The sequence below is a fragment of the Paraburkholderia sp. JHI869 genome, assembly GCF_038900775.1.
GTDB lineage: Bacteria > Pseudomonadota > Gammaproteobacteria > Burkholderiales > Burkholderiaceae > Paraburkholderia.
On sequence record NZ_JAYMSC010000042.1, the window covers coordinates 1 to 57,671 of the forward strand.

General features: G+C 61.7%; 52 protein-coding genes (1 of these 52 running past the window's edge). 27 read left to right on the forward strand and 25 right to left on the reverse strand.

The genetic code is table 11. The annotated features are described in order from the left end of the window. Nucleotides 1-135 precede the first annotated feature (135 nt). Both VSR72_RS39030 and VSR72_RS39035 read right to left on the reverse strand, forming a co-directional pair. On the reverse strand, nt 136-714 hold the full coding sequence (locus VSR72_RS39030; RefSeq protein WP_342957543.1) for a pyridoxamine 5'-phosphate oxidase family protein: 579 nt from the start codon (nt 712-714) through the stop codon (nt 136-138). 10 nt (nt 715-724) lie between these two features. Then, nucleotides 725-1,429: an SDR family oxidoreductase gene (locus VSR72_RS39035; RefSeq protein WP_342957544.1), complete on the reverse strand. Its 705-nt coding sequence runs from the start codon at nt 1,427-1,429 to the stop codon at nt 725-727. 200 nt (nt 1,430-1,629) lie between these two features. Here VSR72_RS39035 and gcvA point away from each other — a divergent pair, with 200 nt between their 5' ends. After that, nucleotides 1,630-2,541, forward strand: a complete 912-nt coding sequence (gene gcvA, locus VSR72_RS39040) for a transcriptional regulator GcvA (protein ID WP_342957545.1) — start codon at nt 1,630-1,632, stop codon at nt 2,539-2,541. Nucleotides 2,542-2,710: 169 nt separating this feature from the next. Then, nucleotides 2,711-7,552: an NAD-glutamate dehydrogenase gene (locus tag VSR72_RS39045; protein ID WP_342957546.1), complete on the forward strand. Its 4,842-nt coding sequence runs from the start codon at nt 2,711-2,713 to the stop codon at nt 7,550-7,552. Between the two features lie 31 nt (nt 7,553-7,583). Here VSR72_RS39045 and VSR72_RS39050 read toward each other — a convergent pair whose 3' ends face one another. The 9 genes from VSR72_RS39050 to VSR72_RS39090 all read right to left on the reverse strand — a co-directional run bounded on the left by VSR72_RS39050 (nt 7,584) and on the right by VSR72_RS39090 (nt 16,898). After that, nucleotides 7,584-9,500, reverse strand: a complete 1,917-nt coding sequence (locus VSR72_RS39050) for an AAA family ATPase (RefSeq protein WP_342957547.1) — start codon at nt 9,498-9,500, stop codon at nt 7,584-7,586. 456 nt (nt 9,501-9,956) lie between these two features. Continuing rightward, the gene (locus VSR72_RS39055) at nt 9,957-11,048 is read right to left on the reverse strand and encodes a porin (protein WP_342957548.1); all 1,092 of its coding nucleotides are present in this window, start codon (nt 11,046-11,048) and stop codon (nt 9,957-9,959) included. 178 nt (nt 11,049-11,226) lie between these two features. Then, nucleotides 11,227-12,129 (reverse strand): catechol 1,2-dioxygenase, encoded by a 903-nt coding sequence (gene catA, locus VSR72_RS39060; RefSeq protein ID WP_342957549.1) that lies wholly within the window; start codon nt 12,127-12,129, stop codon nt 11,227-11,229. 27 nt (nt 12,130-12,156) lie between these two features. Continuing rightward, nucleotides 12,157-13,221 carry a phenol 2-monooxygenase domain-containing protein gene (locus VSR72_RS39065; RefSeq protein WP_342957550.1) on the reverse strand — a complete coding sequence of 355 codons (1,065 nt, stop codon included), beginning with the start codon at nt 13,219-13,221 and terminating at the stop codon, nt 12,157-12,159. Nucleotides 13,222-13,238: 17 nt separating this feature from the next. Continuing rightward, complete coding sequence (locus VSR72_RS39070; protein WP_342957551.1) at nt 13,239-13,601, reverse strand: phenol hydroxylase subunit P4; 363 nt, start codon at nt 13,599-13,601, stop codon at nt 13,239-13,241. A gap of 45 nt (nt 13,602-13,646) precedes the next feature. Continuing rightward, complete coding sequence (locus VSR72_RS39075) at nt 13,647-15,254, reverse strand: aromatic/alkene/methane monooxygenase hydroxylase/oxygenase subunit alpha (RefSeq protein WP_342957552.1); 1,608 nt, start codon at nt 15,252-15,254, stop codon at nt 13,647-13,649. Nucleotides 15,255-15,278: 24 nt separating this feature from the next. After that, nucleotides 15,279-15,551, reverse strand: coding sequence for an MmoB/DmpM family protein (locus tag VSR72_RS39080; protein WP_028208985.1), 273 nt, complete (start codon nt 15,549-15,551; stop codon nt 15,279-15,281). Then, a complete protein-coding gene (locus VSR72_RS39085; RefSeq protein ID WP_342957553.1) occupies nt 15,544-16,581 on the reverse strand; it encodes an aromatic/alkene monooxygenase hydroxylase subunit beta in 1,038 nt (345 codons plus the stop codon). The genes VSR72_RS39080 and VSR72_RS39085 overlap by 8 nt, the downstream gene beginning before the upstream one ends. 41 nt (nt 16,582-16,622) lie before the next feature. Beyond that, the gene (locus VSR72_RS39090; RefSeq protein ID WP_342957554.1) at nt 16,623-16,898 is read right to left on the reverse strand and encodes a phenol hydroxylase subunit; all 276 of its coding nucleotides are present in this window, start codon (nt 16,896-16,898) and stop codon (nt 16,623-16,625) included. 373 nt (nt 16,899-17,271) lie between these two features. Between VSR72_RS39090 and VSR72_RS39095 the strand changes: the two genes are divergently transcribed. Then, the gene (locus VSR72_RS39095; protein ID WP_342957555.1) at nt 17,272-19,113 is read left to right on the forward strand and encodes a sigma-54-dependent Fis family transcriptional regulator; all 1,842 of its coding nucleotides are present in this window, start codon (nt 17,272-17,274) and stop codon (nt 19,111-19,113) included. 352 nt (nt 19,114-19,465) lie between these two features. Next, the gene (locus tag VSR72_RS39100; RefSeq protein ID WP_342957556.1) at nt 19,466-19,834 is read left to right on the forward strand and encodes a DUF3564 family protein; all 369 of its coding nucleotides are present in this window, start codon (nt 19,466-19,468) and stop codon (nt 19,832-19,834) included. A 115-nt stretch (nt 19,835-19,949) separates the two neighbouring features. Here the strand turns inward: VSR72_RS39100 and VSR72_RS39105 are convergent, their stop codons facing one another. Further along, nucleotides 19,950-20,681: an MBL fold metallo-hydrolase gene (locus VSR72_RS39105; protein WP_342957557.1), complete on the reverse strand. Its 732-nt coding sequence runs from the start codon at nt 20,679-20,681 to the stop codon at nt 19,950-19,952. 379 nt (nt 20,682-21,060) lie between these two features. On the opposite strand from VSR72_RS39105, the gene VSR72_RS39110 reads away from it, so the two are divergent. Continuing rightward, complete coding sequence (locus tag VSR72_RS39110; protein WP_342957558.1) at nt 21,061-21,222, forward strand: hypothetical protein; 162 nt, start codon at nt 21,061-21,063, stop codon at nt 21,220-21,222. A 359-nt stretch (nt 21,223-21,581) separates the two neighbouring features. On the opposite strand, the gene VSR72_RS39115 is transcribed toward VSR72_RS39110, so the two are convergent. After that, entirely contained in the window at nt 21,582-22,496 is a 915-nt protein-coding gene (locus VSR72_RS39115; RefSeq protein ID WP_342957559.1) for a LysR family transcriptional regulator, read from the reverse strand. A 329-nt stretch (nt 22,497-22,825) separates the two neighbouring features. Here VSR72_RS39115 and VSR72_RS39120 point away from each other — a divergent pair, with 329 nt between their 5' ends. The 10 genes from VSR72_RS39120 to VSR72_RS39165 all read left to right on the forward strand — a co-directional run bounded on the left by VSR72_RS39120 (nt 22,826) and on the right by VSR72_RS39165 (nt 32,893). Further along, on the forward strand, nt 22,826-23,740 hold the full coding sequence (locus VSR72_RS39120) for a transporter (protein WP_342957600.1): 915 nt from the start codon (nt 22,826-22,828) through the stop codon (nt 23,738-23,740). Between the two features lie 65 nt (nt 23,741-23,805). Next, the gene (locus VSR72_RS39125; protein ID WP_342957560.1) at nt 23,806-24,966 is read left to right on the forward strand and encodes a prolyl oligopeptidase family serine peptidase; all 1,161 of its coding nucleotides are present in this window, start codon (nt 23,806-23,808) and stop codon (nt 24,964-24,966) included. A gap of 32 nt (nt 24,967-24,998) precedes the next feature. Next, nucleotides 24,999-25,952: a VOC family protein gene (locus tag VSR72_RS39130; RefSeq protein ID WP_342957561.1), complete on the forward strand. Its 954-nt coding sequence runs from the start codon at nt 24,999-25,001 to the stop codon at nt 25,950-25,952. Next, nucleotides 25,952-26,311, forward strand: a complete 360-nt coding sequence (locus VSR72_RS39135) for a Rieske 2Fe-2S domain-containing protein (RefSeq protein WP_342957562.1) — start codon at nt 25,952-25,954, stop codon at nt 26,309-26,311. The genes VSR72_RS39130 and VSR72_RS39135 overlap by 1 nt, the downstream gene beginning before the upstream one ends. A 13-nt stretch (nt 26,312-26,324) precedes the next feature. Next, nucleotides 26,325-27,455: an FAD-dependent oxidoreductase gene (locus VSR72_RS39140; RefSeq protein WP_342957563.1), complete on the forward strand. Its 1,131-nt coding sequence runs from the start codon at nt 26,325-26,327 to the stop codon at nt 27,453-27,455. 96 nt (nt 27,456-27,551) lie between these two features. Further along, nucleotides 27,552-28,652, forward strand: a complete 1,101-nt coding sequence (locus VSR72_RS39145) for an MFS transporter (RefSeq protein ID WP_342957601.1) — start codon at nt 27,552-27,554, stop codon at nt 28,650-28,652. 2 nt (nt 28,653-28,654) lie between these two features. Further along, nucleotides 28,655-29,476 (forward strand): cyclase family protein, encoded by an 822-nt coding sequence (locus VSR72_RS39150; protein ID WP_342957564.1) that lies wholly within the window; start codon nt 28,655-28,657, stop codon nt 29,474-29,476. After that, the gene (locus tag VSR72_RS39155; RefSeq protein ID WP_342957565.1) at nt 29,473-30,480 is read left to right on the forward strand and encodes a fumarylacetoacetate hydrolase family protein; all 1,008 of its coding nucleotides are present in this window, start codon (nt 29,473-29,475) and stop codon (nt 30,478-30,480) included. Before VSR72_RS39150 ends, VSR72_RS39155 begins: the two co-directional genes overlap by 4 nt. Nucleotides 30,481-30,993: 513 nt before the next feature. Beyond that, nucleotides 30,994-31,425, forward strand: coding sequence for a VOC family protein (locus VSR72_RS39160; protein WP_342957566.1), 432 nt, complete (start codon nt 30,994-30,996; stop codon nt 31,423-31,425). 148 nt (nt 31,426-31,573) lie between these two features. Beyond that, a complete protein-coding gene (locus tag VSR72_RS39165) occupies nt 31,574-32,893 on the forward strand; it encodes an MFS transporter (protein ID WP_342957567.1) in 1,320 nt (439 codons plus the stop codon). 182 nt (nt 32,894-33,075) lie between these two features. Here the strand turns inward: VSR72_RS39165 and VSR72_RS39170 are convergent, their stop codons facing one another. The 5 genes from VSR72_RS39170 to VSR72_RS39190 all read right to left on the reverse strand — a co-directional run bounded on the left by VSR72_RS39170 (nt 33,076) and on the right by VSR72_RS39190 (nt 39,019). Next, a complete protein-coding gene (locus VSR72_RS39170; RefSeq protein WP_342957568.1) occupies nt 33,076-33,816 on the reverse strand; it encodes a GntR family transcriptional regulator in 741 nt (246 codons plus the stop codon). Nucleotides 33,817-34,057: 241 nt separating this feature from the next. Further along, nucleotides 34,058-35,329, reverse strand: a complete 1,272-nt coding sequence (locus VSR72_RS39175; RefSeq protein WP_342957569.1) for an Hsp70 family protein — start codon at nt 35,327-35,329, stop codon at nt 34,058-34,060. Between the two features lie 446 nt (nt 35,330-35,775). Further along, entirely contained in the window at nt 35,776-36,513 is a 738-nt protein-coding gene (locus tag VSR72_RS39180; protein ID WP_342957570.1) for a GntR family transcriptional regulator, read from the reverse strand. A 318-nt stretch (nt 36,514-36,831) separates the two neighbouring features. Further along, complete coding sequence (locus VSR72_RS39185; RefSeq protein ID WP_342957571.1) at nt 36,832-37,986, reverse strand: porin; 1,155 nt, start codon at nt 37,984-37,986, stop codon at nt 36,832-36,834. A 46-nt stretch (nt 37,987-38,032) separates the two neighbouring features. Beyond that, nucleotides 38,033-39,019 carry a hypothetical protein gene (locus VSR72_RS39190; protein ID WP_342957572.1) on the reverse strand — a complete coding sequence of 329 codons (987 nt, stop codon included), beginning with the start codon at nt 39,017-39,019 and terminating at the stop codon, nt 38,033-38,035. Nucleotides 39,020-39,384: 365 nt separating this feature from the next. On the opposite strand from VSR72_RS39190, the gene VSR72_RS39195 reads away from it, so the two are divergent. From VSR72_RS39195 to VSR72_RS39245, 11 genes are all read left to right on the forward strand, one after another. Next, nucleotides 39,385-39,825 (forward strand): hypothetical protein, encoded by a 441-nt coding sequence (locus VSR72_RS39195; protein WP_342957573.1) that lies wholly within the window; start codon nt 39,385-39,387, stop codon nt 39,823-39,825. Between the two features lie 87 nt (nt 39,826-39,912). Further along, nucleotides 39,913-40,644: an FCD domain-containing protein gene (locus VSR72_RS39200; protein ID WP_342957574.1), complete on the forward strand. Its 732-nt coding sequence runs from the start codon at nt 39,913-39,915 to the stop codon at nt 40,642-40,644. 217 nt (nt 40,645-40,861) lie between these two features. Further along, the gene (locus tag VSR72_RS39205; RefSeq protein ID WP_342957575.1) at nt 40,862-41,797 is read left to right on the forward strand and encodes an ABC transporter substrate-binding protein; all 936 of its coding nucleotides are present in this window, start codon (nt 40,862-40,864) and stop codon (nt 41,795-41,797) included. Between the two features lie 56 nt (nt 41,798-41,853). Then, nucleotides 41,854-42,855: a tripartite tricarboxylate transporter substrate binding protein gene (locus tag VSR72_RS39210; RefSeq protein ID WP_342957576.1), complete on the forward strand. Its 1,002-nt coding sequence runs from the start codon at nt 41,854-41,856 to the stop codon at nt 42,853-42,855. A gap of 111 nt (nt 42,856-42,966) precedes the next feature. Continuing rightward, a complete protein-coding gene (locus VSR72_RS39215) occupies nt 42,967-43,347 on the forward strand; it encodes a VOC family protein (protein ID WP_342957577.1) in 381 nt (126 codons plus the stop codon). Nucleotides 43,348-43,537: 190 nt separating this feature from the next. Further along, nucleotides 43,538-44,029, forward strand: coding sequence for a tripartite tricarboxylate transporter TctB family protein (locus VSR72_RS39220; protein WP_342957578.1), 492 nt, complete (start codon nt 43,538-43,540; stop codon nt 44,027-44,029). Between the two features lie 7 nt (nt 44,030-44,036). Further along, complete coding sequence (locus VSR72_RS39225; protein ID WP_342957579.1) at nt 44,037-45,581, forward strand: tripartite tricarboxylate transporter permease; 1,545 nt, start codon at nt 44,037-44,039, stop codon at nt 45,579-45,581. Between the two features lie 40 nt (nt 45,582-45,621). Next, the gene (locus VSR72_RS39230; protein ID WP_342957580.1) at nt 45,622-46,191 is read left to right on the forward strand and encodes a chromate transporter; all 570 of its coding nucleotides are present in this window, start codon (nt 45,622-45,624) and stop codon (nt 46,189-46,191) included. Further along, nucleotides 46,184-46,720, forward strand: coding sequence for a chromate transporter (locus VSR72_RS39235; protein ID WP_342957581.1), 537 nt, complete (start codon nt 46,184-46,186; stop codon nt 46,718-46,720). Before VSR72_RS39230 ends, VSR72_RS39235 begins: the two co-directional genes overlap by 8 nt. Before the next feature lie 22 nt (nt 46,721-46,742). Beyond that, the gene (locus VSR72_RS39240; protein ID WP_342957582.1) at nt 46,743-47,381 is read left to right on the forward strand and encodes a glutathione S-transferase N-terminal domain-containing protein; all 639 of its coding nucleotides are present in this window, start codon (nt 46,743-46,745) and stop codon (nt 47,379-47,381) included. 677 nt (nt 47,382-48,058) lie between these two features. Then, on the forward strand, nt 48,059-48,829 hold the full coding sequence (locus tag VSR72_RS39245) for a TraB/GumN family protein (protein ID WP_342957583.1): 771 nt from the start codon (nt 48,059-48,061) through the stop codon (nt 48,827-48,829). A 600-nt stretch (nt 48,830-49,429) separates the two neighbouring features. Here VSR72_RS39245 and VSR72_RS39250 read toward each other — a convergent pair. The 7 genes from VSR72_RS39250 to VSR72_RS39280 all read right to left on the reverse strand — a co-directional run bounded on the left by VSR72_RS39250 (nt 49,430) and on the right by VSR72_RS39280 (nt 56,534). Further along, entirely contained in the window at nt 49,430-50,023 is a 594-nt protein-coding gene (locus VSR72_RS39250; RefSeq protein ID WP_342957584.1) for a thiamine pyrophosphate-binding protein, read from the reverse strand. Nucleotides 50,024-50,310: 287 nt separating this feature from the next. Beyond that, complete coding sequence (gene ligK, locus VSR72_RS39255; protein WP_342957585.1) at nt 50,311-50,994, reverse strand: 4-carboxy-4-hydroxy-2-oxoadipate aldolase/oxaloacetate decarboxylase; 684 nt, start codon at nt 50,992-50,994, stop codon at nt 50,311-50,313. Between the two features lie 2 nt (nt 50,995-50,996). Next, entirely contained in the window at nt 50,997-52,022 is a 1,026-nt protein-coding gene (locus VSR72_RS39260) for an amidohydrolase family protein (RefSeq protein ID WP_342957586.1), read from the reverse strand. A 64-nt stretch (nt 52,023-52,086) separates the two neighbouring features. After that, nucleotides 52,087-53,118, reverse strand: coding sequence for a porin (locus VSR72_RS39265; protein ID WP_342957587.1), 1,032 nt, complete (start codon nt 53,116-53,118; stop codon nt 52,087-52,089). A 169-nt stretch (nt 53,119-53,287) separates the two neighbouring features. Continuing rightward, the gene (gene dctA / locus VSR72_RS39270) at nt 53,288-54,655 is read right to left on the reverse strand and encodes a C4-dicarboxylate transporter DctA (protein ID WP_342957588.1); all 1,368 of its coding nucleotides are present in this window, start codon (nt 54,653-54,655) and stop codon (nt 53,288-53,290) included. Nucleotides 54,656-54,723: 68 nt separating this feature from the next. Next, nucleotides 54,724-55,635, reverse strand: coding sequence for a hypothetical protein (locus VSR72_RS39275; RefSeq protein ID WP_342957589.1), 912 nt, complete (start codon nt 55,633-55,635; stop codon nt 54,724-54,726). Nucleotides 55,636-55,682: 47 nt separating this feature from the next. Further along, entirely contained in the window at nt 55,683-56,534 is an 852-nt protein-coding gene (locus tag VSR72_RS39280; RefSeq protein ID WP_342957590.1) for an amidohydrolase family protein, read from the reverse strand. Nucleotides 56,535-56,677: 143 nt separating this feature from the next. Between VSR72_RS39280 and VSR72_RS39285 the strand changes: the two genes are divergently transcribed. Further along, on the forward strand, nt 56,678-57,671 hold the 5' portion of the coding sequence (locus VSR72_RS39285; RefSeq protein WP_342957591.1) for a LysR family transcriptional regulator. It continues 245 nt past the right edge of the window; 994 of the gene's 1,239 nt are visible here — the first part of the coding sequence; the start codon lies at nt 56,678-56,680; its stop codon lies off the right edge, out of view.

Genomic DNA, 57,671 nt, shown 5'->3' on the forward strand with positions numbered 1-57,671 from the left:
GAAACAGCTCCACGCCGATGATAGTGCGGATTGCCCGTGTGAAAGTAGGTAATCGTCAGGCTCCTTATGCTGTAACGTCCAGAACCCCGGTGTCTCCGAAAGAGAACCGGGGTTCTGGCGTTTGGGCCTGGCAATTTATGGTGCTAACCAGGTCCCGCGCCATTTCCCTTCTTCGAACACGAGACTGGCCCGCATATGCCCCGCGGGATTCAGATCGAGGTAGTCGATTCTCGATACAGTCACATCAATCAGGCAGAAGTTTTCGAATCCGGCCGATGGGTCGATATCTCCGGCGGGCGTAGTTGCATGTGCCTCAGCGGGGGACGCAACCGGCGTGGCCGGCGCAAGCGGCGTGCGATAGACGATCAGCGTCCGAGGCCTGCTCGAGTTCCAGACCGCTCTCGTCTCTGCAGGCGCCTCGACGATTCTCGCAACGCCATGCAGGCGCATTTGAATCCCTGCATCGAGATCGCAGCCGACGAGCGATATGCGCGCGTCGCGCCTCAATTCGGCCACCTTCGTCGACCGCACGTCGGTATGAAACATGACTGAACGGCGCTCGCGAGAGACACGGCGCAACACGACGGTCCGCACCGCGGGTGCGCCGTCGAGCGCGATCGTCGCGGCCTGCAGCATCGTGAAGGGCGAGCGCTCCTTTCCTGCATTCGCGCCCGCATGCAGATGTGCCCAGACCGCGTCGACGATCTGATCCATATGTGCCGTGTTACAGACCACGCACGATACCGCCATCGACACGGATGTTTTGCCCCGTGATGTACCCCGCGGCATCCGACAACAGGAACGCGACCGTTTGCGCGATCTCCTGTGTCTTTCCGAAGCGGCCAAGCGGAATGCGTGCAACGATCTCGGGCGTTTCGGGCCAGCTATCGATAAATCCCGGCAGCACGGAGTTGATCCGAATGTTGTCTTTGGCGTAGCGGTCAGCGTAAAGACGTGTGAACGAACTCAACGCGGCGCGTAGCGCAGAAGAAACGGGCATGGCCTGCTCGGGCGCATCGGCGGCAAAGCTCGAAATATTCACCACCGCGCCGCCGCCTTGCTCGAGAAACGCAGGCGTCACGCGACGCAGCACGCGAGCGACGTTGAGCACGATGAGATCGAGCCCGAGGTGCCACTGTTCGTCTGCGACAGAAAGCAGATCGCCCTTCGGCGGATGCCCCGTGTTGTTCACCACAGCGTCGATACGGCCGTACTTCTCCAGCGTTTCACGAACGAATCGGTCGATACAGTCCGGCTCGGTTACCGAGCCCGTGAAGCCGAATCCGCCGAGTTCTTTGGCCAGTTCGGCGGCGCTGCCGGAAGGCGACATCAGCGCCAGACGATAGCCGCTGGCTGCCAGCTCACGCGCGATCGCCGCGCCCATACCCTTGCCGGCCGCCGTGACGAGTGCTACTTTTTCTACAGCCATGTTGCTCTCTCCTTGAATGGATTCAGCGTGCCAGAGCAGCGCTGCATGGGATTTCGTGTAGAAACTGTATGGCGTTATGATTTGATTGTCGAATGATGTTTCTTATAGTCTGACAATAAAATTTCTACTGCCTCGCTATTGAATCGCTGCCGCCCTCGTGCTGGCTTTTTCACTAGCCAATATACGCGTTGAAGCACTCATTGAAGCCCCGCCACCTGCCGCCGCTGAATGCGCTACGCGCGTTCGACGCATCCGCCCGGCACCTCAATTTCCGCCTCGCGTCCGAGGAACTCGGCGTGACGCAAGGCGCGGTCGCGCAACAGGTGCGGCTGCTGGAGGAAGCCCTGAATTTGCCCCTGTTCGCAAGGGGGCCGCGGGGTCTCGCTCTCACGACCGAGGGGCATACTTACTTCGCTGCCGTACAACGGGCGCTCACGATCATCGCTGACGCGACGCAGGCGTTGAACCGGCGCACGACCTCCCTCACGATCAGCACGACGCCGTCATTCGCTTCGAAATGGCTGATACCCAGGCTAGCAGAGTTTGGCGAGCAACACCCGGAAGTCGACGTCCGGATTATTGCTGATGCGGCGCTGTGCAACTTCAGGTCCGATGGCGTCGATATCGCGGTTCGGCTAGCCAAGCCACCGTTCGCGAAAGGTCTCGTCAGCGACCTGCTATTTCCGCTGCAGGTGTTCGCCGTAGCCAGCCCGCAACTGCTCAAGCCTGCTTACCCGGTGCGCACGATCGCGGACCTGCAGAACTATGTGCTGCTCCACGATTCTCATGACCTGTGGCCGGAGTTCTTCAACGCCCTCGGCTGCACAAACGAACTCGGCATGCTGAAAGGGCCGCGCTTCAGCCAGTCGTCGCTCGCCATCGATGCCGCCATTGCGGGGCAGGGCATTGCGTTGACGAGCGAGCATCTCGTCGAGCGCGATATCGCGGCCGGAAGGCTGCAACGCTTGTTCGACTTTTCGTTGCCGCTGTCGCTTGGCTATTACGTTGTCCTTCCGCAGGCCAGCGTTCGATGGGAGACGAGCCAGAAGCTGCGCGCGTGGCTGCTGGCCCAATTCAAGTCCGCTTCGAAGGCGGCTCCAATGGGGCGTTGAAGCGGCCGGTCGCGGTCAGCAAGTTCTGCGCCAACATTTGCATTGCAGCGCAGCGCAACGCCCCACCGTGACGCAGTCCATGCGCACGCATTCATCGTTCGATCACCGTGCCGGTGCATAATGACTGAACCGCCGATGCAGTCGATGACTATCCGCCAAGGAGTTCGTCATGCTAGCGAGGAACGAAGAATTCGTCGCCCATCTGCTCTCCGACGTCATGGAATTCGCTCGGGCGCGCTTGCCCGAGCCTACGTTCCAGATCGTCGAGCCCTTCCTGCGGCACTACTACGATTTCGCCGACGCCGAAGATCTGCGTAGCCGCAGCATCGCCGACCTGTACGGCGCCGCCATGGCGCACTGGCGAACGGCGCAGCGCTTCGTGCCGGGCAGCGAGCGCATGCAGGTCTACAACCCGATCCTCGAACAGCACGGCTGGCATTCGGACCACACGGTCATCGAAATCGTGAACGACGACATGCCATTTCTCGTCGATTCCGTTTCCATGGCCGTCAACCGCCTGGGGCTCGCGCTGCATTCCGCGCTGCACCCCGTATTCCGCATCTGGCGCGGCAAGGACGGCACGATAGAGCGCGTGGACGAGGGCGGCGCCAGCGCCGGCGACGGGCAGTCGCAACTCGCCTCGTTCATCCATTTCGAAGTGGACCGCTGCGGCGACGCAGCAAAGCTCGACGAATTGCGCAGCGACATCGTCAAGGTGCTTGGCGACGTGCGGGCGTCCGTAGAAGACTGGCCGAACTTGCTCGAGGCCGCGCGCACCACCATCAAGACGATGAAAGCGCGCGAAACGAGCGCAGAGGACGTCGAAGCGCGCGCCTTTCTCGAATGGATGGTGGCCGACCATTTCACCTTCCTCGGCCAGCGCGATTACGCGCTGGTTGCGCACGACGGCGGCTACGCGCTGCGCGGCGTGGAAGGCTCGGGCCTCGGCATTCTGCGCGAATCGCTGCGCGCGGCGGGCGCGCCCGACATCACGCCGTTGCCTCCCGCGGCCGTGGAGATCATCAGCGGCGCATGGCCCATTTTCCTGACGAAAGCGAACTCGCGCGCCACGGTGCACCGGCCCGGCTATCTCGACTATGTGGGCGTGAAGCTCGTCGGCGCGGACGGCAAGGTGTGCGGCGAGCGCCGCTTCGTAGGCCTCTACACTTCGACCGCCTATATGGTGTCCACCGCCGAAATCCCGATCGTGCGGCGCAAATGCGCCAATATCGTACGGCGCGCGGGCTTTCTGCCCAAAGGCCATCTCGGCAAATCGCTGGTGACCGTGCTCGAAACCTATCCGCGCGACGAGTTGTTGCAGGCGAGCGAGGACGAGCTTTTCGACATCGCGCTCGGCGTGCTGCGCTTGCAGGAACATCAGCGCACGCGTCTATTCGTGCGGCGCGACCGCTTCAACCGCTTCGTGTCGTGCCTCGTGTACGTCTCGCGTGACAAGTACAACACCGATTTGCGGCGGCGCATTGCAAACCTGCTCGTGGAGGCGTTCAACGGCGTATCCGTGGAGTTCACGCCGCTGCTATCGGAGTCGGCGATTGCGCGGATTCATTTCGTCGTGCACGCCGAGCCCGGCTCGATGCCCGAAGTCGACACGAACGAGCTGGAAGCGCGGCTCGTGCAGGTCACGCGCCGCTGGCAGGACGACCTGGCCGACGCGCTGCTCGACGCATTCGGCGAAGAGCAGGGCACGCGTCTGCTGCATCGCTACGCGGATTCGTTTCCGCCCGGTTATCGCGACGACTATCCGGCGCGCACGGCGGTACGCGACATCGAGCTGATCGAGCGAGTGCAGGGCACGCAGCACATCGCGATGAATCTGTACCGGCCCATTGAGGCGGGGCCGCGTACGTTCCGCTTCAAGGTGTATTGCGCGGGCGAAGCCATCGCGCTCTCGCGCAGCCTGCCAATGCTCGAACACCTCGGCGTGCGCGTGGACGAAGAGCGGCCCTACGTGATCGAGGCGCCGTCCTGCGAGCCCGCCTGGGTCCACGATTTCGGCCTCGAACTCGCGGACGACGCCGAATTCGACATCGAACGCGTGAAGGGCCTGTTCGAAGACGCGTTCGAAAGCGTCTGGAACGCACGCATCGAAAATGACGATTTCAACCGGCTCGTGCTGCGCGCCTACCTGAGCGCGCGCGAAGTCACGATCCTGCGCGCCTATGCGAAGTATCTGCGCCAGGTGGGCTCGACCTTCAGCGACGCCTATATCGAGCGCGCGCTGACCGGCAATCCTGCAATCGCACGCCAGTTCGTCGAACTATTCGTACTCCGATTCGATCCACGCGATTCACAGGCGCGGGAAGAACGCACGGCGCTCATGCTCAAAGCCATTGAAAGCGCATTGGATCAGGTACCCAATCTCGACGAAGACCGTATCCTGCGGCAGTTCCTCGGCGTGATCAACGCAACGGTGCGCACGAACTATTTCCGCCGCGAGGCCAATGGGGGTGAGCGGCCCTCGCTCTCTTTCAAATTCGATCCGTCGAAAGTGCCAGGCCTGCCCGAACCCAAGCCGATGTTCGAGATCTGGGTCTACTCGCCGCGCGTGGAGGGCGTGCATTTGCGCGGCGGACGCGTCGCGCGTGGCGGCCTGCGCTGGTCGGATCGCCGCGAAGACTTCCGCACCGAAGTGCTCGGCCTCATGAAGGCGCAGATGGTGAAGAACGTCGTGATCGTGCCGGTGGGATCGAAGGGCGGCTTCGTCGTGAAGAACCCGCCGCCGGCGAGCGACCGTGAAGCGTGGATGCGCGAAGGCGTGGCGTGTTATCAAACCTTCCTGCGCGGCCTGCTCGATCTCACCGACAACCTCGTGAACAACGCGATCGTGCCGCCACCCGATGTCGTGCGCCACGATCCCGACGACCCGTATCTCGTCGTGGCCGCCGACAAGGGCACGGCCACGTTCTCCGACTACGCGAACGCGATTTCCGCTGAATACGGCTTCTGGCTCGACGACGCTTTCGCCTCCGGCGGCTCGGTGGGCTACGACCACAAGAAAATGGCGATCACGGCGCGTGGCGCATGGGAGTCGGTCAAGCGGCACTTCCGCGAAATGGGCGTGGATACGCAGGCCACCGATTTCACCGTGGTCGGCATCGGCGACATGTCGGGCGACGTGTTCGGCAACGGCATGCTGCTCTCGCCGCATATCAAGCTCGTCGCGGCCTTCGATCATCGCCATATATTCCTCGACCCCAATCCCGATACGGCCGTGAGCCTCGCGGAGCGCACGCGGATGTTCGGGCTCGAACGCTCGAGCTGGGCCGACTACGATCCCGCCACGATATCGGCGGGTGGCGGTGTGTTTGCGCGCACCATGAAGACGATCCCGCTCTCGGCCGCGGTGCGAACGGCGCTCGGCATCGAGGCGGCAGCGCTCTCGCCAACCGAGTTGATTCGCGCGATCTTGCTGGCGAACGTCGATTTGCTCTATAACGGTGGCATTGGCACTTATGTGAAAGCCGCGCGCGAGACCAACGCACAAGTCGGCGACAAAGCCAACGACGCGGTGCGCGTGAACGGCTCCGAACTGCGTTGCAAGGTCGTGGGCGAGGGCGGCAATCTCGGCGTCACGCAACTCGGGCGCATCGAATTCGCGCAGCACGGCGGCCATATCAATACCGATGCGATCGACAACTCAGCAGGCGTAGATTGTTCGGACCACGAAGTCAACATCAAGATTCTGCTCGGACTGGTGGTGGCCGACGGCGAAATGACGACGAAGCAGCGCAACACCTTGCTCGCGGAAATGACTGACGAAGTCGGCCTGCTGGTGCTGAGCGACAACTACTACCAGACGCAGGCGCTTTCTATTGCGGGCCGCTACGCGGTGGAATTGCTCGATGCCGAAACGCGCCTCATGCGCTGGCTCGAACGCGCCGGACGTCTGAATCGTCATATCGAATTCCTGCCGACCGACGACGAAATCGTCGAACGCCAGGCCGCGAAACTCGGGCTCACCTCACCAGAGCGCGCCGTGCTGCTCGCGTACAGCAAGATGTGGCTCTACGATGCGTTGCTCGACTCGTCGGTGCCGGAAGATCCGCTCGTCGCGGACCTGCTGATCGACTACTTCCCGCAGCCGCTGCAGCAGCGCTTTAGCGAACCCATGCATCGGCATCCGCTGCGCCGCGAAATTCTGGCGACGCATCTGACGAACGCGCTCGTGAACCGCGTGGGCTGCGCTTTCGTGCACCGTTTGATGGAGGAAACCGACGCCCAGCCCGGCGAAATCGTGCGCGCGTGCATCATGGCGCGCGACGTATTCGGCCTCAACGATATCTGGCGCGCCATCGACGCACTCGATAACCGCGTGCCCGACGACGTGCAGGCGCGCATGTTCGTCGACATCGCGCGGCTCCTCGAACGCGCGGCGCTATGGTTCCTGCGGCATCTGCAGGCGGGCGCGGTGGGTGACGACGGTGTGAGCACGCTGCTGGCGCGTTGCCGCGACGCCGCGCAGCGCCTCGCGCCGCAATTGCCGACGCTGCTGCCCGAAGCGGATCTCGAAGCGCTCTCGGCGCGCCAGGATGAGCTCGTGAAGGCGGGTGTTGAAAACGCGCTCGCGCTGCGCGTGGCGAGCGGAGATATTTCGGTAGCACTGCTGGACATCGCCGATGTGGCGGCCGCGTGCGACCGGCCGCTCGAGCGCGTTGCTGCAGCGTACTTTGCCTTGGGCACACGGCTCAATTACGGCTGGATCGGCGAGCGCGCAGCGACGCTGCCCACGCCGACGCATTGGGACACCATGGCGCGCGCGGCGGCGCTCGCCGAGGTGGCGCACCTCAAGCGCGCCCTGACCACGAGCGTGCTGGCGCAAGGCTCCGACTCAGCAGACGCGCAAACACTCGTGGACGCATGGTGCGCACAGCACGAGGCAGCACTGGGACGCTATGCGCAGTTGCTAACGGAGCTGCGTGCTACGAGCGGCGTGAGTCTTTCCGTGCTGCTCGTGATCGTGAGGGCGATGGCGGCGCTCGAAAGGGCGTGAGGACTCGAACGGCGATAACGCAAGCGGCGGCTCACGCGGCGGCCGCTTCAGTCACCGCCTGGGTGCTTGCCACGGCCGCTGCATGCTCGCGAATCAGCCGATAGACCGTCTCGCCGGGCACCGTCTCGGACTCGAGCAACTGATCGGCGATCGCGCGCAGCACCGGCTCGTTCGCACGCAGCAACGCGAAGCACGCGTCGTTGAGCTCGTGCAGCAGCCCGTTCGCGTGTTCGATCGCATTCTTCAACTGCAAACCCGCGACCTGCTGCGGCAGCGCCGCGAGGCTGAACAGATTGCCATCCGCGTTGAAGCCGTGCTTCGACACCATGTCGAGGCTGATACGCGAAGCCTCTTGCAGATCCTGCGCCGCGCCGCTCGATGCTTCGCTGAACATGAGCAGTTCCGCGTTGCGCCCGCCCAGCAGCACCTGGATCTCGTTGCGCATTTCCGTCTCGCGATACAGGTACTTGTCCTGCATTTTCGTGATCAGCGCGACGCCCAACGCGCCGCCGCGCGGCAAAATCGTCACTTCTTCGAGCACGCCGGTGCCGAGGAGGGCGGCGACGAGGCCGTGTCCCGCTTCATGGATCGCAATGCGCGTGCGTTCGTCGTCCGAAAGCGCGCGCTCGGCGCCGTTGACGTCGCCAATACGCGCAATCTTGATCGCCTCGAGAAAATCCACCGCGGCCACTTCCTGCTTGCCGGCCTTGCGCGCAACGAGACCCGCCTGATTCACGATCATCGAGAGCGTGGCCGGCGAAAGGCCGGTGGTCAGGCGCGCGAGCTGGTTGAAATCGATGTCGTCGGCTTTCGTCTTCAGATTGCCGGCGTAGAAGCGCAAAATTTCGGCGCGATCCTCGAGATCGGGCAGACGCACCTGCACCGTGCGATCGAAACGGCCGGGGCGGCGCAGCGCTTCGTCGAGATTGTCCGGGTGATTGGTCGCGGCAACGATGATCACGCCTTCGTTCGATTCGAACCCATCCATCTCCGCGAGCAACTGGTTGATGATGCGGTTGCTTTCCGCCTCGACCGGGCCGCCGCCCGTATCGGTGCGCTTGCCGAGCCCGTCCGCTTCGTCGATGAAGATGACCGTGGGCGCGTTCTTGCGCGCGAGTTCGAACAGGCGCTTGACCTTCTGAATGCCCACGCCGTAGTACTTCGCGCTGAAATAGCTGCCGGTGATGGCGATGAAGTTCGCGCCGCATTCGCCGGCAAGCGCCTGTGCGAGGCGCGTCTTGCCAACGCCTGGGCCACCCGTCATCAGCACGCCGCATGGTGCGCGCACGCCCATGCCCGTGAACTGCGCCGGCTCCGTGAGCCACGCGCGCACGTCGGCGAGCGCGGCTTTCGCTTCGCCTGCGCCGATCACGTCGTCGAAGCGCAACGTAGGCGACTCGCCGAGCAATTGCGCGCCGCCGCCCATTTCGCGGCGCATGAACCAGAACAGGCCGCCAAGCATCAGCACGGGAAGCAGCAGACTGAGCGCGTCGCGCAGGCGGTCGAGCGCTTCGGTCCAGCGCGCGGCGCCGACGCGCACATCGGCGTGCGGCAACCAGACAAGCTGCCAGGGCGGCGTGGCGCCCGGCTTCAGATCGCCGAGCAGAAGGGCGTTCGAAAACGCGCCGTTATGATCGGCGACATAATATTTTTCACCCTTGAGTGTCGAGACGAGAATCGCTTCGCGGCTCACGCCGATTGCGGCGACATCGCGGTCGTGAATATCGCGCAGCAATTCCGAGGCATCTTTCTCACGCTTCGTCCATGGCGATGCGTCGTGCCGCATTTCGCTCGCGACACCGGTAAGCGCCGCAGGCTGGGAGCGCGCAAGATCCGCTTCGTGCTGCCAGTAGTAAAAGCCAGCCGCAGCCGCGAGTGCGGCCGCGCCTGCACCCAACGCCACGTATCGGCCAAAGCGTGACCACCGCGAATTCCTTGCCGGTTTCATCAATCCATTCCTGTCTGGCGCCGCCGTGACGACGCCAGAAAATCTATCGTGGGACTGGAGGCGCTCAGGCGTCTCGCCTTGCGTAGTCCCTGGATATTCAGGAATACGAAAACGACCCTTTTAATCGCGCTGCTCCTTTGGAATTATGCCTGCGTTGTGCGCTGCGCGAAAAAGGGGATTGGCGGATAAATACCTTTTAATCCGATGATTTAGCGTGGTTTCCGTCGAGCACGGCGGTCGCCCGGAAAGGATATGCGACTAACGGTTTGTCGCGACTCTCCCCAGAAACGGGCAAAGCCCGCACAGTCCCTATCTCCCGACAGGGAAGTTGCGCTCGCCGATCGGTTTGACGCATCGATGAGTCTGCAGCGGTCAGAGACATCACAGCCATGTCGGAGACCGCGCAAAAGCGGAGCCTGGCATCGGTTCCTTGTAGAAGCGCGACCGCGCCACGCTTCAGAACACCTGCCTGATCCCGAGGTTGACCGCTGTGGTCGTCCCAGCCGGCGCGAACAGCGTATTTGCCGACGAGAGCCCTTCGCCCGCCACGAGCCCTAGCCGCGCATTGCCGTCGTTGTGCACGACGCCCACCTGCGCGTAGACCGTCGTACGTTTTGAAAGCGAATACGCTGCGCCGATCGAACCGAGCACGGCGTGACTGGATGAGTCGTTGCGGTTGGTCATGTACCACGCCCCGCCGTTCATATCGAGCGCAGGCGTCACGAAGTAGTCCAGTCCGCCGCCGTACAGGTTGTTGCTCGGGCCGCCACTCACACGAAAGCTTGTGAAGGAGGCCTTCGCCGTCAAGCTGCCGAACCGGTACGAAGCGCCGAGTATGCGGCCTTCGAACGGCACGGCCGTGGGCGGCACGGTATCGGCAGCCGGGCTCGCGTTGCTGTCGAAATACGCCGCCTCGACCATCAGGTTCTCCCACTGCCACTTGAGGCTTGCGGATACCTGCTTGCCCGCCTGGAAGTTGCCCGGCACGTTGCCGAATGCGTAGAGCACGCTGGCCTGCAGCCCGTAGAACACAGGGCTCGTGTACGAGACGGCGTTGCGCGTGAAGATGCCGGTGGCGGCCACGTTGTTCAGCCATGGCAGGAGCGAGCTGGCCGTCATCGAAAGACGCGGGTCGAGGTCGTAGAGCGCGAAGAAGAAGGGCGAGAACTGCAAGCCGAGCTTCATGTCGCCCAAGCGGCTGCTCAGGCCTACCCATGCCTGGCGGCCGAACAGGTTGCCGTTAGAGTCGTTGAACCCGCCGGTGCCCATATTCATACCGCTTTCCAGCGCGAAGTTAGCCTTGAGTCCGCCGCCAAGGTCTTCGGTTCCCTTCAGCCCGAAAACTGAAGGCGACATTCCACTGTCGCCGAAGCCGAAGAATTTCCCGCCGTTCGTGCCGGTGGCGGGGTTCAGGGTCTTGCTCAAATACAGCACGCTGGCGTCGAGCACGCCGTAAAGCGTAACGCTGCTCTGAGCGTGCGCCGCTGCAGCGAGCGACATACCAGTTGCGATAGCCGCGGCATTGCACGAGAAGCGAAAGCGATCCATCTGTCTCCTCCGGGGAGCGTATTGAAATTTGGCAATGGGACGGCGTTGTTTCCGCGGTTTCCGGATCAGGAGCGCGAGCGTTCTGCTCCGCTCGGCGCGGTTGGCATGTTGCTCCGGGTCCGGATTTGTTATATTGGTGTACTAAGCAATGAGGTGGGCAGGCTTGCGAGTAGGAAAGTCAAGCGGCGGCGCGCACGCGCTCAACCTGCGTGCCAGGCGCTCCGGCATGCACGCAGCAGAGCCTGAAGTCGAAGTCGATCAGCGCGAACTCGCCCTCTATGCCGAACGGTTTGCCGTCGCCTGCGCTGTGGCGCTCGACTTCGGGCACGAGTCCGTCGCGCGTGGCGAACGCAAAGTCGTCCCAGAGATGCGGGTCGCCGTCGATGTTGATCTGCGTGGTCAGCTTGCGATGGTTGGGCGCGGAAACGAAGAAGTGGATATGCGCGGGCCGGTGGCCGTGTCGCCCAAGTTGGTCGAGCAACTGCTGTGTCTTGCCCGCGGGCGGCACGCTATAGCCGACTGGCACGATACTGCGAAAGCTGTAGCGGCCTTCGGCGTCGGTGCGGATCGTCGCACGCAAGTGGAACTGCGGTTGCGATGGATCGAAGTATGAGTAGTTGCCGAGATGATTCGCGTGCCACACTTCGACCAGCGCGCCCACAACGGGCTGGCCGTTTTCGCCGAGTACGCGTCCGCGCATGAGCAGCGTTTCTCCGGGGCACGAGCCGTCGTCGAGCCGTGCGTGTCCCATGCTTTCCGGGGCACCCGCCACATAGAGTGGCCCCTCGATCGTGCGCGGCGTGCCGCCTTCGAGCCCCAGCTTCGTCTCGGCCTCGTCGAGCCGCACGTCGAGGAAGTGCTCGAAGCCAAGGCCGGCCGCGATGAGACCCAATTCGGGCGCGGCTTCGGCCAGATAGTTGAGCGCAGTCCAGAACTCGCTGGGCGTGACGTCGAAGTCCTCGATCGTATAGAAGAGGTCGCGCACGATGCGGTCGCATATGGCTTTTGTGCGCGGGTTTGCGGCGCCGGCAGTGGGTTCGCTGATTTGCGCGAGCAACGTGTCGATGGCCTGACGATTCATGATGGCGTCTCCTTGAGTGGATGGGCTTCAAATAGACTTGAAAAGCGGGCTGCGTGCCGCGCCCTGTGCGCCGTCCGCATGCGTGAGGAACTTCTCCGTGTAGATGTCGCGTTCGAACAGCTGTCCTTGCATCAGCGTGCGGATTGCCGCTTCGATCATCACCGGCGGCCCGCAGAGATACGCCTTGTGGCCGCGAAAGTCGCCCGCGAAGTGCTCGCGCGCCGCGTCGTGAACATAGCCGCGAAAGCCGTCCCAGTTCGAATCGGCGGGCTCGTCGGAGAGCGCGGGCACATAGGTAAAGTTCGCATGGCGCTCGGTAAGCGCCATGAACGCCTCGTGGTAGTAGAGTTCGGTGCTGCTGCGCGCGCCGTAGAGCAGGGTGATGGGGCGCGTGTCGCCTTGCGCAAGCAGATCGAGCAGCATCGAGCGCGGACTCGAGAGCCCCGAGCCGCCCGCGATCAGGATGATGGGCTGCGGGTCGGAAGCGCGCACGAAGAAGCGGCCGAATGGCCCGGAGAAACGCAGCGTATCGCCCACATTCAGTTGCTCGTGCAACCATGTCGTGCCCCGTCCGCCGGGCACGAGGCGCACGTTGAGTTCGATGCGCGCCGCGCTTCCTGGCTCGCCCGCGAGCGAGAACGCGCGCGGCATGCTTTCGCCCGGTATCTGCACGTTCACGTACTGGCCCGCCTGAAACGCAATGCCTTCATCGTCCAACTCGACGAAAATGCCCTTGATGGTCGGCGTGAGATCGACGACCTCGGCCACGCGGCCCACATGGTCGCGCACCGCAAAATGGCGCGCGTCCGGGTCTTCGTCGATATCGGCTTCGATCGTCACGTCCGACTGCACGCGTGCGCAGCAGGCAAGGCACTTGCCTTCGTCGCGCTCGAAATCCATGAGCGCGAAGGGCGAGGCCTCGCCGTGCTCGATCTCGCCGTCCACCACCTGCACCTTGCAGGTGGCGCACAGGCCGTGACAGCATGCATGCGGCAGCCACACGCCCGCGCGCAGGCATGCGTCGAGCAGCGTCTGGTCCTCTTCGATCTCGATCGTCTGGCCAATCGGTTCGATGGTCAATTGATAGCTCATGATGCTTGCCTCCCTTCCTAGCTGTGCGAGCCGCCGATGCCTGTGAGTCCCGGCGTGCGCAGGCGCAGCAACGCCTTGTGGCCAAGATCGTTGTCGACGAGGCTCGCGTTGAAGTCAGGCGTGAAGCGCTCGCGCGAGCGGAACCATTCGACGTTTTCAATCTGCACCGAAGGCCAGTCGGGATGCATGCCGTACATCGCCGGGATCACCTCCCGGGCGAGCGCGCCGAACGTCATGCCAGGTGCGACGGCGATGCAATGCGGCGCGCAGAACATGAGGTGATCCTCCCAGCCCACGTACAGCAACTGGTTGCCGTGGAAGTTCTCCACGCGGTCGCGCATCTCTCCTGTGTAGCCTTCGTTCAATGCGACTACTGCCATGATGTGTCTCCTTCAATGGTTGTCCGGGGCGTCACGCCTCATGCATCAGGCGGCGCGGCGCTCGGGCTGGTCTTCCGGCGCGGCATCGATTGCGGTTTCGCCGCCGTACGCCGGCTTGCCGGTCCAGCGCTGCCAGTTCGCGCAATCGGGCGAGTCCTCGAATTCGTGGCCGTCCGCGCCCGCTTCGATGTGGTAGTAGCGCAGCACCTCTCGCATGGGATCGAAGTCCGGCGCGGTGGGATCGACATCGGCCTCGAAACAGTTGCCCTGGTAGATCTGGTGCACGGGCAGCCACGACTGCACGTATTTTTCGGGCTCGTTGTCGAAGATGTCCTTGCAGCCGTCCGAGCAGAAGTGAAACTTGTTGCCGAGATAATCGCTTTCGCGGTAGCAGATTTTCGTCGGGTCGTCGGGCTCGGTGAAGGCCATCGGAATCTGGCACACCTGGCACAGCATGGGCAGCGAGTTGTTGTAGAAGCGCTTGCCTTCCTGCTGCTGGCGCCGCCAGTATTCGTAGCGCGGGCGATAAAGCTTGTCGAAGGTCGCGGGATACTTCTGCGCGAGCCAGTCCATTTCGCCGTCGGTGGGAATCCACGTGTGCATGGCCGCGGCGTGCGTGTAGTTGTAGAAGATGCCCCATGCTTCGTGCGAGAGACGGTCCTTCTCTTTCGTCGCTACGTCGTGATACTTCGGCAGGCGAATGCCGTAGCGCTCCAGGTCGTGAAAGAGCGCGCCGCCGTTCTGCTCGAAGTAGGTTTCCCACGCTTCCTGCCATGACATGATGCGCTTGGGCAGCATGTAGTCCATCATCATCGCAACGAGCGTGAGGAGCCGATAGCCGCGCCAGAACCATTTGTCGATCCACTTCTGGATGATCGGCACGTTGCCCGGGTCCTGCTCGAGCAGGAACTTCACGACTTCGAGGCCCAGCGTCATATGGCGCGATTCGTCCGATTGCGCCGAAAAGCCGAACGTGACCGTCGCCATGTCGCCGTTGAACGCAGCGCCCGACATGAACGGCATGAAAAGCAGGTTGGTGAGCACATATTCGAAGGAAAACGAAATAGCGGTGACGAATTCGAACGGCCCGGCGCTCATGGCGTCTTCGAAATAGGACTTGGGCACGGACAAATACCAGACGCGATCGTGCATGTGCCTGAAATCGTGAAAGCCGTTGAAGAACTTGTTGTACTGGCTGATGGTGTGGACCTGGGTCTGGGCGTGACGCAGTTCGTCGATCGCCTGCATCTGGCAGGCGATGCGCGCGCCCGCGCCGCGGAAGTTGCGGCCCGCGAGCGCAAAGCCGCGATGCGCCGCATATTCAAGCGGGCTCACACCGGTGAGAAAAAGCTTGAGCGCGTTGATATAGCGCGGATCGGTGACGTTGAACTGGCCGTTGTTCTGCTGGAAGGCGTCGATGATCGCGTAGAGCTTGCGTTCCTTTTCACCCTGATATTTCCAGTAGGCATCCATCGTGAGGCGGAACGGGTCTTCCCAGCGGTCCCAGTCATGGACCTTGATGCCCTCGAACCGGTCATACGGGAAGATCGTATCCATCGGCTGGTACGTGCTTTCCCACGCGAGGCCGCGTGTGAGCATTGCATAGTTATCCTTAATACTGAGTTTTTTCGACGTGCTCGTGGGCGTGCTCATTGTCAGTCTCCGGGTAGTTTTAGCTCAGGCGTTCCACGCCAGAATGAATTCGTCGTCGGTTTCGTCGATGTTGCCGGAAAGCGAGATCAGGTTCAGTTGCAGTTCGCGTAGATCGAACGGGCGGCCAATGCGCGCTTCAATCGATTCACGCTTGATGACGAGTCGGCCTTGCGCGTCGATCTTCACCATGGCGGGCAGCGCGTTGACGACCGCGTGCGGGTTGTCTTCGGCGATGGCCTCGACGATGGGGCGCGAGTCGTCGTTGGTCTGGAAGGCGATGAAGACGGTGTCAGCCATGATGGGTCTCCGTGCGCTCGCCTGGTGCGGCGATGGCGATGCCGAGTTTGGTGATGCGGGCGGCGAACGCGGTGTCGATTTCTGCGAGCGCGGCGGCGGCGTCCCGTTCGCCGAGCGCCTCGACCGCGAGCGGCTGCAGGGCATCGAGTGTGCGAGCACGCCACATTTCGATCCAGCACGAGAGCAGCGGGGTGTTTTCCGGCGACTCGGCTGCCGCGGTCTTCAGGGTGGCGTCCACCCAGCGGCTCGTTTCATCGAACCAGCCGATCGCGAATTCGTTGAGCATGCCAAGGCCCGCGCCACTTTGCGTGCAGAGCCGCGCGTCGATGTGGCGATACACGAGCGGGTAGAGCAGCCCATCGAGCACGGCGTTTTGCGCGGTGAACGTTTCGAACCAGTCCTGCACGACCATGAGGTCTTCCACGAGGCGGCGCAGCGGCTGCCACAACGGCGCATCGAGCCATGCGGCCTTGCCGGCCACGAGCGAGGTGCCGAGATTGCCGTCGAGCAGCAGGCCGATGCGCGAGAGATACTGCGCGAGTCCGAGGCGGTCCATGCTGTGATACATCGTGGCCTGTGTGATGGCGGTGCCCCAGCCATAGGCGGTGACAAAGCAGTTGTTCGTGTTCGCGGCCCATTCCACGTGGCGCAGCGGCACCATGAGAGATGCAATGCGTTCCTTTTGTTCATCGGGCAAGCCCGAGAGCAGCGCACGCCGCGTGACGAAGTCGATATTCTTCTCCATCGTCTCCTGCTGGCGCGAACGCGCGATCGTATAGGCGCCGTAGTAGTACTGGCGCGGGTCCTTGAACGCGTACCAGTCGTTCATGCGAATCGATGTGCGCGCTTTGTCGTAAAGCTCGTATTGCGGCTGCCACAGCGGGCGGTAGTGAAAGTTGACTTCGGGCTGCAGGTCAAACGTGGCCTCCTGGTAGCGCGATGCGGGCTTGTCGGCGCCAAGGCGCCGCGCGACATGCGAGAAGGTTTGCCGTATTGGCTGTACCGTCGAGGTCTTGATATCGATTTGCATCTCGTGCTCCTCCGTGAATGGGTTGAACGGTTCTGTCGCGTCTATTCAGCGAGGCCCGGCTGGCCGTAACGCCACTTGAGTTCTTCGGCGTCCAGCGCGGCGCATTCGAGCGCGGAGAGCCGCACGGCGTCGTGCGTGTCGCAGAACGCGCGATAGTCGGGCTCGCGCATCACGAGCTCTACGCAGATGCGCGGGTCGCCAATCGAAAAGTCGAACTCGACGAAGCCGTCGTTGCGGTGCGCCTTCACGCGCACGTAGCGACGCTGGACGTCGAATGGCCGCTCGAGTGACGCCGTGCGCAGTTGCGGTTTGCTCATTGCCTCCTCCTTTTTCGCTTTCGCGGACGCTCTATCTTTTCGCGCAATGCGCCGCGTTGTGCTCCCTATATGCAATGAGCGGGCCAGTTCGCGATACGTGACACGCATGCGGTAGTGCTCGAGCGTGAAAAAGGCTTTTGCGTCGGGCGTTTGGCGCCAGTACTGCGTTTCGTGACGCGCGGCGGCGTGGGTGGTGCGATCTGCCGTTCCTTTGATCAAATGATCGAAAGCACGCTGCCAGCCGCGAAATCGCTTGATCAAACGAGCATCGGGGATTACCCGCAGGGTTTGCGGCCGCGATCAAATCGGTCTTGCGCGGCCATGCGGCTTCCCCTATCGTGGGGCCGACCATCGATGGAGGGAGCGGGACAGCATGGGTACGCAGCGCAAGGCAGGGCAGGACACCGAGCAAATGAAACTCGTCACGCCCCACGGCGCGCGCGTCGACAGCCTGCGCTATCCGGACATCGCCGATCTCATGTCACGCCTGCGATTCGCGCCGGGTAACGGACGCATCTGGCTGGACGATCAACGCATGGTGTTGCTGCATGCGCAATCGCTCGGCACGCTGCGTCGCGAACTGATCGACAGCCTTGGCATCGACGCGGCGCGCGGGTTGCTCACGCGCATGGGCTACAACTCGGGGGCGCGCGACGCGGAACTGGTGGGCAAGGTGCGGCCCGGCACCGACGTGAACGAGATGTTCGCCGTGGGACCGCAGCTGCATATGCTCGAAGGGCTGACCGAGGTCGAGCCGGTGCGGCTCGAAATCGACGTGGAAAATGGCCACTACTACGGCGAGTTTCTCTGGAAGGGCTGCGCCGAGGACGAAGAGCACGTGCGCATTTACGGCATCGGCGCGGAGCCCGTCTGCTGGACGCAGATTGGTTACGCCTGCGGTTATACGAGCGTGTTCATGGGGCGTCCCATTCTCTACCGCGAGGTCGAGTGCCGTGCGCTCGGTCAGGCGCATTGCCGCATCATCGGCAAACCGATCGAGGAGTGGGGCGACGAAGCCGCCAACGATCTACGCTTTTTGAAGGCGCAATCTTTTACGCAAGGCCTGGCGGCGAGCGGCGACCATGCGGATTCGGCGAGCGGATATGGCGCTTATGAACCCCGCGAAGCGACGGCGGCTCCCACGGCATTCGGCGATGTCAACATGGTCGGCGCTTCACCGGGCTTCAATGCCGTTTGCCACATGATTCGCCGCGTGGCGACCACGCGCGCCACGGTGCTTTTTCTTGGCGAGAGTGGTGTCGGCAAGGAAGTCTTCGCGCGCACGCTACATCGCATTAGCAAGCGTAGCGACGGCGCGTTCGTTGCCATCAACTGCGCGGCCATTCCCGAATCTCTGGTGGAGTCCGAACTATTCGGTGTCGAGAAAGGCGGATTCACGGACGCCACGCAAAGCCGTCCAGGCCGCTTCGAGCGCGCCCACGGCGGCACGCTTTTTCTCGACGAAATCGGCATCCTCACGATGACGGCGCAAGGCAAGCTCCTGCGCGCGCTGCAGGAAGGAGAAATCGAACGCATCGGTGACACGCAAACGCGCCGCGTCGACGTGCGCGTCGTCGCTGCAACAAACCTCGACCTGCGCGATGAAGTGCGTGCGGGGCGTTTTCGTGAAGACCTTTTCTTCCGGCTCAATGTTTTCCCCATACGCGTGCCTTCGCTGCGCGAGCGCAAGGAGGATTTGCCTGTGCTGCTCAATCACTTCCTGCGCAAGTATCGCGAGCGGCACGGACGCAACGTCACGGGCTTCACGAGCCGCGCGATCGACGCCGTCCTCAGCTACAACTGGCCCGGCAACATCCGCGAACTGGAGAACATCGTGGAACGCGGCGTGATCCTCGCGGCAGACGATGGTCCGATCGATGTGGGTCATCTTTTCATCAGCGGAGAAACGTTCGACCTGTCACTATTCGGCGTGGACGAGCATGGCAGCCTGCTGCCCTCCGACAAGCTCAATGCGCTCGGCGATACGGGTGCCGGTTCGGGAGATGAGGCCGAACGCGTGACACGCAAGGTCACGAGCCTGCTCATGGGCACCGAAAGCGACGGCTTACCGCTCTCGCTCGATGACATCGAATCGGCATTGCTCAAGAGCGCCGTGCGCCAGGCATCGGGCAATCTTTCTGCCGCGGCACGTAGTCTTGGCATCACGCGTGCGCAACTCGTTTATCGGCTCAAGAGCCGCGGGTTGCGGGTTTGATGCCGCGCGTCGTCCGCGTCGTGTGAGTGGCTTGTTTGAATCGGCTCCTGCTGAGCGCAGACAGGCTTGGGAAAGTGTGGGGGCAGGCGAGTGAGGCTTCGATTTCAATGGGGCTGCTGAGGTAGCCGTACCGTGAAATAGCGATAGCCGAGCCAACTCCGGCGTGATCGCACTCGAGCGAGCCGTTAGCGGCCACAGCACGGGTACCCGCCTGCAAGAAAGATCTGAATTAAGCGGGTATTGGCGACTCCCTGACGCATAGAAAAAGCTCCCGGGCGTACGTATCGTTGATATGTCAACCGCTGGCGAACGTTGCGGATCACGAAGCCACGCACACCTCCAGGAGGACTTCATGCGCATTACGCTCCATCTCGACACGTTCGACCGCATTGACCCGAAGGCCTTTGCGATCCTTTGGATCGACAACGAAACGTGCAAGTGGTCCCGCGAAGGCCATGCTGGTCTCCAACTTCCCGAATGGGGGATGCTTCGAGTCGAAGGGCGCGGGACGCTGGTCTGCGGTCAACACGAAGCGCATCCTCTATTTATTCTCGAAGGTCTTGCATTGGAAGCCGAAACGGGTCCGTTCGAGGGAGAGTCAGGCGAGGCGCTCTGGCGCGGCGAAAACGGATCACGCATCGAAGGGCACTGGCACGTGCAGTGCATTGACAAGGACCCAGTGCTCGCCGAGCACAGCGTGTTCGCAGCGGACGCGGTCTGAAGCGTGTAACCAACCACCAGACGATACGGGATGTCCGGTGGCACGCTATCGCTCGGATCCTCTGAGGAATGCTCGACCGGCTCTAACCGAGCGATGCTCGCCTCCAGCGTTGAGCCTAGCCGTGCTCGAGGCTGTCGGCGAGGCCGCGCAGCAAGGCCGCACCGTCGCCGTGCCAGGCACTGCCGTGCATGCAGGCGAGAGTCGTCGGCTGTAGTGAAGCGAGGCGCTCAAGCATTGAGCGAGCGTTTCTCGTGTGCGAGAAATAGTCCATCTTGTGACGGAACTTCTCGCTCGGTTCGAGGATGTCACTCTCGGTCAGCGCCGGGTTTTGGGCGCCGCCTTGGGTAAACAGGTCGCCACAGAGCAGCGTTGCCGACGTCGTCTCCATGAGAAACCCACATTCCCAGGCGTGCGGGAGATGCGGTGTATCGAGCCAACGCACGCAGTGCCGCCCAAGGGGGAGCGTTTCGCCATCATTCAGTGCGCGCGGTGGCCGGACGGCATAGTCATTCACGGAAACCATGGCCGCGATCTGGCCGCACACGGCTTCCGCCCGGGGCGCGGCCGCGAGAAACTCGTTCAGTGCACCGCACTCATCGGCCTCGAAATGGGAGAAGCCGATGTAGCGCAAACGCACGAAGGGCATGATCAGACTGACTGCCTCCCGGACCATCGGAAATAGTCCACGCAGCCCCGTATGAAATAGCAAAGGCTCGTCGTCGTCGACAAGGAACTGGTTGAACGAGAATCCGCCCCCACCAGGGAGTTCGACTGGGGTGGCGATGCGATAGATGCGGTCGGCGATCTCGTCGATCGACGTACCGCTTGAAAGGGATAAGGTCCCCAAGGTGCGCCTCCAGCTCGTTGGTAACCCGATATGCCGATGCTCAGAGATTTGTATGAATACGGCCCGCATGCAGGGGGATCTCGCATCAACGTCCCAGTATCCGCGCCCGACAGTGCTGATACAACACCTATGTCGAAGAAACACCGCTCAAACAACCAGGCGTCCGTTGCGACGGGTTGTCGCAAACCGCATGCTTATAAACAATTTATAGTCGGGCTGTTTGGGTCGCCTCCTCCCTGCAGTCCAATCCCGATCGGCAAACCCGCTTCTGGCGGCCATATCCGGCTTTGCGAGGTTGCGGACGGACATGCCGCTGCAGGTGATTCGGCACTCTTGTGCGCTTCGCCAGTTCCTGGCTACATCATCAAAAGAGGTAACTGTGAAATACATTAACCGCGTCGTAGCGTCTGCAGCATTCGTGGTAGTCGCGTTCGGCCTCGCAACGTTCGCCCAGATCAAGTTCGCTCCGAAGACCGCCGACGACAACCCAGTCGCCCGTATCGTCCTCAACGTCGAGTCCTGGAACAGCTACAGAAAATGATCTGCCCGTAACGCAGATCGGGTACCGGGTGGACTTTACCGAACTGGAATTTCGCAGGGACCATTTCAAGCATGATTCGCTTCGCTATCACGGAGGCGGCTTTGCCGCGATCGCTTCTGCTGAGCTATCGATTTGGATTGCTCGGCTTCGGCGGCAAAGCGTGAGACGCGTGGCGGCATGCGTCCGCCGAATTCGGTGAGGACGCCGCAGCGGCCTTTGCGACGAAACGGGTGCTCGCCGCCTTTGCTCAGACTGCCGCAGCCCGGCGCCTTAATGAAAATCAGACGCCTTAATGAAAATGAACGAGTGTGAATCTACAATGGTCGGTGTTGCCGTGTAGTTATCATTCTGACGCATCATTACGATGTCTGATCCATCAGAACGACGGCTTCCTTGATCAGCCCGCGCAACCAGATGATGCCCGGGTCCGACGTGCGATGCTTGTGCCACTGCATCGACTGCTCCATCTCGGGCACGGGCACGGGCGCGTCACGCAATACGACAGGCAGGCTGCGCGCCGCCGCCTGCGCGAGCCGTCGCTGCATGGTCGCGATCCGATTCGTGCCGGGCAACAGCTGGGCCGGCGAGAGGAAGCTGTAGGTCGTTACTTCCACCTTGCGCTCGATGCCGTGCTTGTGCATGAAGCCGTCTTCGAGCGCCGAATGCACTTCGCCGGGCTGCACGACGATATGTCCCGCCGCCAGGTATCGCTCGGCCGTCATCTCCCCTTTGGCGAGCGAGCTTCGTTCCCATAGCACACAGCAAAACGTCTCTGTGAGCAGCAGTTCCGCAGGGTGATCGACGGAACAGTACTCCTTGGGGATGATGAGCAGATCGGCTTCGCCGCGTTCCAGCACGCGGTGCGGATGCATGATCTGCGCGCGCAGCTCCAGACGAACGCCGGGTGCGTGCTGATACGCGAGCGCCAGCACATGTGGCATCAGCGTCGTCATCGTGTAGTCGGACACGTGCAGGCGGAAAACGCGATCCGACTGTGCGGGCACGAAATCGGGCTGCGCGGAAACCGTGGAGTCGATTCGCACCAGAATGTCGCGTACGGGGTCCTGGAGTGTTTGCGCGCGTGGCGTCAGCTCCATCTTGCGGCCCACCTGGACTAGCAACTCGTCACCGAAATATTCGCGCAAGCGCGCGAGCGCGCTGCTCATAGCGGACTGGCTCAGATAAATCTTTTCGGCGGCGCGACTAATGTTCTGTTCAGTGAGCAGCGCATCGAGTGCGACGAGCAGATTGAGGTCGAGCTTGTTGAACCGCATGCGTACAGTCTCCCATCTTCTTTTCTACGCCGACACGGCGCGCGTTGCATTGTCTCTGCAAGGCTCGTTCTTGTGCACGCTTTCAGGGTTTCTCCTGAATGTATCGATGTCGCGGATATCTCCCATCTATCGAATCCATTTTTGGGGATAGCCGGGTCCATCTTAACCTACGACGCATCCCGACGTGACGGCAGCAAGACGAACGTCCCGGGAAAACCGCATGCGGGCGGGCTCGTGGGCAAGGTTGTTCGATGTGCCCCCGAACCTCGCCGCGCCTGCCACGACGATGAGACACCAGGCGGTGCATCCGCCATGGTCGAGGAGACATGATGCAGAAGAGACTGACCGCAGCCGCTGTCGGCTGCGCCATGCTGGCCGCAGGATGGGTAAACGACGCCCGAGCGTTTGAAGGAGGCGTTTCCCCGTATCCGGCCGGCGCCGTTGGCACGAACATCGCGAACCTGCCGCCGATACCAGGCCTGTTCGCGCTGGAGCAATTCAATTACAGCTATGCGAATGGGCTTTATGGCAACGACGGCAACAAGCTGCCAATTCCGTTCCGCTCGGATGTGTATTCGGCGACGACGCGCTTATTGCTGGCGTATCCGTTTCAGCTTCTCGGCGCGAACGTCTTTACGCAACTGGTGATTCCCGTCGTGTCGCTGCACACGAGTGTCTACGGCCAGTCGAATACACAGAACGGGCTTTCGAACATCACGCTCACGCCAGTGCTGCTGCAATGGCATCTCACGCAAAACCTGGCGATAGCGTCCGGCATCGATGTCGCATTCGAGACGGGTTCGTATAGCCCGGTCAAATCGAGCGTATCGGTCGGCTATACCTCGGTGCAGCCGGTGATTTCGGTTCGCTACAACGTGCCCAACGGTATCGACCTCGGCCTGGCGAATCGTTTCCTGCTCAACGAAAAGAACGGTACGACGAATTACAGCTCCGGTGACGGTTACGTTGGCGAATTTGAGGCCGGCTGGAATATCGGGCCGTGGAAACTCGGCGTGGTCGGTGCCTACCTGAACCAGTTCAGCGACGACAAAGCCGATGGCGTGAACGTGGGCAATCGCATGAGGACGTTCGGCATTGGTCCTTCGATTGTGTACGACGCCAGAAGCTGGAGCGTGAACCTCAATTATCAGCAGGGCGTTTATGCGGCGAACACCGCCAAAAGCAATAACGTGTGGCTGAACATCGCCATTCCGCTGTGGCCCGGCTTCGGGCGCAAGGGCTGAGCGCCTTTGTTCGCTGCGCGGCGCCACCCATCGAGTCATACATCAATTCAATCAAGGCAATCGGCATGTTTCGTTATTTTCCAACCAACTACGTTTGGGATCTCTCCGTCAATCTCGCGATTGAAATGGGCGCGCGCATCGGCGAAATCGAGGAGATGTGCGGCCCGTTGCAGGAGGCCGCGAGACAACCGGACGCCGAAGGGACGCGCGCGTTTCGCGAGGCGTGGGTCAAAAAGGCCGATCTGCTGTGCGAACTCGCGGCAGAAGACGAGGGGCGTGGCCGCACGCTTTCCGCCGGCGAAAAATACCGGCGTGCCGCTGTCTATCTGATCACGGCCGAACGCATGCTGGCCCACGATGCGCCGGGCCGTATCGATCTTTACCGGCGTTTGCTCGCCGCGTTCGACAAGGGCGTCGCGCTGCGCGGCGAGAACTGTGAGCGCGTGCGCATTCCGTACGGCGATTCGCATCTTTCGGGGCTGCTCGTGAAGGCACCGAATGCCGGCACGCGCAGCCCGCTCCTCGTGCAGGTCAACGGGCTCGACTCGACCAAGGAGATGAAGTACTTCGTGGGACTGCCCGCATGGCTCGCCGAGCGCGGCGTTTCCTCGCTGATCGTCGATCAGCCCGGCACCGGCGAGGCGCTGCGTCTGCAAGGCATGCATGCTGTCTACAACTCCGAGGTGTGGGCGAGCAAGATCGTCGACTGGCTGGAAACGCGCGACGATGTTGATCCGAAGCGAATCGGCATGGAAGGGGTATCGCTCGGCGGCTATTACTGCCCGCGTGCAGTGGCTTTCGAGCCGCGCTTCGCATGTGGAGTAGTTTGGGGTGCGAATCATGATTGGCGCGACGTGCAGAAAAAACGCCTGCAACGCGAGGGCAATTTCCCCGTGCCGCATTACTGGAAGCACGTGTGCTGGGTTTGGGGCGCGAAAGACATCGACGACTTCATGCGCATTGCCGAAGGCGTGCATCTCGACGGCGTGCTCGACCGGATCAAGGTGCCGTTCCTCGTTACGCATGGCGAGAAAGACTCGCAGATTCCCGTCGCCTGGGCGCATCGCACTTATGAACAACTCGTGAACAGCCCGAAACGCGAACTCAAGATCTTCACCGATCGCGAAGGCGGCGTGCAGCATTCGAGCTTCGATAACTCGATCAACGCCGGTCATCTGATCGCCGACTGGGTTGCCGAAACGCTCGGCGGCCACACTTCGCTCTGACTCATCCGCACTTTCCAATACACGCACCGCTCATGAATATTATCGGACCCGATACGCTGGTTTTCGGCGTGGACGACGTCGCCAGTTGCACGCAATATCTGCTCGACTACGGCCTGCTGCCCGTGCACACGAATGAGGCCGGCGGGCGCTTCGAGGCGCTCGACGGCACCGGCATCGAAATTGCGCACCGCGACGATTCAACGCTTGCGCCCGCGATGGGCACGGCGAGCATGCTGCGCAAGACGATTTACGGCGTGGCTGATGCCGCGACGCTCGACGCCATTGCGCAGGAACTGCGGCGCGATCGCGAGGTTCGCACACTCGCCGATGGCTCGATCGAATCGCTCGACGATATGGGCTTCGCCATCGGCTTTCAGGTTACGGTGCGCCGCACGCTGTCGCTGCCCGCGGAGCCGCTGAACGCGCCGGGTGCAGCAGCGCAGCGCGGCCCGAACGTGGTCGGCGCCGACGAGCACGCTGCGCTCACGCCGCGCTCGCTCTCGCATGTCGTCTACTTCGTGCCGGATGCGGCGAAGGCGGAAGCGTTTTACGTGGACCGTCTTGGCTTTCGCTGCACCGACCGCTTCGTGGGCGTGGGCCCGTTCCTGCGGCCGGCGGGCACGCTCGACCATCACACGCTGTTCATGATCGAAACGCCGCCGTTCATGAAGGGCTGCGAGCATTTCACGTTCCATATGGGTGGCCCGAGTGAGGTCATGCAGGCGGGCAGCCGCTTCGTGGCCAAGGGCTATCAGTCGTTCTGGGGGCCGGGCCGGCACCGCTTCGGCTCGAACTGGTTCTGGTACTTCAACAGCCCGCTCGGCTGCCACGTGGAGTACGACGCCGACATGGACCTGCACGACGACGCATGGACGTCTCGCGTGGCACCGATGAGCGCGGACAGCTCGCAACTGTTTCTGTTCCAGCTGCGCGAAAAGTGGGCCCCGGGCGGACCGCCGCCCGCAGCGAAGGCCGAATCGAACTGATGACGCGCGCCATGCCTGTTCGCCTCGCCCGCATCGACGAACTGCCGGACCCCGGCGCGCGCGGCTTCGATCCCGAAGGCTGCGGGCGCGACTCACTGTTCGTCGTCCGCCGTGGCGAAACGGTTCGCGCCTACCGCGATGCGTGCCCGCATTACGGCGATACCGCGATGGCCTGGCGCAAGGACGCCTACCTGAACGGCGATGGAACCCGCATCGTTTGCCATGCGCACGGCGCCCAGTTCGACATCGAGAGCGGCATGTGTCTGATTGGGCCTTGCGAGGGAAAACGATTAGTTAGACTGAATATTGACGTGACGCAGGAAGGCGACATCATGCTGAGCGCTACGCACAAAGACTAAAAGGAGACACCGGATGGCAACTCAACTTCAAAACGTCCTTGTCATTGGCGGAGGTTTCTCCGGCATGGCGACGGCGATTCAATGTGCGAAGCTCGGCCTGCAGGTCGATCTCGTCGAAATCGACGAGGGCTGGCGCTCGTATGGCGCGGGCATCAGCATCGGCGGCCCGACGCTGCGCGCGCTGCGCACGATCGGCGTGCTCGATGCCTTCCTTGAGCGCGGTTATGGCGGCGACGGTGTGAATCTGTTCACCGCTGCAGGCCAGCCCATCGGCACGCTACCGACACCGCGTGTGGCCGGTCCCGATGTGCCCGGCGGCGGCGCCATCATGCGCCCGGTGCTGGCGGACATTCTCGCCAAGGCCACGCGCGCAGCAGGCGTGCGGGTTCGCCTCGGCTGCACGTTCTCGCAGATCGGGCAGCACGAGGGCGGCGTGCGCGTGTCGTTGACGGATGGTACGCAGCGCAACTACGACCTCGTCGTGGGCGCCGATGGCCTGTATTCGAAAGTGCGCGAAACGGTGTTCCCCGATGCACCGAAGCCGCGTTACACGGGGCAGGGCGTGTGGCGCGCCGTATTGCCCAGGCCTGCGGACATCGTGTGCGCGTCGATGTGGATGGGGCCGAGCGTGAAGGTTGGCGTTAATCCGGTTTCGCAGGAGGAGATGTACCTCTTCGTCACGGAAAACCGCCCGACCAACGAGTACGTCGAACCCGAGCACTGGCCGCGTTTGCTTGCCGATCTGCTGGCGCCGTTCGATGCGCCGCTGATCCAGTCGCTGCGTGCGCAGATCGGCCCGCAATCGCGCGTGAACTATCGTCCGCTCGAACGCATGCTGATGCCGAAACCGTGGTACCGCGCACGCGTGGCCCTGGTCGGCGACGCCGTGCACGCCACTACACCGCATATGGCCGCGGGCGCGGGCATTGGTCTCGAAGATGCGATCGTGCTTGTCGAAGAACTGGGGCGCGCATCGACAGTGGAAGCGGCCTTGCAGGCGTTCGGCGAGCGACGCTGGGAGCGTTGCCGCCTGGTGGTGGAGAATTCGGGGCGTCTTGGCGAGATCGAAATCGCCGGTGGCGACAAGGCGGAGCACACCCGTATCATGCACGAGACGCATATGCGTCTTGCGCAGCCGATCTGACGCGACGGAGGCACGATGCAAACGAACCTCTCTGCCTCAACGCCAAGACAGACTGGCGCGCGAGCCGCACTCGGCGTGGCGGGCACGCTCGCCCTCATGATCGCGCATTGCGCGGGCATGGTCGATCTCGTCGCGTTGCCCGTCTGGGTCGGTACGTTGATCGGCGCCTACCATCTCGACCCGCAGCAAGCGGGGCTGCTCGCCACGCTGTTTCTCGCCGGCGCGGTGGCGAGCAGCGTGTTCTTTTCGCCGCGCTTGAACCGCCTGGGAGCTCGCACGGCGGCGACCATCGGCTTCGGCGTTGCGTCGCTTGCGTTCGTCGGCATGATCTCGACCGACCGTTATCCGGTGATGGCGCTCCTGCATGCCGTTGCTGGCATCGCGGTGGGCTGCGGGCTCAGCTTCACGCACGGCACGATTGGACGCAGCGCGAATCCACATCGGCGGTTCGCCATGGCCGGTCTGGCGCTTGGCGTGTTCGCGATTGCCTTTCTCGGACTCACGCCGGGCATGATCGCGTTGCACGGCGGTCCGACGTTGTTTCGCGTTTTCGCCGCTGTGATGGCGGTGGCGGCTATTGCCTGCGTACTCGCGTTTCCGTCGGTCCATGCCGAACGCGGCGAAGTGCAGGCCGACGAACCGCGTATCGATCGTGCCGTCTGGTTCGGCATGGCCGGCGTGAGTTGTATGGCGCTGACTCAGGCAATGCTATTCAGCTTCGTCCAGCGCATCGGCATTGACCGAGGCTTCGGCTTGACGGCCGTGACGAGCACGCTGATCGCACTGGGCGTCGTGAACCTGCTTCCCGCGCCGGCAGCCGGCTTGCTCGAGCGGCGCCTGGCCGGCCGGCGGGTCGTGCAGGCCGGGCCCCTGGTGCAGGCTGCCCTCGCGCTGGCCATCACGCAAAGCGCGGCGTTTGCGCCCTACGCCGCCGCAACTGCGGTTTTCGCCGCCGTCATGATCTTCACGCACACCTTTGCGTTCGGCATGCTGGCCCGCATCGACAGTACGGGCCGGGCCGTTGCGGCAACACCCGCGATGCTGATGACGGGCGCGGCCATTGGCCCGGTGCTCGGCGGCACGCTCGTCAAGCAATCCGGCTACGGCAGCCTCGGCATTGCCGCAATACTCATCGCCGTGGCCGCCGTGTTCTGCTTTTCGCGCCTCGAGCGCCGTCCCCTTTCCGCTGGAGTCTGAACGTGAAGCCTGCACGCCGCTTTGTTGATCTATCGATCTACCTGGAAAACGAAGTACTCTCCGATCCGCCACCGCTTGCGCCAAAGATCACATACCAGAAGCACGCCGACACCTTGCCCGAGTTCATGGCGATGCTGCCGGGCACGAAACCCGAGGACTATCCCGATGGCGAGGCCGCTGCGGCGGAATGGGTCACGCTGACCACGCATAGCGGCACGCACCTCGACGCGCCCTGGCATTTCCATTCGACCATGGACGCAGGGCTCGGCGAGGCGAGGCCTTCGATTACGATCGACCAGGTCCCGCTGGAGTGGTGCTTTCAGCCGGGCGTCAAACTCGATTTCCGGCATCTCCCCGATGGTTATGTCGTGAGCGCGGCGGAGGTCGAAGCCGAACTGGCCCGTATCGGTCATGTGCTGCAGCCGCTCGATATCGTTGTCGTCAACACGCGGGCAGGCTCGCGCTATGGCCACGCAGATTACGTGAATACCGGATGCGGCATGGGCTACGAGGCCACCATGTATCTGCTGGAGCGCGGCGTACGCTTGACGGGAACCGATGCGTGGAGCTGGGATGCTCCGTTTTCCTACACAGCAAAAAGAATCGCGGAATCGGGTGACGTCTCGCTGATCTGGGAAGGCCACAAGGCGGGGCGCGACATCGGCTATTGCCACCTCGAGAAGCTGCATAACCTTGAAGCGCTGCCGCCCACCGGATTCATGATCAGCTGCTTTCCTCACAAGATCCGCGGTGCGTCCGCGGGCTGGACGCGAGCCGTCGCGATCTTTGAAGCCACGGACGACACGCAACGAGGAACGCGATGAAATTTGCAACGCTGCCCGATGACGGCAAGGACGGCCGCTTGCTGCTGGTGTCGCGCGACCTGAGCCGCGCTGTAGAGGCGGCGCCCATCGCGCGTACGCTGCTCGATGCGATCGAGCGCTGGCCCGACGTGGCGCCGGCCTTGCAGGCAAGGTATGACGATCTGAATGGCGGACGCGTGCACGAAGCGCGTGTGTTCGATCCAGGCGTGTGCGCCGCGCCGCTGCCGCGCAGCCCGCAATGGTGCGACGGTTCGGCCTTTCTCAATCATGGCCGGTTGATGGAGCAGGCGTTCAACACGCCGCCGATTCCCGAGTTCGATACGGTGCCGGTGATGTATCAGGGCGCCAGCGACGATTTCCTCGGACCCTCGTCCGATGTGCCGCTGCCTGACGAGGCCGATGGCATCGATTTCGAAGGCGAATTCGGCGTGGTGGTGGATCGCGTGCCGATGGGCGTAGCGGCAGCGGACGCGATGAAGCATATCCGCTTGCTCGTGCAGATCAACGACTGGAGTCTGCGTGCGTTCGGACCGCGCGAGATGAACACAGGCTTCGGGTTTCTGCAGGCAAAACCTTCCACGGCGTTTGCACCGGTCGCCATCACGCCCGATGAACTTGGCCACGACTGGCGCGATGGCCGCGTGCATCTGAGCCTGCAGATCGAGTGGAATGGCAAGCACTTTGGCCAGCCGCATGGCCGCGAGATGAATTTCGGCTTTGGCGAACTCATCGCCCACGCCGCGCGTACACGTAGTCTCGCGGCGGGTTCGATCCTCGGGTCAGGCACGGTGTCGAACGCGGATCGCGGCGCGGGCTCGGCGTGCATTGCCGAGCGGCGGGTGATCGAAATGATCGACGCGGGAGAGGCTCGCACGGGCTTCATGCGCTTTGGCGACCGGGTGAGAATGGCAGCGCGAGATGAGGCGGGCCGCGCGCCATTCGGCGCGATCGATCAGCGGGTGGTGCGAGCGCCGAGCCGTGCCGAACGAGGGAACGGGGCATGAGCGTGCTGGTGACCGGTACCGGTGGATTCGTCGGGGCCGCGCTGGTCGAACGGATCCGGCGTGCGGGACTCGCGTCGGCCGACGATTTGTCGGAACTGGTTCTAAGGCTCGTTAACACAGGACGGGCGAGAGGGCGGGCGCTGAGTCCCGTGCGTGTGAAAAATCGGAGCCCGGGCCGACTAGGGCCCACGCCAACTTCGGCGGACCTCTACGCGGCTCACTCGCCATACGAATCGATGACAGATAGCATGCGCGGCACCAACATACCTCACCGTGTGTTGCGCTGCCGAGCCGGCGCTGCTGGATTCAGTGCGCCGCGCAGCCTGTTCCGGCGATGCTTGCGGGCACTCGGGATTCGCGCGCTCTGGGCGTGTCGGTGGTCAGTGGCATCTGGGGTTGTCTCTATCCATGTCAATCGAATCATTCGAATGATTCGATTGACATGGATAGATCGCAGTTCTAGACTGGCCTCATCGCGGGACCTAGCCTGCGCGCCACCCACAGGAGATATCGATGCCGAATTTCATCAAGCACATCGCCTTCAAGGTCGAGGACGTCGAGAAGGAGCGTGCGTTCTATGAGAACGTGTTTGGCTATAAGCACGTCAATACCGTGCGCCGCAAGGGCGTGAACGGCGATCACATCTCTCATCACCTGAGCGACGGCTACATGGACCTGACCCTGATCCATTACGAGTCGTCGAATTCGGACGAAGCGGATTTCGCGGGCCCGGCGCCTTGCATTCATCATATCGGCATGGAAGTAGAGGATCTCGACGCCTTTATCGAGCAGATCAAGGCCAACGGCGGCCAGATTCTTACCGAGCCTGGGCATTTGCCGGTCAAGTTCCGATCGCCGAACGGTCCCGTCGCGGAGGTCGTGCCGATGAAGCGCTGGGAGAAGGGCACGCTCGCGGCCGGAGTGCATGGCGAAGTGCTCGAATAGCAGCGGTTTCCGGCGTGCTGGCTCGCGTCACAATGGCACCATAGTCAGCACGTAGCCACAACGACGCGTCCTCAAGAAAGGGCGTGCGGGCTTTGGATAGGTGGGGCGAGGCGTTCAGGCGCCAAGTCCCACCGACAGGAGACAGACGATGGCATCCACTCGTTCCACGAGACGGTTGAGCGCCACGAACGGCGTATTGTTCGTGCTGTGCATCATGTCGTTCCTGATGTACGTGGACCGCACCAATATTTCCACCGCGGCACTGGTGATCCGGCGCGATCTGCAACTGAGCAACGTCCAGCTCGGGTTCGTGTTTTCCGCGTTTGCGCTGACGTACGCGGTCGCGATGATCCCTGGCGGCTTCATTGGAGACCGGCTCGGGGCGCGCAAAATGCTCGCAATCTGCGGCGTGCTCTGGGGCGTCGGTACGTTGCTCACGGGTTTCGCCGGCGGCTTTTTCACGCTGCTGCTGGCACGCTTCGTCGTCGGCATCGGCGAAAGCCCGATCGTGCCAGCCTCGGCACGCGCGCTCACGGCGTGGATGAAGCCTGATCAACGTGGTTTCGCACAAGGGGTCACGCATGCATGTGCGCGTCTGGGAAACGCCTCCACGCCCATTCTCGTCGCTGCCCTCATCGGCGCGTTTTCATGGCATGCGGCATTCGTGATTCTCGGTGTTGCGAGTCTCGCGTGGGTCGTGCTCTGGATCTGGTATTACCGTGATAATCCTGCCGACCATCCCGCTATCACGGCTGCGGAAATCGCACGGCTGCCAGCGGATGTTGGCAAAGCGCGGGTGCCGATGCGCTGGAAACCGCTATTGCACGCGCTTTGGCCCGCGACGATCGTGAGTTTTTGCCACGGCTGGATCCTGTGGTTCTTCCTGAACTGGATGCCGTCGTTTTTCGAGCAGTCCTATCATCTGAATATCCGCCATTCCGCGATCTTCAGTTCCGGCATTTTTCTGAGTGGAGTGGTTGGCACGACGCTAGGCGGTACGCTGAGCGATTTGCTGCTCAAACGCACCGGCGATATCCGGCGCTCGCGGCAGACAATGATCACGGTCGGCTTTCTCGCACCAATCGTGTTCTTCGTGCCAATGTTCCTTCATCCATCGGTGACGGCAGCTGGCCTTTCTCTCGCCGCCGCGCTATTTCTGTCCGAACTTGTGACGGCGCCACTGTGGGCCGTGGCGATGGACCTTGCGCCGAATCACGCGGCGACGTCCAGCAGCATCATGAATACGGGGCTCGGTATCGCGGCGTCGGTGTCGCCGCCGCTCGTCGGCTGGCTCGTCGATGCGACGCATTCGTGGCAGCCAGTGTTCGCGCTTTCGATGTTCTTCCTCGCGCTCGGGCCGATTGCCGCGAACTGGATTCGTCCGGACCGTCCGTACCTCGGCGAGCCTGAGGCGGCCAGCACGGAGCACGCACCGGGCGGACTTGCCCCGCAGCTGGACGCGTCGTGATAAGCGCCTAATTCTGCCGTCGGGTGCGCCATGGGTGGAGGATGGGAGCCGCCGCCAAAATCGCAGGCGCCCGCGGCGCTAATCGAGTCCCTTCGATATTGAGCAGATCGTAGGCCAGCCGGTGTCACTTGGACGACGGCTGCGTAAAGCTGTCAGGCATCGCGATGCTCGTGCGGTGCTGGCTAGTCCTGCAATCCACGTGTGTTGCGATAGACGCACTGGCTCGATTCGACGAAGCGCACGCGGTACTCGACCGGCTTGTCCTTGAACGTGTAGGCGGTGCGCTCGATGCGCAACACGGGTGTGCCGACCGGAACGTGGAGCGCGAGCGCAATTGACTCGTCGGCGATCGCACCGCCCAGGTCTTCGACGACGCGCACGACCGAAATGCCGAAGTTTTCCTGATAGAAGCCGTAGATAGATCCGCGGCGCGCGGCGAAAGTCTCAGCGCTGAGGCTGGGGAAGACGTCCAGCGGCATCCACAGATGATCGAGCATCACAGGCACACTGTCGCGCAGGCGCAGGTTCTGAACGCTCGCGAGGCGCGCGCCTCGTTCGAGATTCAGGACCGCCGCGAGCGCGGGCGTTGCGCGCTCCTTGCCGAAGTGCAGTAGCTGGGCGGTGACGTGCACGGGGTTGCCGTCGCGATCGACGAAGTTGAAATACTGATCGAACGCGTGTTCGTCTGCGAACTTCGCGACGATCGTGCCGCGTCCCGCGCGGCGGATCAGCAGGCGCTCAGCCACCAGTTCCTCTACCGCCCGCCTGATGGTGCCTATGCCAACACCGAACGCCTCGGCCAACTGTGGCTCTGTGGGGATTTTCTCGCCGGCCGCCCATTTGCCGGTGCGTAGCTGCTCGAGAATGCCTGCGCGAACGATTTCATACAGCGGCTGGTCGCCTGAGTTGCGAATTCCTGGCATGGGTTCAGCGGAAGAGGGCTAGGATCAATGAATGCGCCGCGGGCTGGCCGCGCGCGTAAATGTGGGAAGGATACAGGAATGGTGGTGCGGGCCCAAATCGGCTGGCGCCGTTGGAGCCGTTTCGAGACGCGCTTGGGCGCGCCGTGGCGCGTCGACGAGACCTAGCGGAAAATGAGCAGCCGTTCTAATTCGCCCAATTCCGCCAATCCGCCAACTTGTACCGGAGCCGCACGATCAGCGTTCAACGCTTCTCAAGCTGTGCCGGAGCGAAAAGCCGCTGAGCATGGATGCCGAGACCGGTGGCCACGCTGGCCAACCGGTCCCCGAACACTCGCTGCGCTCCGGGAAACTGCGTGGCAATGGCATCGGTCAGGAACGACAGGCCCGTGGAGCCACCGGTGAAGAATACGGCGGTGACGTCGCTGGGCGTGACGCCCGCAAGACGGGCCGTTTCGCGCGCGGCCGCGACGATCTGATCACGCTCGCCAGACCCCGCCTCGATCAGATCAGTGTCGTCGAAGGGAAATTCGAGTTCCGGCTCTACGCGATCCAGTTCGATGACAGTTTCCCCGCCGTTGGCCACTGCAATCTTGGCTGTCTCGGCCCGCGCCGCGAGCAGATGGCCGAGACGGTGAGTCACCACTCGCATCAGTCGGGCGTGGTGCCTTTCGTCACGGTAAAGATGACGCAACAGCTTGAGTTCCGCGGTGCGCCTCGGCGTGTAGGTCGTGTTGATCAGGTGCCACGTCGCGAGGTCGTAATAGATCCGGTTCGGGATTTCGCGGCCCTCGGTATCGACGGTGCGATAGCCGAACTCAGGGAATATCGAGGCGAGTTCGATGCGCCGGTCGAAGTCAGTGCCGGCCACGTGTACGCCGTGATGGGCGAGTACGTCGTCCTTGCGTTCGAGTCGCATCAACCGCTCCGGACCCACGCGCACCAGCGAGAAATCCGACGTCCCCCCACCAATGTCGGCAACAAGAACCAGTGCTTCTGCGTTGAGGCGCGACTCGTAATCGAACGCGGCGGCGATTGGCTCGTACTGGAAATGGATGTCGTCGAAGCCGACCGACCGCGCTGCCTCTTCGAGTTGCCGTTGCGCGAGTGCATCGGCGCGCGGATTGTCGTCCACGAAGAACACCGGCCGACCGAGCACTGCGTGCCCGAGCGGGCGATCTGCTTCGCGTTCCGCATGACGCTTCAGATAGGACAGGAATAGTGCGACCACGTCGAGGTAGCTGACCGCCGAGCCGTTGCCGGTGTCCGTGCGTGCTTCGGCAAGCGGGGAGCCAAGGATGCTCTTGATCGAGCGCATCAGCCTGCCGTCGAAGCCATCGACGTAGGCCGATATGGCGCGGCGGCCATATGCCCGCGATTGGTCATCGACGTTGAAAAACACGGCGGTCGGCAGCGTCGTGTGGCCGTCCTCAACGTTGGCGAGGCGCATGCCGGTGCTCGTCGCGACGGCGACGGCGGAATTCGAGGTGCCGAAGTCGATTGCGCAGAAACTCATGGTCGCTGACTCTGCGAGCGCTGGAGCAGCGTTATCTGCAGGGCATCGCGCATGACAGGACGGTTGCACGCTGCCCGGTGCCTTCTGCTGGATCCTTCAAAAGCCGGATACTCGTGCAAGGCAAATCCTGTATTCGCAAAGTGTTGATGGTTAGCACAAGGCTTGTCACTCGCGTCCCGCCGCGAACAACCGGGCGCGGCAGTCAGGGAGAGGGCCGTCCAAGGCTCGGAGCCGATCGGGAATCGGACAAGCTAACGCTTATTCAAGCAGGGCGCGTTGCGCCGAGACTCACATGGTGACTCGAGCACGAAGCAAGCGCTCGTGCTTATCCCGATGATTGATTTGGACTGCGAAATTATCTGATTGTGATCGGACGGCCGTGTAGCGCAGTTAGATCAAAGGGGTACGTGATTCGCACCCGTCGTCATATTCGTCGATCGATAGGATTAATCTACGTCGGCTCCGACCTTGCGCTCGTCTGCCTCGCTGCCCGTCTTGGCCATACGATCAAGTGCCTGCAGCATTCGCTCCTTACCCTTGGACACATGGTTGAAGCTCGTCTCATAGCTCAGGTCGACGTTGCGCGACTTCAGGGCATTCACGATTTGCCGGTGCTCTTCGTTGGACTCCAGCAATGCGCCGCTCTGAACAAGTCCATGCACGCGGAAGAGATGGAACTCTTTCACGAACGCACGATAAACCTTGAGAAGACGGGAATTGCCCGTCGAGCGAACGATGAAATCGTGAAATTCCTGGTTCACGTGATCGAACCGGGCGAAGTCGCCCTTCTCAGCGGCCTCGTGCATCTCATCGACATAACCGTCGAGTTGCTTTTCCATCGACGCCGTCAAAAGCGGAGCGAGAAGGGAGGCAGACAACGCGGTAAGTCCCGCGCGCAGGTCATAAACCTCAACTGCGTCGTCGCGCGTCACACGCTGGATAAACACGCCGCGCTGCGGAATCAAATAGACGAGCCCGAGTTCGGCCAAGGTCCGACATGCTTCACGCACGGGACCTCGACTTACACCAAGCTTGTCGGCGACGGCCTTTTCGTTGAGCCGCTGGCCCGGCTTTAGCTCGCCGCTCAAAATCATTCGCTCGATCTCGTGCTGAACAACGCCTGTCAGCGTGTGTGCCCGGAAGTCGGCGAGAGAGACAGTGCTCGAAGGGTTTTCGATATCCATAGCCGGAGTTTATGAGCACACGTGGAAAATGTCAACACTTTACTTTTCTCGGGGTGATCTTCGCATCTCAGCGGCTTACGGCGATTGCCCTGGCAGTGGAAACCGGGCTTGGTCTGCATGCTCGCCAAGTTCTCTGATGTGAGAGGGGTACGGTCACGCACCAATTCCTGCTGTACCGCTTCGTCGTACGTCCGCCTGGGAGCCGACGATGCAGATATTCGTTCTCTCGCTGGACGCTACGTGTCCAGGCGGGCACGTAGCATTGGCCAGTTATGTATCAGGTGCAAAGGCGTCGAAAATTGACCTGCTACACCCCCTTCAAAACTTCGTTGTGTACCCTAACATAAGCACAATCTGGTTCGGTGTATTCGAACTTGATTCGAGGTCACCAACCGTACCGCCAGCGGCGACAAGGCTGTCGCCGTCTTCACTAAAAGTGGTGCCGTGGGCATGCGAATACGCGCCGATCGCATACAGCATGGTGCGCTTTGACAAGGAATACTCGGCACTCAACGCGACGTTGTTATAGGTCGCCGAGGAGCCGCCACTCGATTTCGTGTATGTATACCCAGCTATCATCTGGAGTGCCGGGGTCATCTGGTAGGCCAGCGAGGTGGCCGCCGTATTGAAAGTCTGTGTTCGATTGAATGCCGCGTGGGTCACGTACGGTTTCCACTGAGCATTGCTATAACGAACGTTGGCAGTAAATTCGCCAAACTCGTACTGCGTTGCGACGTGGACGATCATCCGCGAACCGACAAACGGCGTGTCGCCGAAAAGTGGCGTTACGGAGCTGTTCTGAGTCTGGTCAGCTGTGCCCACGCCGCCAGGTCCATCATTGCGTGCATAGACATAACCCGCTGCGACGCCAAAGCCCCCGTTCGTATAGGCCACGGATGCGGACGATGAACCTTGCGACGTGAAATCGCCAGCTACTCCACCTAGTCCATACATCAACTCAAACTGGAGGCCGCGATAGGTCGGGCTGGCATACTTGATTGCGTTCTGGAGACGAAATGAATTGTCGTTGTTGTCTGCGTCGCCCGGCGTTGTAAATGCCGGGCCGTAGTTGTCAGCGGTCAGCGGCTGAACAAGGTCGACGGTCGTATCCAGCTGCCGGCCCATCGTCAGGGTCCCGAGGCTGTCGCTGGCCAACCCGACCCACGCGGCCTTTCCGAACAACCGCCCACCCTGGCTCGATTTACCCGTGTTGATGTTGAATCCGCTTTCCAGTTTGAAGATCGCCTTCAAGCCGCCGCCGAGGTCCTCCTTGCCCAGCATCCCCCACTTGTTGGAAGTCAGATTTGCCCCTTGCAATTCAATGAGCGAATGATTTCCGACCCTGTTGTAGTAGGTTAGCGCATCGTCGAGCTCGCCGTACAGCGTGACGGTGCTTTGTGCATGAGCGCACGGCACAAGCGTTAGCGTCGGTACAATCGCCGCTATACCTGCCAAAATTTTCTGGCGGTCCATGGTGTCTCCTATATATATTTTGGATTACTAATTTTCATATCGAAAACTATACCGGCTCGAAAACGGCAACCTTGTTGCTCGAGTCCAGATAGACGAAGATCCGGTGCGTGCGAGGATCCACTGTCAAGGTATGCGTGTCCTTTTCCGCGGGCAGGTGATCCACGACCTGGTTCGTGTCGAGGTCGATCACTTCGAGTTGGCCGGATTTGTCCCCCAGAAAAATGCGCCGTGCGTTTACATCTATTGCGATCTGGTCGATGTTGCCGCCATCAAACGGGATGCTTGAGACAAGCTTTCCGTCGGGATCAGCAACGAGAATCTTCTTGTCGCGGCTTCCGATGATGAGATGTTTGCCCTGGCTGTCGTAGACCATCGGTTTGGCTTCTTTCTTGAGGTTGAAGTCCCAGACGGCTACCACTTTTTGCGTCTTCGGATCGATCACATCGACGACGTTGTCAACGGGTTGGTAGACACGTGCGAGAGTTGGCACATACAGATTGACGTCGGGCCCATGTTTCGCTGGATTGGGCGTCAGGGCGATGTCGCCGATTTTCTTGAAGGGCGGCCGATCCATGAATACAGACTCGGTATTACTGTCATCGTTTCCCACATAGACGCGACCCGCATGAGTGTCGATGCTCACGCCGTCGGAGCCTTTCCCGCCGGTGTCGACGCGTCCCACTTGTTTGTAGGACCGCTTGTCGATCACCACCAGCTTGTTTGCTGTTGCGTCAGCGACAAACGCGTAGCGGTCGTTCAAGGCAATGCCGTTACCGTCTTCTATGCCGCCGATAGTGGCTTTTACTTTGAGATCGTCTGCGTCAATAACTACCACGGAATGGTTAGGCGCCTGTGCCAACCAAACCTCATTGACGGTTGGATCATATACGACCCAATCGCCGTGACCGCCTTTGCCAGGTAGGTCGATGGTCTTCACAAGTTTGTAATGCGATTGCCCCTCCGCCTTCGCGACTCCAGACAAGGTGCAAGCCGCTACAACGGCAAAAAATCCCATCCGCAAGAAAGGTTGCATGCTGTCTCCAATGTTATTAAGTCGAATCAGAGCGATCCGGAATCGGCATCGATGATTCGTGTCATTTGTCACTGCAAATCAGGTGCTCCAAATCTATTAATTCGTACTACGTATTAAATTGCAGCGTGTTTGCTGCGCAAACTAGCGCGGCAGGGCGGGCGTAGCTGAGACCGAACAGCGGCCTTCGGTCTCGATGCGGCAATGTAAAATGCGATACGCTAACTGTCAACATTTTTCTTTTTCGTCCGGGCGGCCTGTGGTGTGATGTGATGGGGCGGTAATGCGGGGCTTTTTAACAGGGAAACGCCGCAGCTTTCCTGGTTCGAGGAGCTAAGAAATTGCCCACGTTGAGACGTGCGGGAGATATGCGCTGGCAGCAGGCACAACGTCAGGAGCACGCTTGGCCGCAAGCGGTGATGTCGACTGAAGTTCGCAGCCGACAAGGAAACATGAGCTTTGATCCATCTCATTTGTGCGCCTGGGCGCCCTGGTTACCAAAGGACTGGCCGAAAAGGATCATCGAGGAGTACCGGGAGCGCGAATGGACCCCCGCCCGCGCCAAAAGAGGGAAACCGGTACAGATCAACGGCAGCATCGACAGTCGCCGTGGCAAGACGACGATCGACGCGGTCGTCGCGTACCAGCAGGCGCCTGGATTGACCGATAGCGCGCCGGAGCGATTGCAGAGCGGCAACACCATCCGCTACTTCGGTCGTCGGGCGTCGGGCGTCGGCGCGACGAGTCAGCCAACATCCCATCTCGCGCTGGTGGGCACGTTTTGGTCATTGGGCGCTCAGGTCTGGTGAGTCGACGACGCGCCACATCGCCTGGGGAAGACCCTACGGTTAAATGAAAAGTGTTGACAGTTTTCATTCGGCAATTAGAATTTGCACATGGACACTGAACTGAATTCCCCTTCCGTCACCGTTGCTGAGTTTCGGGCGCATACGCTCACCGGCGTCGTGCAGCGCGAAATCGAACGGATGATCCTGAGTGGCGAACTCGCACCAGGGCAACGTCTGAACGAAAAAGCTGTCGCGGACAAGCTCGCCGTGAGTCGTGGACCCGTGCGCGAAGCTTGCCGTGCGCTTGCGGAACTCGGGCTCGTCTATCTCATTCCGAATCGCGGCGTATTCATCAAGCGCGTGACGCGCGATGACGCCATCGAGGTCTACGACCTTCGTACTGGTCTCACCGCGTTGTCGGCGTCGCTGCTCGCGCCGATGCTGACGCAAGAGATGGCCGGTCAGCTGGAGCGTTACGTCGATGACATGCAGGACGCGGCCGAGAAGGGCGACTTCGCACGCTTCGATCCGCTCAACCTCGAATTCCATGACTACATCGTTCGCTCGACCGGCAACTCGCGATTGATCAGGCTGTACCGTGGTTTCGTTAAGGAATTTCACCTATTTCGCGTTCACGGGCTGGTGCAGCGCGGCGCGTTGCTGGAGTCGAACGCGGAGCACCGCGAGATCGTGGTCGCGCTGAAGGAAAAGGACGCCGAACTGAGTTACCGCACGAGCTTCGGACACGTTTCGAGGGGCAAGGAACGCATGCTTGTTTCGCTCGACGGCATGACGAAAAACGCCGAAGGCGGCGACGAAGCTGTCGATGAGGTCGCCTAGCGGTTCACCGTGAGTTCCGCCGTTCGGATCTCATGGTGAGCCGGTGGAAGGTCCAGGCATGGAGCACGGACCCGGTTGGTTATTTCGCAGTACAAAATAGAAACACGAACCATGTCCGGTCTACTTATTGGGCATGTCAACGCACCAGGATCGCTACTTTTAATTTCCTATGCTTGAGCTATCGTTAGCATGCCAAAACACTGATCGCAGCCGCGCGTTGCTTGACGGCCGCGTACGGATCGAGGGCTGCCGGATCAACTTCATCGACGGCCCGGCGGAAGCGCTTTTTCAGCGCGCGTTTCGTCACGAGGAATTCGACATTTCGGAGCTGTCGCTCGGTACGCACATCCTCACGACGGCGCGTAGCCAGAGCCGCTATATCGGCATACCGGTGTTCCTGTCGCGTTCGTTCCGTCATTCGGCAATCTATGTGCGCAGCGACCGCGGCATCGATTCGCCCGAAGCGCTCAAGGGGCATCGCATCGGCGTGCCCGATTTTCAGCAGACCGCCGGCATCTGGGTGCGAGGCATGCTTGCCGATGAATACGGCTTCGACCGGCGTGATGTCACGTGGGTGGTAGGCGGCCTCGAACAGACCGGGCGCCTGGCTCGCATGCCGGTGAAATTGCCGCCCGAGTTGAGCGTCGATCCGATTGGCCCTGACCAGACGCTGGCCGCGCTACTCGACGCGGGCGACATCGACGCGGTGATCGCGCCGCGCCCGCCATCGTGCTTCGGCCGCAATGCGAAGGTGCAACGCCTTTTTCCCGATTTCCGTTCGGCGGAAGAAGAGTGGGTTCGCAAGACGGGTCTTTTCCCGCCGATGCACATGGTCGGCATTCGCCGCTCGCTGGTCGAGAAGCACCCATGGTTGCCCGTCAACGTTTATCAGGCGTTTCGCAAGGCTCATGAGATCGCGATGCAGGAGATCGTCATCACCGACACGCTGCGGGTGATGCATCCCTGGATCGTGTCAGAAGTGGAGCGTGTGAAGGCAGTGATGGGTGACGATTACTGGCGCTACGGCATTGCCGGCAACCGGAACGACATCGACACGCTGCAGCGCTACGCAACCGACGATGGGCTGATCACAGGCGCGGTACCGATTGAGCAGTTGTTTGCCGTCAGCACCTTTGACGGATTTAGTTTCTAGGGTCTCGCGCAATACCTCTCGCAGTACGCAATACAACACATAACTGGAGACGATCGATGACAAAGAGGCTGACTTCATCTCGCGCTGTACTCGCAATGTGCACAGCGTTGCTCGGCGCACAAGCGTTTCCGGCCCTCGCGGCCGACGCCTGGGAGCCGCACCGGCCGATCGAGATCGTGGTGCCGAGTGCGGCGGGCGGCGGCCTCGATCTCGTGGCGCGCACGCTGCAGAACGCAATCGTGCAGGAAAAGCTCTCGAGCAAGCCGATTACGGTGCTGAACCGCCCGGGTGGCAGCGGCACCGTTGGACTTGCATACATCAACAACCACCACGGCGACGGTCACTACGTCAGCGTTCAGGCGTTGCCGCTTGTCACCAACCAGATCACCGGTTTGTCGAAAGTCGGCATCGGCGACGTGACGCCGCTAGGCATGTTCGTGACTGAGCAGGTCGTGTTCTCGGTGCCCGCATCGTCGCCAATCAGGTCCGGCAAGGATCTGATCGCGATGCTCAAGCAGAACCCTCAAAGCGTGACGATCGGTGTATCGAGTTCGCCCGGCGGACAGAGCCACGATGCCGCAGCGCTCGTGGTCAAGGCGGCCGGCCAGGATCCAAAAAAGTTGAAGATCGTGTTCTTCGATTCGGGCGGCGAAGCGGTGACCTCGCTGATGGGCGGTCACGTGACCGTGACGGCGACACCAGCCGGTACGGTAATCGGACCGAGCCAGTCCGGCCGCACGCGCATGATCGCGGTAGCTGGCGGCGAGCGCGATGGCGGCGCGCTGGCCGACGTGCCGACCTGGAAGGAACAGGGTCTGGACGTGGACTTCACCACCTGGCGTGTGCTGGTCGGGCCGAAGGGCATGAGTGCCGACGAGATCGCGTGGTGGGACAACGTGTTGCAGAAGGCGACTTCTTCACCCGAATGGGCCGAGGCGGTCAAACGCAACGAATGGACGGCTGCGTATCGCAACAGCGCGCAGACCAGGCAATTTCTCGCCGATGAAGCCGGACGCCTCGGCCCGCTCATGGGCGAGTTGGGTCTCGCACGGAACTAGTCGCTTGAGAATGGATTGGCCGGTTTGCTGGCCGGTCGGGCAACCGGCCCCGGCTGCCGCCGATTTTGGTTTTATCTTTTCATCGCTGTAAATATCGACATGGAGAATCATATGTCCCGCATCGTTCACCTCGCCGTCAAAGTCCTTGACCTCGACGAGGCCACCCGCTTCTACACAGAGGTGTTCGGCTTCACGGAAGTCAAGACGGGTCGTAATCGTCAGCACATCTCCCGTCACATGACCGACGGCCATATCGATTTCACACTCATGAAGTACGACAGTGAAGACTCTCACGAGGCGCAACTGGCCGGTCCCGGCCCGCGTCTGCATCACTGGGGCGTGACGGTCGACGACCAGGAAGTGGCAGCCGAAAAAATTCGCCAGTACGGCGGCGAGATTCTCTCGGCCAAGGGCGAAGGCGCGCTGAAGTTCCGTGCACCGGACGGCACGATCGCCGAGGTGGTGAAGCCCGGCCGCTACAACGAGAAGTAAGTCGGACCGCGCCGCAGACGAACCACGCCATGATGGGTGGGTTCGTCTGCGGCACCCGCACCGCGCGTCGCGCGGCTTTCCTTTGTGTGCATTCTGCCGGACTGCGCCGGGAACCGATAACCTCTTCGGACCGACAGCACCACGCGAGCATTCTCGCAGCGCGCTGTGCGGTCGCAGAACTGGAGGAGACATGAAATCTATGAAGGGCGACGTAGGCCTCGCTGTCTGCGTGATCGCCTTGGCGGCGGGCTATCTGGTGCTCAACATGCAGCTACCGGAAGTCAGATTGAGCGATCCGCTCGGCCCGAAGGCTTTCCCCGCGCTCGTCGGCGTGGGACTGATCGCGTCGGCATTGCTGTTGCTGCTCGAAACGCGCAGCAAGCGCAAGACGCGTCCCAACACCGAGGCGCGCAAGGCTGCCGCGCACGTTGAACCGGCGCCCAGGATTCAGCCGATAGTGCTGCTCGGGATGATCGTGTGGGCCATCATCTATTACACGTGTTTCGAACCGGTCGGCTATCTGATCTCGACGAGCGTGTTCCTTCTCGGTCTGCTCAGCTACTTCAACCGCAAGCGTCACCTTATGAATGTGATCGTGGCCTTTGGTGTGGCGTTGGCGTTTGACCTTGTCTTCTCCAAGCTTCTCGGCGTTCCGATGCCGACGGGTTTGCTGCCATTCTGAGGCCCGCATGATGGAAAGTCTGCAAGGCATTCTGCATGGGTTGTCGATCGCCGCAACGCCGACCCATCTGCTCTATACGCTCATTGGTGTATTCATCGGTACGATGATCAGCCACTTGCCCGGAATTGGACCGTCGGCCGGCATCGCGCTGCTCATTCCGGTGACGTTCGGCATGGACCCCACTTCAGCATTGATGATGCTGACCGGGATTTACTACGGCTGCATGTATGGCGGTGCGGTGACGGCGATCCTGCTCAATACGCCTGGCGACGCTGCGGCGGTGATGACAGTGCTCGACGGTTATCCACTGGCGCGAAAAGGTCGTGCGGCCGCCACGCTTGCGATCGCCGCCACCAGCTCGTTCATCGCCGGCATGATCGGTGTGACGTTGCTGTCGTTCGTGGCGGTGCCACTCGCGGCCGTCGCGCTGCATTTCGGTCCGACTGAATACTTCGCGCTGATCTGCTTCGCGCTCTCGACCGCCAGTGCACTCACTGGCGAGTCGCTTGCGAAGGGCATGATCTCGGTGTTCCTCGGTCTTGGACTTGCCACGGTCGGGATAGATCTGCAAAGCGGCGTGCCGCGCTTCACACTCGGCTTCACCGAACTGCAGGACCGCGTCAACTTTCTCGTCGTGGTCGTCGGCCTGTTCGCGATCTCCGAAGTGGGCCGCATGGTCGAAGGGACACTCGGCGGGACGCTGCACACCGTGCGTGTCGAAGGCAAGCTGTGGTTCTCGCGCGATGAGTGGCGCCGGGCGCGTCCAGCAGCACTGCGTGGAACGTTTGTCGGCTTCCTGTGCGGTGCCGCGCCGGGTCTCGGCGGCACGCTCGCGTCGATGCTCTCGTACGTGCTGGAAAAGAAAATTTCCAAACACCCAGAGGAATTCGGTCACGGCGCAATCGAAGGCGTAGCCGGACCCGAGGCGGCAACGAATGCGGACACCTGCGGCGCGTTCGTCCATTTGCTGGCGCTGGGTGTGCCGGGCTCCGGCTCGACCGCAGTGATCATGGGCGCGTTCATCATGTACGGCATTCAGCCTGGACCGCTGCTGTTTCATACGCAGCCAGACCTCGTGTGGGGGCTGATCGCGAGCATGTACATCGGCAATATCATGCTGCTGCTGCTGAACCTGCCGCTCGTCGGCATTCTGTCGCGCATCCTGTACGTGCCGCCGGGCGTGCTGCTGAGCCTGATTCTCGTGATCGCATCCGCCGGTGTGTACTCGTTCAACAGTGACGTCTTCGACCTGTACATGGCGCTCGGCTTTGGTGTGCTTGGTTACGCGTTCCGCAAGCTCGATATTCCGAAAGCCCCGTTGTTGTTCGGGTTGATTCTGGGCCACACGCTCGAGCAATCGTTCCGCCAGGCGCTGACCATCTCGAACGGGGATCCGACCGTGTTCGTGCGCAGCCCGATCTCCGCGGGCCTGCTGCTGTGCGCGTGTATAAGCGTTGGCGCGTCTATCTGGAGTCGTCGGCAGCCTCCCAAGGCGTTCCAGGAGACACAGGAGCAATTGACGGAACACCAGCTCGCCGAGGACCGCCATTGAGCGTCGGCACGCCGCTCGAAGAACGCTTATCGGAGTCCACATGAATACGGAGACCAGTCGCCCGGTGCAACACGTCTCTTGCGTGGACATTGCCGCGCTGTTTGCCCGTGTCGGGCTGACGAGCTTCGGCGGCGGGCTGTCCGCATGGCTTTACCGCGAGGTGGTGACGCAGCGCGGCTGGCTCGGCGAAGGGGAGTTCCTCAGCGCGATGACACTTGGGCAGATCCTGCCCGGCTCGAACGTGGTGAACCTTTCCGTGTATGTTGGGTTCCGGATGCGTGGTTTGCCGGGCAGTATCGTTGCGGTTGTCGCGCTGCTCGCCCCTCCGATGATCGTGATCGTGCTGATCATGAGTGCGTTCAGCGCGTGGATAGAGGGCGCGGCAGTCCACGCGTTTCTCGAGGGGGTCGCGGCAGCCGCGGTCGGCATGACGGCGTCGGTCGGTTTGCGGGCGGCGCGGGCTACCAAGGGTGTGGGGCGTTGGCCGCTCGTGGTGATCGTCGCAGTGTTCGTAGCGGTCGGTGTGCTGCGCTGGTCGCTCGTGCCTGTTGCGGTCGTCGCAGGCACGGCCGGCGTACTGCTTTCGCGAAGGACTGGGCCGGATGCGTGACAACATTTATCTACAACTGATCGCGGTGTTCGCACCGCTATCGCTGCTGTCCATCGGCGGCGGACAAAGCGTCATCGCAGACATCAACCAGCAGACCGTAGCAATTCACGGGTGGTTGACGCAGCGCGAGTTCGTCGACCTGTTCGCGATCTCGCGCGCAGCCCCCGGTCCTGGCTCATTGCTGGCCACGCTCATTGGCTGGAAAGAGGCCGGATGGGCCGGCGCGATCGTTGCGTCGCTCGCGCTCTTTCTGCCGTCGTCAGTGCTTGCGTTCGCAGTCACGCTCGTGTGGCACCGGCATGAGCGCCATCCGTGGCATCAGCGTGCCCAAACAGGGCTCGCGCCAGTCGCGACCGGACTAATTCTGGCGAGCTCGTTGACGGTATTGCGCGCGGCGTCGTCGACCTGGTCGATCTGGGTTCTCGCGCTTGCGGCACTGGCTGTGTTCATGTCGAAGTCACGGATCAATCCGCTGCTCGTTCTCTTTGCAGCGGGCATGTTGAACGTCCTGCTGGGCACGGTTAACTGAACGAGAATTGGGGGAGGACAGCATGCAGCTCTACGGAAGACGCAGCTCTATCAATGTGCAGAAAGTGCTGTGGTGCCTGGGCGAGCTTGGGCTCGCGGAAGGCGCTGATTTTCAGCGCATCGACGCGGGATTGCAGTTCGGCGTCGTCGATACACCGGCGTACCGGGCACTCAACCCGAACGGCCTGGTGCCGACGCTCGTCGACGGCGGAGAGGTGATCTGGGAGTCGAACACGATATTGCGCTACCTGGTGGCGACGCGCGGCGCAGAGCATCTTCTGCCGTTGAGCGCAGCGGGGCGCTCGGAGGTCGAACGGTGGATGGACTGGCAGCTGGGTGCCTTGTGGGCGACGTTGCGCGTCGCGTTCCTCGGGCTGATGCGCACGCCAGAACCGCAACGCGCCTATGGAGCGATTCGCGCGTCGTTTGCCGAATCGGCTCGCCTTCTCCGTATTGCGGACGAGCGCCTCCGAACGCACGACTACCTGGCGTTGGACCATTTCACACTCGCCGATCTCGTCGTTACACTGGCCGCGCACAGATGGTACGGCCTCTACGATCGCTTCCACACGTTGCTCGCTGTGCAGCCGCAGATGCCTTCGCTTGCCCGTTGGCTGGATGCACAACGCGCACGGCCTGGGTTCGCTGTCGTGCAAGGGTGATGACGGTCGTCTTCCTGCAAGTGTCATCGTCGGATTTTCGGCAATCATGCGGCGCCTCTTCGACGAATCCGAGCACGCGGATTTCTTGCTCACAGGGGTAAAGTTTTCGAATAAAGTGAGAATGGCTATATAAACACTTAGGACGGAATTTTATTAATGCCGAACCTCGCGTGTTACGACCATTCCTGAGACGAAACTCACTTTGAAGGTTATCTTGATAGCGGTGTTCTGCGTCGGCTTGGGAGAAAAATTCGGCGCAATGGTCACGCTGGAGATCGCCCTCGTCACGTGCAATGCCCCTGTCTCGGCCCGCCGTTACCGTAACGCTTCCTCTTCCATCTGAGTTAGTCATTCGATCACTCAACGAGACTGTGGGCATACTTCGCGTTATCCAGGTCTGGATTACGCACGCGGCTGACGCAAGAAAACCCGGATTGGCGCGATTAAACAAGCTGTGCCAGGATCAACCGCAATATCACGGCTAGCCCGCAACTTTCCGCGGCGCCCGAAGATCACCACGAGATCCGTCCTTCGCGAGGGTATCTCGGGGCACAATGTGTGAGGTACGATGGGCTCACGGCCGCCGGGTAGGGCGGCTTGCCGCGCAGCCAATCGCAAGTCCGACAGCGCGGGTGATCGGCACATTAGTGCCTGGTCTCTTACACACGACTAAAAAAATGCTCTGGCAAATCGAAGACTCAAACACGTACGTTCTCGGCTCGGTCCACCTGTCGAATATTCCTCAACTGCAACTTCCAGACATTGCAGAACGCGCCTTCGCGGAAGCCAAGTGCGTGATCCTCGAAGCTGACCAGAAGGTGCAGCCAGATCCGCGGCTATTCATGATGCCGCCAGGCAAGCAGCTCGACAGCAGCGTTTCGACGGAATTGTTTCGCAGGGTGCGCGAACACTGGCTTCGGCTAGGTCTTCCGGAGGCAAACCTGTTGACGCTGAGCCCGATTATGGTTGGCACGACATTGCAGATCGCAGAGTCCGCTCGTAATAGGTACGTCGCAGAGTTCGGTGTCGATACTGTTCTCCGCGATCGCGCAGAGAAGGCGGGAAAAGAGATTCGTTACCTGGAGCAGTTGAATGATCAGTTGCGAATGCTAGTTGGAATACCATTGACTGAGCAGATTTCATATCTCAGCCATATTGCGAGCCAGGATGACGTAGGCTTGGCTGAGGTAGCTGGCATGATTTCCGCATGGCTCGACAACGACATCCAGTATTTCGAAATGCTCTTGCAAGCGCGCGTGGAGGATTGGCCTGTCCTGGTTGATGATGTTCTGACGAAGCGCAATATCAACTGGGTTCCACAGATCGTCGAGCTAGCCAAAGGTTCGAACCATAACCTGGTGGTTGTCGGCGCATTGCACCTTGTGGGCGAGACTGGCCTTCCCGCACTTTTTCGGCAACATGGGCTTGCGCTCATCGCGACACGATGACCATGCGCGCTTTTCCAGAATGCACCGCATTTCATCCGCTTAAATCGGCGCAAGGGCTTCAAGCAATTCCTTGGCCTCTCGCAAGTCGGCGGTGTCGAAATCCTCCGTAAATCCGCCGTAGACCTCGGACAGCGCTTGCCGGGCCTCCGCGATTTCCCCCGCGCTGCCAAAGCCGGGCCAGGTTCAACGCCGCGCGCAATTCCAGAGATTTCGCATCGTGCTGGTGTGCCAATGCGATCGCGTCGCGACAACAGGTTTCCGCTTCGTCGCTGCACACGGCTTGACAATTACCAGTGTTCAACGCGTCGTACTGACCGTTCGAGGTCGCTGCATGCGCGCGCAAAACATACAGCAGCGACACTGCAAGCGCTATTGGGAACCTTTCAGCGACTCCACAAACTGTGCGACGTCCCGAACATCGGCTGCACTAAGCGGCGCGGGAAACAATCTCGGCATGATGCCTGACGGCTCGCGAATGCGTACCTCGATATCCGCTGTCTGAAAGCGGCTGGAAATACCATTCAGCGCCGGGCCGACTCCGCCCTCGCCGCCCTGTCCGTGGCACCAGCACAATTCGCCGCATAGATCGACGCGCCCCGTTCATCCGGTAGTGGGGCGCGTGCCGCTGGAGCGTCGTGGCCAGTTGCGCTTGCCGGCGGCATGCCATTGTTCAATAGCGCAATGCTGTCGACAGGCGGACCCGGCGGCACCGACGCGAGGTACGCATGAACGCGCGCAATGTCGTCGTCGGTGAGGATCTTTGCGCTGAAGACCGGCATCTGGTTTGGGATTGCGCACATAAGCCTGCATGGCGGAAAGCGGAATTGGATGCGGCGCCAGCGCAGGTCCCGTCGTGATGCTGCCTTGCCCGAAAATCCCGTGGCATTCGTAGCAGCCCTTCTGCATATAAAGCGCGCGTCCGGCCTCGACCATCATGGGCACGCGATCGCACCAGGCGTTGTAGATCGCCACCGAAGCGTGCTGCAGACCGACCGTGCTATGGACGAGACACGCCATGGGCTTGCCCGCGACTTTAGCGTAACCATGCGCGATCGCCGCCGACGCTTCCTCGTGCGTGCTCACGATCAGTTGCGGATGCGTATCGCCCGCGTAATTGACGATCGATTCGTGAATGCCGCGAAAGGTCGATCCCGGCATCGCTGCGACATAGTCGATATCGGCGATGCGCAGCAAAACCACCATGAAATCCGAACCCGGATTGCCGATGTGCACGGCGTCGGCCGCCGGCGCTTCGTCCAGCGAAGGCGCCTGGGTCTCGGCCACAACCAGCGCCGCATTCGGCCGGTCCACGGCCGGGCCTTGTCGGCGGCCGTTTGCGCGGCGCTGGCACCAGGCTTTGCCAGCACCGCGGCCCTGCCCGTAACGAGCGCCTCTTTCAGAAACTTGCGTCGGCCAGTCATGTTGCTGTTTCCTTTTTTTGTTTGTCACGGCGACACTGGCGCGCCTGATGGCGGTGCGGGTCAGTCTATGTAACGCAGCCCCAGTTTTTTCAGCGGCTCGCGCATCTGGTACATGTCGAGTCCCAGTACACCCGAGGCGAGCAGCGCGCGTTTCTGACCTTCGTTCGCCTCACGCTTGCTTGCGCTATCGAGCGTTTTCGCCGCCATGGCATGCGGCACCACGACCACACCGTCGTGATCCGCGACGACGACATCGCCCGGCGTGACGAGTGCGCCCGCGCAAACCACTGGCACATTGACCGAGCCCAGCGTCGCCTTGATCGTGCCTTTGGACGAGATCGCCTTGCTCCATACCGGAAAGCGCATGTCGGCCAGCACGCTGACGTCGCGCACGCCCGCATCGATGACCAGTCCTCGCGCACCCCGCGCCTTGAAACTGGTGGCGAGCAGATCGCCGAAATAACCGTCCGTGCAATCGGCAGTCAGCGCGGCCACGACGATGTCGCCCGGCTGAATCTGTTCGGCGACTACATGGAGCATCCAGTTGTCGCCGGGATGCAGGAGCACGGTGACGGCGGTGCCAGACGCGCTCGCGCCGGTGTAAATCGGCCGCATATAAGGCTTGAGCAAGCCGGTGCGGCCCATGGCCTCGTGCACGGTGGCGCTGCCGAGCGCGCCCAGCGCCTCGGCGACACGGCTGTCCGCACGCGCGATGTTGCGATATACCACTCCGAGTTCGTACATGTTCAACGTCCTTGCGCAGTAAGCGCGGCGTCCAGCCGCGGATAGACACGGCGTGCGTTGCCTTCGTAAATCTTGTACCGCTGGTCGGGGTTCATGTCGGTGGCTTCGATATAGCGCTTCGTGTCGTCGAAATAATGCTGCGTATAGGGATCGATGCCGCGCACCGCACCAATCATCTCGCTCGCGAACAGAATGTTGTCGACGGGAATCACTTCGGTCAGCAAATCGATGCCGGGCTGGTGATAGACGCAGGTGTCGAAGAACACGTTGTTGAGCAGATGTTCTTCCAGCGGCGGTTTTTTCATTTCCTGCGCGAGGCCGCGAAAGCGTCCCCAGTGATAAGGCACGGCACCGCCGCCATGCGGAATCACGAAGCGCAGCGTGGGGAAGTCGTGAAACAGGTCCGACGTGAGGCATTGCATGAATGCCGTCGTATCCGCGTTGAGGTAATGCGCACCGGTGGTGTGAAAGCACGCGTTGCAGCTCGTGCTCACGTGAATCATGCCCGGAATGTCGTACTCGACCATCTTCTCGTAGATGGGATACCAGTAGCGATCGGATAGCGGCGGGCTCGTCCAGTGTCCGCCGGAAGGATCCGGATTCAGGTTGATCGCGACGTTGCCGTACTGCTCGACGCATTTCACGAATTCGGGAATGCACGTCGCAGTATCCACACCGGGGCTCTGCGGCAACATCGCGGCCGGAATGAAATGCTGCGGAAACAACTGGCTCACGCGATAGCACAACTCGTTGCAGATCGCGGCCCAGGTGCTCGACACCTCGAAGTCGCCGATGTGATGCGCCATGAAGCTCGCGCGCGGGCTGAACACGGTGAGATCGAGCCCGCGCTCGCGCATCAGCCGTAGCTGGTTGGTCTCGATCGATTCGCGCAGTTCGTCGTCACCGATATGCAGTTCGGAGGGGCTCGGGCCGCGCGACGGTTGACCGATCGCTGCGATCTGCCGGTTGCGCCAGTTTTCCAGCGCTTTAGGCGCGGTCGTGTAGTGGCCGTGGATGTCGATGATCATGATTGGCTCCTGGGTAGTTCGGCGCGTGCATCGATCACGCGCGTCTTGCTAGGTAACTGTGCGGCTAGAACAACACGTCCAGACCCACCGTCACAGCGGTCTGGCTCGGCACGCCCGCCGGGTTCAGCGTGCTGACGACCGCGTGCTTGTACGACGTGTAATCGATTTCGCTGTAGAGCGTCGTGCGCTTGGAGAGCAGATAGGCGAGTGAAATGATCGAAATGCCGCGGCGGCTCGCCTTGTCCGTCGATACGGTCGTCTGGTAATAGCCGCCGTCGAAGATCAGGTTCGGCAAGATGGTCCAGGAGAGACCGCCGAAGGCGTTGTTCGTCACCTGGTGCGGTGCGGCCGGATTCTGCAGGTCTTCCGACATGAAGCCGCCCGATATCCGCACCGGACCGATCGCGTAAGCAACGCCGGCCATGTAATAGCTGTCGGGAACATAGGTCGTGCCGGTCAGTATGCTGCGATGCCCGTACACGCCGCCCACGCTGGCCGGGCCCGCGCTATAGCTCATGCCGACCGAGCGCGTCGCGCCGCTGGCGAAATTGCCCGCCACGCCGCCAAACGAGTTGTCCACCTCGAACAGCAGCGGCCCAAAGTCATTCTTGTACTTGATGGCGTTGTTGTTGCGCGTGCCGTCCGACGCCGTGGTCAACGGAAGAATCGGCGTGTAGTGAAAGCCGAACGGGTCGTAAATGCTGATGATGTCGTGCGCAATCGTGTACTGGCGCCCGAGGTCGATCGACCCGTATTTCCTGTTTCCAATGCCGACGAACGACTGGCGGTTGAACAGCGTGTTGGTGGTATTGTCGAGTTGCCCGTTGCCGAGGTTGAAGCCGCTTTCCAGCCGGAAGTGTGCGTTCCAGCCGTCACCCAAGTCTTCTTTGCCCAGAAAACCCAGCTTGTTCGAACTGTAGTAGCCGTTCGAATTCATGGTCACCACCGTACCGCCGCCCTTTACCGCATTCGTCTGATAGCGTACGCCGCCGTCTGCCGTGCCGTAAATCTGGACGCTGCTCTGAGCAAACGCCGGTGCCGCGCCAGCAGCGAGCGACAGTCCAACGCCAATGCTTCTCCACGCCGCTATTTTCATAACGAGTCTCCAAGGTTTATGGTTTTTTTCTGAATCGCATGAGATCAGCGAGATCTCCCATACGATTCGTATAACTAACTACATCATGTGACTTCATCCGGTCGTCACGGCTGCTTCGCACCGGCGGGACCGATTTTCCGGTTCCGCCGGCTCTCGCGCTTACTCGCGGCTAGTTGCCTGCGTGACCGCTGCTCGTCGGGTTGAGGCGTCCCGATGCCGTAGCAACGGGTTTGAAACCCGCTTTCAGTTCACGCCGGAGCGCGACGCGATCCAGCGCCTTTTCCCAGTTCGCCACGACGATGGTTGCCACGGTGTTGCCAATGATGTTGGTGAACACGAACCCACTTGAGAGCGCCTTGTGAATGCCGAGAATCAATGCGATGGATTCCACAGGAATGGTGTTCGATGCGGTAAGCGTGGCGGCGAGCACCGCAATGGCCGCACCGGACACGCCGGCCGCGCCTTTCGAGGTGAGCAGCAACACAGCGAGCAGAACCAGTTGATCGTGCCAGCTCATCGGCGTGTTGGTCGCCTGCGCGAGGAACACTGCCGCCGCGGCGAAATACAGGCACGTACCGTCGTGGTTGAACGTGTATGCCGTTGGCAGAACCAGACCGACCACCGACTTCTCGCAACCCAGCCGTTCGAGCTTGTCGATCAGTTGCGGAAACACGGTTTCGGACGAACTCGTGCCGATCACGAGCAGCAACTCTGCGCCGATATAGCGCATCAACCTCAGCAGGCTGAAGCCATTGACCTTCGCGATGGGCCAGAGAATCAGCAGAATGAAAAGCGCGCACGTCAGATAGAACTCGATCAGGAGCTTTCCAAGGGAGAGCAGCGTGCCGAAGCCGAACTTGCTGACCGTGAAGGCGATCGCGCCGAACGCCGCGAGCGGCGCGATTTTCATGGTCAGCCCGATGATCCAGAAAAGCGCGCCCGAGACTGACTCGATCAGATTCAATGCCGGCTGTGCACGCTCGCCGATTGCCGCGAGTCCGAACGCGAACAGCACCGAGAAGAACAGCACTTGCAGCACGTCGCCGCCGGCGAAGGCGCTGATCGCCGTATGTGGAATCACATTGAGCAGAAATTCGCTCGTCGTGACAACGTGATGCGCCTTGGCGACGTAGGTATCGACAGCGGCCGAGTGGATGCCATGCAGATCGACGTTCATGCCCACGCCGGGTTTGAGCACATTGACGACCACGAGCCCCAGCACAAGTGCGAGCGAGGTCACCACTTCAAAATAGAAGAGCGCCTTGATCGCGACGCGGCCAACCTTCTTGAAGTCATTCACGCCCGCAATGCCGCTGCACACGGTACAGAAAATGATCGGGCCAATCAGCATCTGGATGATGCGGATAAAGGCGTCGCCAACGGGTTGCAGATTAATGCCGAACTTCGGAAAGAAGTAACCCGTGACGACACCCAGCGCCATGCCAGCCAGCACCTGGAACGACAGGTCGAGGTAGAACGGACGACGTTCCCTGGCTTCCCTGGATTTGGCGGCGGTGGATTTGCCCGGCAGGCTCATGGTGTCTCCTTGACAGACTGCGGCGAATTCGGATTCGCTCAAGAATCGTGAAGCGGACGGCTGCCGCGTTAGCGCGCGGCGTCGCCCAGAATGCCCATGCTGTCGGCAAATATTTCGTCGACAGTCAGCGTGCGCGGCAGCAGGCGCTGCTGCTCGCAGAACGCAAGGGTTTCCTCGAGCGGTCCGCGCAGTGTGTCGTAGCCGAACAGCAGCTTGTCCGCTTTCCCTGCATTTTCCGCGGCGACCGATTCCTTGCCGCGCTTGAGCAGGTCGTACACCGCACGAACGGCTTGCGGGTTCGACTCGGCCAGCGCACGGGTTACCACGACCACGTGGTTGATCGGCACATATCGATGAAGCCCATACCATTCAAGGTCGGCGGCGGCAGCGTTGTCGATCAGCGGCTTGAATTCCGGTCCATCCGGTAGATCGTTGCCGAGGATCGCTGCGTCGATCTCGCCCGCACGAAGCATCGGCAATAATTGCTTGCCCGCGTCGGCGCGGCGCACGAAAGAGGGGTCAGCATACTCTTCCAGGTGCCCGCCCTCGATTGTCACCCATTCGATCTTCTCGAGCGGCACGCCGTATGTTTCACCGAGAATGGCGCGCACCCACATGCCCGTGGTCTGCGCATAGGTGCGTACGCCAATTCGCTTGCCCGCGAGATGACCGATGTCCGGTTTGGCCCGCTGTGCATCATAAATCAGGCAGCCTTGCTGAAAGCGCGCCGCCACGACGGCAGGCAACAGCACAACGGGCTTGCCGTACGCTTTGGCCTGAAGATAGGTGACGATAGCGAGTTCGCTGACATCGAATACCTGGCGGCGCGCCATCGGTGCGAACGCGCGATGAATCGGCTCGACGTCCTCGAAGCGAAGGTCGACAGCTGGATCGGTCAATTCGCCCGCTTTCAGCGCGCGCGTGTGCGCATAGGTTTTCAGCGCGGCCTTCAAGACCAGCGGTTGCGTTGGAGTGCTCACGTTTCGGGTATTCCTGTTGCGGACTAAATCGCGTCGGTGGCGACGCGTCAGGCGGCGAGCGCCGGATAAATGGTGCGCGCCGTGCCGCTAAAGATCGCCTCTTGCGCCGCTGCGGGCAGCATCGAAAGGCTCTCGCGGGCTTGTGCGAGCAGTTCAGGCAACGCGCCTTCGGCGGCCGGAAAGTTCGAGCCCCACGCAATACGGTTCGCGCCGAATGCGTCGAGTACACGTGGGAAAAAAGCTGCGGGCGTCGACGCACCACGGCCAGCTTCGGCGATCGTGCGGTTCGTGAGCTTCAGGTACACGCCCTGATGCGACGCGAGGCTGAAGAGCGGCGCCGCGGCTTCATACGGCGGGCCGCCAGCGAGTTCGGGGCGGGCCAGGTGATCGAGCAGCACCCGGATGTCCGGAAAGCGCTCAAGCATGTTCAGCAGCGCGGGAATGCCATGCGCGGTCATCTGCAGACAAATCGACACGTTGTGGCGCTGCGCGTATTCCCAGACCGGGAACGAACGCTCGTCGTCGAGCCAGCCCGCCTGCCCCGGCATTGTGCTGCCGGTCGTGAAAAGACGCAGGCCCGAAAGGCCCGCATCGAGCCAGCGTTGCATCTGGGAAACGGCGTCGCTCGCGAGCACATCAATCGAAAACACGCCCGCGAATCGATCCGGATGACTGCGCACCGCCTCGACCACATAACTATTGTCATTGCCATATACCGTCGACGCTTGCACCACCACCGCGCGGTCGATACCGGCTTCGTCCATCGACGTGAGAAGGCCTTCGAAGCTTACGGGGCGCTTTGCCGACCACTCCGACTGGTGGCCGCCGACCGGCGCGAGCGGATAGCGTTGTTTATCTGGGGAAATTGCGTGCGTGTGCGTGTCGATGACGACGGACATGAGGGTGCTCCTGACTGGAAATGTCCTGCTGAATTGAACGTTACTGTAAGCGCGATCGCGTCGAATCCCTCAATACGAAGTGAGGCCCAGCCCATAAATTTGCGTTAAGCTAAGGGTTTTGGAATGGTTCATCCGGAGGCGCGATGGGGGAGGACGGACATGCACCGTCGGACGAAGATCTGGCACGTTTGAGGCGTCTGTTCCTGTTCGAGGCGGTGTGCGAAGCCGGTGGAATCGGGCAGGCAGCGGTCCGTGCGGGACGCACGCAGCCCGCGGTCAGCATGGCCATCAACAAGCTCGAGGCGAGCTTCGGCGGGCAGTTGTTCGAACGCGGTTTCGGCGGCAGCGAATTGACGGGCGAAGGCCTCATCGTGCAGCGGCGCGTACGCCGCATGCTCGATCAGATGGAGCGCGCCGTGATGAATCTCACCGGCCAGACGGCGGCGAACGCAGCGAAGATTTGCCGGCGCCTGACCGACGCGCAGGTGCGCTGCCACATCGCGATAGCCGACGCGGGCTCGGCAGCCGAGGCCGCGCTCTCATTGGGAATCTCGCAGCCGGCGGTGCATCGCGCCGCACGGCAAATCGAGCAGAACGTTGGCGTGTCGCTTTACCGCCGGCGTGTGCATAGCGTGTCGGCGAGTCCCGCGGGCATCGAGTTTGCGCGCTGCCTGAGCCTCGCGCTCTATGAAATCACGCAGGCCGTAGACGAGCTGGCGTACGCCCGCGGGCAACTCACCGGCAAAGTCGCGATCGGCGTGCTGCCGCTGTTGCCGCCGCGCCTCGTTGCGCGAGCCATTCAACGGCTGCGCGCGCGTTATCCCGCAGCGCGCGTCACCGTCGAGGAGAGCGCCCACGCGCATTTGCTGCGCGAGCTGCGCAGCGGCGGGATCGACATCATCGTTGGCGGGTTGCGCGAGCCCCGCCTCACGGGATCCGTGCAGGAAACGGAACTCTTTGCCGACCCCTACGTGGTGGCCGTGCGTAAAGGGCACCGGCTGGCGAAGCGCAAAACCGTCGCGCTGGCCGATCTGGCCGATCACGACTGGGTGATGCCGCAGCACAAGGTGCCGCGCCGCGCGGTGATCGATTCGATCTTCGCGCAATTGCCGGTCAAGCCGCCGCTGGTATTCGAAA

Excerpts from the sequence above, each read along its gene's own strand:
- VSR72_RS39030 (WP_342957543.1), bottom strand. The coding sequence starts at position 714 with ATGGATCAGATCGTCGACGCGGTCTGGGCACATCTGCATGCGGGCGCG.
- VSR72_RS39035 (WP_342957544.1), bottom strand. The coding sequence starts at position 1,429 with ATGGCTGTAGAAAAAGTAGCACTCGTCACGGCGGCCGGCAAGGGTATG.
- VSR72_RS39045 (WP_342957546.1), top strand. The coding sequence starts at position 2,711 with ATGCTAGCGAGGAACGAAGAATTCGTCGCCCATCTGCTCTCCGACGTC.
- VSR72_RS39050 (WP_342957547.1), bottom strand. The coding sequence starts at position 9,500 with ATGAAACCGGCAAGGAATTCGCGGTGGTCACGCTTTGGCCGATACGTG.
- VSR72_RS39055 (WP_342957548.1), bottom strand. The coding sequence starts at position 11,048 with ATGGATCGCTTTCGCTTCTCGTGCAATGCCGCGGCTATCGCAACTGGT.
- catA (WP_342957549.1), bottom strand. The coding sequence starts at position 12,129 with ATGAATCGTCAGGCCATCGACACGTTGCTCGCGCAAATCAGCGAACCC.
- VSR72_RS39065 (WP_342957550.1), bottom strand. The coding sequence starts at position 13,221 with ATGAGCTATCAATTGACCATCGAACCGATTGGCCAGACGATCGAGATC.
- VSR72_RS39070 (WP_342957551.1), bottom strand. The coding sequence starts at position 13,601 with ATGGCAGTAGTCGCATTGAACGAAGGCTACACAGGAGAGATGCGCGAC.
- VSR72_RS39075 (WP_342957552.1), bottom strand. The coding sequence starts at position 15,254 with ATGAGCACGCCCACGAGCACGTCGAAAAAACTCAGTATTAAGGATAAC.
- VSR72_RS39080 (WP_028208985.1), bottom strand. The coding sequence starts at position 15,551 with ATGGCTGACACCGTCTTCATCGCCTTCCAGACCAACGACGACTCGCGC.
- VSR72_RS39085 (WP_342957553.1), bottom strand. The coding sequence starts at position 16,581 with ATGCAAATCGATATCAAGACCTCGACGGTACAGCCAATACGGCAAACC.
- VSR72_RS39090 (WP_342957554.1), bottom strand. The coding sequence starts at position 16,898 with ATGAGCAAACCGCAACTGCGCACGGCGTCACTCGAGCGGCCATTCGAC.
- VSR72_RS39095 (WP_342957555.1), top strand. The coding sequence starts at position 17,272 with ATGGGTACGCAGCGCAAGGCAGGGCAGGACACCGAGCAAATGAAACTC.
- VSR72_RS39100 (WP_342957556.1), top strand. The coding sequence starts at position 19,466 with ATGCGCATTACGCTCCATCTCGACACGTTCGACCGCATTGACCCGAAG.
- VSR72_RS39115 (WP_342957559.1), bottom strand. The coding sequence starts at position 22,496 with ATGCGGTTCAACAAGCTCGACCTCAATCTGCTCGTCGCACTCGATGCG.
- VSR72_RS39120 (WP_342957600.1), top strand. The coding sequence starts at position 22,826 with ATGCAGAAGAGACTGACCGCAGCCGCTGTCGGCTGCGCCATGCTGGCC.
- VSR72_RS39125 (WP_342957560.1), top strand. The coding sequence starts at position 23,806 with ATGTTTCGTTATTTTCCAACCAACTACGTTTGGGATCTCTCCGTCAAT.
- VSR72_RS39130 (WP_342957561.1), top strand. The coding sequence starts at position 24,999 with ATGAATATTATCGGACCCGATACGCTGGTTTTCGGCGTGGACGACGTC.
- VSR72_RS39135 (WP_342957562.1), top strand. The coding sequence starts at position 25,952 with ATGACGCGCGCCATGCCTGTTCGCCTCGCCCGCATCGACGAACTGCCG.
- VSR72_RS39140 (WP_342957563.1), top strand. The coding sequence starts at position 26,325 with ATGGCAACTCAACTTCAAAACGTCCTTGTCATTGGCGGAGGTTTCTCC.
- VSR72_RS39145 (WP_342957601.1), top strand. The coding sequence starts at position 27,552 with ATGATCGCGCATTGCGCGGGCATGGTCGATCTCGTCGCGTTGCCCGTC.
- VSR72_RS39155 (WP_342957565.1), top strand. The coding sequence starts at position 29,473 with ATGAAATTTGCAACGCTGCCCGATGACGGCAAGGACGGCCGCTTGCTG.
- VSR72_RS39160 (WP_342957566.1), top strand. The coding sequence starts at position 30,994 with ATGCCGAATTTCATCAAGCACATCGCCTTCAAGGTCGAGGACGTCGAG.
- VSR72_RS39165 (WP_342957567.1), top strand. The coding sequence starts at position 31,574 with ATGGCATCCACTCGTTCCACGAGACGGTTGAGCGCCACGAACGGCGTA.
- VSR72_RS39170 (WP_342957568.1), bottom strand. The coding sequence starts at position 33,816 with ATGCCAGGAATTCGCAACTCAGGCGACCAGCCGCTGTATGAAATCGTT.
- VSR72_RS39175 (WP_342957569.1), bottom strand. The coding sequence starts at position 35,329 with ATGAGTTTCTGCGCAATCGACTTCGGCACCTCGAATTCCGCCGTCGCC.
- VSR72_RS39180 (WP_342957570.1), bottom strand. The coding sequence starts at position 36,513 with ATGGATATCGAAAACCCTTCGAGCACTGTCTCTCTCGCCGACTTCCGG.
- VSR72_RS39185 (WP_342957571.1), bottom strand. The coding sequence starts at position 37,986 with ATGGACCGCCAGAAAATTTTGGCAGGTATAGCGGCGATTGTACCGACG.
- VSR72_RS39190 (WP_342957572.1), bottom strand. The coding sequence starts at position 39,019 with ATGCAACCTTTCTTGCGGATGGGATTTTTTGCCGTTGTAGCGGCTTGC.
- VSR72_RS39195 (WP_342957573.1), top strand. The coding sequence starts at position 39,385 with ATGCGCTGGCAGCAGGCACAACGTCAGGAGCACGCTTGGCCGCAAGCG.
- VSR72_RS39200 (WP_342957574.1), top strand. The coding sequence starts at position 39,913 with ATGGACACTGAACTGAATTCCCCTTCCGTCACCGTTGCTGAGTTTCGG.
- VSR72_RS39210 (WP_342957576.1), top strand. The coding sequence starts at position 41,854 with ATGACAAAGAGGCTGACTTCATCTCGCGCTGTACTCGCAATGTGCACA.
- VSR72_RS39215 (WP_342957577.1), top strand. The coding sequence starts at position 42,967 with ATGTCCCGCATCGTTCACCTCGCCGTCAAAGTCCTTGACCTCGACGAG.
- VSR72_RS39220 (WP_342957578.1), top strand. The coding sequence starts at position 43,538 with ATGAAATCTATGAAGGGCGACGTAGGCCTCGCTGTCTGCGTGATCGCC.
- VSR72_RS39225 (WP_342957579.1), top strand. The coding sequence starts at position 44,037 with ATGATGGAAAGTCTGCAAGGCATTCTGCATGGGTTGTCGATCGCCGCA.
- VSR72_RS39230 (WP_342957580.1), top strand. The coding sequence starts at position 45,622 with ATGAATACGGAGACCAGTCGCCCGGTGCAACACGTCTCTTGCGTGGAC.
- VSR72_RS39235 (WP_342957581.1), top strand. The coding sequence starts at position 46,184 with ATGCGTGACAACATTTATCTACAACTGATCGCGGTGTTCGCACCGCTA.
- VSR72_RS39240 (WP_342957582.1), top strand. The coding sequence starts at position 46,743 with ATGCAGCTCTACGGAAGACGCAGCTCTATCAATGTGCAGAAAGTGCTG.
- VSR72_RS39245 (WP_342957583.1), top strand. The coding sequence starts at position 48,059 with ATGCTCTGGCAAATCGAAGACTCAAACACGTACGTTCTCGGCTCGGTC.
- ligK (WP_342957585.1), bottom strand. The coding sequence starts at position 50,994 with ATGTACGAACTCGGAGTGGTATATCGCAACATCGCGCGTGCGGACAGC.
- VSR72_RS39260 (WP_342957586.1), bottom strand. The coding sequence starts at position 52,022 with ATGATCATCGACATCCACGGCCACTACACGACCGCGCCTAAAGCGCTG.
- VSR72_RS39265 (WP_342957587.1), bottom strand. The coding sequence starts at position 53,118 with ATGAAAATAGCGGCGTGGAGAAGCATTGGCGTTGGACTGTCGCTCGCT.
- dctA (WP_342957588.1), bottom strand. The coding sequence starts at position 54,655 with ATGAGCCTGCCGGGCAAATCCACCGCCGCCAAATCCAGGGAAGCCAGG.
- VSR72_RS39280 (WP_342957590.1), bottom strand. The coding sequence starts at position 56,534 with ATGTCCGTCGTCATCGACACGCACACGCACGCAATTTCCCCAGATAAA.